Source organism: Antarctobacter jejuensis, from assembly GCF_052266595.1.
Lineage (GTDB): Bacteria > Pseudomonadota > Alphaproteobacteria > Rhodobacterales > Rhodobacteraceae > Antarctobacter > Antarctobacter jejuensis.
In genome coordinates, this window is record NZ_JBQQXJ010000018.1 from 1 (window position 1) to 55,554 (window position 55,554).

General features: G+C 64.6%; 54 protein-coding genes (1 of these 54 only partly in view). 26 read left to right on the plus strand and 28 right to left on the minus strand.

All coding sequences use genetic code 11. The annotated features are described in order from the left end of the window. Positions 1 to 150: 150 nt before the first annotated feature. Together ACTXGA_RS20275 and ACTXGA_RS20280 are read left to right on the plus strand one after the other, a co-directional pair. A complete protein-coding gene (locus ACTXGA_RS20275; protein ID WP_443396458.1) occupies positions 151 to 1,182 on the plus strand; it encodes a YeiH family protein in 1,032 nt (343 codons plus the stop codon). After that, positions 1,182 to 2,312, plus strand: coding sequence for an acetate/propionate family kinase (locus ACTXGA_RS20280; protein ID WP_443396460.1), 1,131 nt, complete (start codon positions 1,182 to 1,184; stop codon positions 2,310 to 2,312). Before ACTXGA_RS20275 ends, ACTXGA_RS20280 begins: the two co-directional genes overlap by 1 nt. Before the next feature lie 69 nt (positions 2,313 to 2,381). Here the strand turns inward: ACTXGA_RS20280 and ACTXGA_RS20285 are convergent, their stop codons facing one another. Beyond that, a complete protein-coding gene (locus ACTXGA_RS20285; protein ID WP_443396587.1) occupies positions 2,382 to 2,915 on the minus strand; it encodes a gamma-glutamylcyclotransferase in 534 nt (177 codons plus the stop codon). 65 nt (positions 2,916 to 2,980) lie between these two features. Between ACTXGA_RS20285 and ACTXGA_RS20290 the strand changes: the two genes are divergently transcribed. Next, positions 2,981 to 3,940 (plus strand): DUF2125 domain-containing protein, encoded by a 960-nt coding sequence (locus ACTXGA_RS20290; RefSeq protein ID WP_443396461.1) that lies wholly within the window; start codon positions 2,981 to 2,983, stop codon positions 3,938 to 3,940. A 99-nt stretch (positions 3,941 to 4,039) separates the two neighbouring features. Here ACTXGA_RS20290 and panC read toward each other — a convergent pair whose 3' ends face one another. From panC to ACTXGA_RS20305, 3 genes are all read right to left on the minus strand, one after another. Continuing rightward, a complete protein-coding gene (gene panC / locus ACTXGA_RS20295) occupies positions 4,040 to 4,882 on the minus strand; it encodes a pantoate--beta-alanine ligase (RefSeq protein WP_443396462.1) in 843 nt (280 codons plus the stop codon). Continuing rightward, entirely contained in the window at positions 4,879 to 5,724 is an 846-nt protein-coding gene (gene panB, locus ACTXGA_RS20300; RefSeq protein WP_443396463.1) for a 3-methyl-2-oxobutanoate hydroxymethyltransferase, read from the minus strand. The genes panC and panB overlap by 4 nt, the downstream gene beginning before the upstream one ends. 287 nt (positions 5,725 to 6,011) lie before the next feature. Then, a complete protein-coding gene (locus ACTXGA_RS20305; protein WP_443396464.1) occupies positions 6,012 to 6,650 on the minus strand; it encodes a hypothetical protein in 639 nt (212 codons plus the stop codon). Positions 6,651 to 6,987: 337 nt separating this feature from the next. Between ACTXGA_RS20305 and ACTXGA_RS20310 the strand changes: the two genes are divergently transcribed. The 11 genes from ACTXGA_RS20310 to ACTXGA_RS20360 all read left to right on the plus strand — a co-directional run bounded on the left by ACTXGA_RS20310 (position 6,988) and on the right by ACTXGA_RS20360 (position 20,523). Beyond that, complete coding sequence (locus tag ACTXGA_RS20310; protein ID WP_443396465.1) at positions 6,988 to 8,457, plus strand: ABC transporter substrate-binding protein; 1,470 nt, start codon at positions 6,988 to 6,990, stop codon at positions 8,455 to 8,457. Positions 8,458 to 8,707: 250 nt separating this feature from the next. Next, a complete protein-coding gene (locus tag ACTXGA_RS20315) occupies positions 8,708 to 9,598 on the plus strand; it encodes an alpha/beta fold hydrolase (protein ID WP_443396467.1) in 891 nt (296 codons plus the stop codon). 40 nt (positions 9,599 to 9,638) lie between these two features. After that, entirely contained in the window at positions 9,639 to 10,580 is a 942-nt protein-coding gene (locus ACTXGA_RS20320) for an ABC transporter permease (protein ID WP_443396468.1), read from the plus strand. Continuing rightward, on the plus strand, positions 10,577 to 11,392 hold the full coding sequence (locus tag ACTXGA_RS20325; RefSeq protein WP_443396469.1) for an ABC transporter permease: 816 nt from the start codon (positions 10,577 to 10,579) through the stop codon (positions 11,390 to 11,392). Before ACTXGA_RS20320 ends, ACTXGA_RS20325 begins: the two co-directional genes overlap by 4 nt. Further along, positions 11,389 to 13,047 carry an ABC transporter ATP-binding protein gene (locus tag ACTXGA_RS20330; RefSeq protein ID WP_443396470.1) on the plus strand — a complete coding sequence of 553 codons (1,659 nt, stop codon included), beginning with the start codon at positions 11,389 to 11,391 and terminating at the stop codon, positions 13,045 to 13,047. Before ACTXGA_RS20325 ends, ACTXGA_RS20330 begins: the two co-directional genes overlap by 4 nt. Positions 13,048 to 13,279: 232 nt before the next feature. After that, positions 13,280 to 14,011 carry an SDR family NAD(P)-dependent oxidoreductase gene (locus ACTXGA_RS20335; RefSeq protein ID WP_443396471.1) on the plus strand — a complete coding sequence of 244 codons (732 nt, stop codon included), beginning with the start codon at positions 13,280 to 13,282 and terminating at the stop codon, positions 14,009 to 14,011. A gap of 10 nt (positions 14,012 to 14,021) precedes the next feature. Then, positions 14,022 to 14,762, plus strand: a complete 741-nt coding sequence (locus ACTXGA_RS20340; RefSeq protein WP_443396472.1) for a glucose 1-dehydrogenase — start codon at positions 14,022 to 14,024, stop codon at positions 14,760 to 14,762. 175 nt (positions 14,763 to 14,937) lie between these two features. Continuing rightward, positions 14,938 to 16,854: a hypothetical protein gene (locus tag ACTXGA_RS20345; protein WP_443396473.1), complete on the plus strand. Its 1,917-nt coding sequence runs from the start codon at positions 14,938 to 14,940 to the stop codon at positions 16,852 to 16,854. A 228-nt stretch (positions 16,855 to 17,082) separates the two neighbouring features. Further along, a complete protein-coding gene (locus ACTXGA_RS20350; protein WP_443396475.1) occupies positions 17,083 to 18,132 on the plus strand; it encodes an OmpA family protein in 1,050 nt (349 codons plus the stop codon). 3 nt (positions 18,133 to 18,135) lie between these two features. Beyond that, a complete protein-coding gene (locus tag ACTXGA_RS20355; protein WP_443396476.1) occupies positions 18,136 to 19,434 on the plus strand; it encodes a caspase family protein in 1,299 nt (432 codons plus the stop codon). A 72-nt stretch (positions 19,435 to 19,506) separates the two neighbouring features. Then, positions 19,507 to 20,523 (plus strand): P1 family peptidase, encoded by a 1,017-nt coding sequence (locus ACTXGA_RS20360; RefSeq protein WP_443396477.1) that lies wholly within the window; start codon positions 19,507 to 19,509, stop codon positions 20,521 to 20,523. A 36-nt stretch (positions 20,524 to 20,559) separates the two neighbouring features. Here ACTXGA_RS20360 and ACTXGA_RS20365 read toward each other — a convergent pair whose 3' ends face one another. Together ACTXGA_RS20365 and ACTXGA_RS20370 are read right to left on the minus strand one after the other, a co-directional pair. Further along, a complete protein-coding gene (locus tag ACTXGA_RS20365; RefSeq protein ID WP_443396478.1) occupies positions 20,560 to 21,348 on the minus strand; it encodes an SseB family protein in 789 nt (262 codons plus the stop codon). Then, on the minus strand, positions 21,345 to 21,926 hold the full coding sequence (locus tag ACTXGA_RS20370; RefSeq protein WP_443396479.1) for a uracil-DNA glycosylase family protein: 582 nt from the start codon (positions 21,924 to 21,926) through the stop codon (positions 21,345 to 21,347). Before ACTXGA_RS20370 ends, ACTXGA_RS20365 begins: the two co-directional genes overlap by 4 nt. Before the next feature lie 280 nt (positions 21,927 to 22,206). On the opposite strand from ACTXGA_RS20370, the gene ACTXGA_RS20375 reads away from it, so the two are divergent. From ACTXGA_RS20375 to ACTXGA_RS20390, 4 genes are all read left to right on the plus strand, one after another. Beyond that, entirely contained in the window at positions 22,207 to 22,551 is a 345-nt protein-coding gene (locus ACTXGA_RS20375) for an ArsR/SmtB family transcription factor (protein ID WP_443396480.1), read from the plus strand. Beyond that, complete coding sequence (locus ACTXGA_RS20380) at positions 22,544 to 23,569, plus strand: permease (RefSeq protein ID WP_443396482.1); 1,026 nt, start codon at positions 22,544 to 22,546, stop codon at positions 23,567 to 23,569. Before ACTXGA_RS20375 ends, ACTXGA_RS20380 begins: the two co-directional genes overlap by 8 nt. Positions 23,570 to 23,722: 153 nt before the next feature. Then, positions 23,723 to 24,382 (plus strand): ABC transporter ATP-binding protein, encoded by a 660-nt coding sequence (locus ACTXGA_RS20385; protein WP_443396484.1) that lies wholly within the window; start codon positions 23,723 to 23,725, stop codon positions 24,380 to 24,382. Next, a complete protein-coding gene (locus ACTXGA_RS20390) occupies positions 24,360 to 26,102 on the plus strand; it encodes a KpsE/RkpR family capsule polysaccharide export protein (RefSeq protein WP_443396485.1) in 1,743 nt (580 codons plus the stop codon). Before ACTXGA_RS20385 ends, ACTXGA_RS20390 begins: the two co-directional genes overlap by 23 nt. 40 nt (positions 26,103 to 26,142) lie before the next feature. On the opposite strand, the gene ACTXGA_RS20395 is transcribed toward ACTXGA_RS20390, so the two are convergent. The 19 genes from ACTXGA_RS20395 to ACTXGA_RS20485 all read right to left on the minus strand — a co-directional run bounded on the left by ACTXGA_RS20395 (position 26,143) and on the right by ACTXGA_RS20485 (position 44,707). Continuing rightward, entirely contained in the window at positions 26,143 to 28,497 is a 2,355-nt protein-coding gene (locus tag ACTXGA_RS20395; RefSeq protein WP_443396486.1) for a Tex family protein, read from the minus strand. 74 nt (positions 28,498 to 28,571) lie between these two features. Next, entirely contained in the window at positions 28,572 to 29,096 is a 525-nt protein-coding gene (locus ACTXGA_RS20400; protein WP_443396487.1) for an antibiotic biosynthesis monooxygenase family protein, read from the minus strand. A 48-nt stretch (positions 29,097 to 29,144) separates the two neighbouring features. Continuing rightward, positions 29,145 to 29,840: an RraA family protein gene (locus ACTXGA_RS20405; protein ID WP_443396488.1), complete on the minus strand. Its 696-nt coding sequence runs from the start codon at positions 29,838 to 29,840 to the stop codon at positions 29,145 to 29,147. Then, positions 29,833 to 30,528, minus strand: coding sequence for an alpha/beta fold hydrolase (locus ACTXGA_RS20410; protein WP_443396489.1), 696 nt, complete (start codon positions 30,526 to 30,528; stop codon positions 29,833 to 29,835). Before ACTXGA_RS20410 ends, ACTXGA_RS20405 begins: the two co-directional genes overlap by 8 nt. Then, positions 30,525 to 31,643: a cobalamin-independent methionine synthase II family protein gene (locus ACTXGA_RS20415; RefSeq protein WP_443396490.1), complete on the minus strand. Its 1,119-nt coding sequence runs from the start codon at positions 31,641 to 31,643 to the stop codon at positions 30,525 to 30,527. Before ACTXGA_RS20415 ends, ACTXGA_RS20410 begins: the two co-directional genes overlap by 4 nt. Before the next feature lie 40 nt (positions 31,644 to 31,683). Then, positions 31,684 to 32,175, minus strand: a complete 492-nt coding sequence (locus ACTXGA_RS20420) for a hypothetical protein (protein ID WP_443396491.1) — start codon at positions 32,173 to 32,175, stop codon at positions 31,684 to 31,686. Then, entirely contained in the window at positions 32,172 to 32,618 is a 447-nt protein-coding gene (locus tag ACTXGA_RS20425; protein WP_443396492.1) for a hypothetical protein, read from the minus strand. Before ACTXGA_RS20425 ends, ACTXGA_RS20420 begins: the two co-directional genes overlap by 4 nt. Before the next feature lie 9 nt (positions 32,619 to 32,627). After that, positions 32,628 to 33,593 (minus strand): cupin domain-containing protein, encoded by a 966-nt coding sequence (locus ACTXGA_RS20430; protein ID WP_443396493.1) that lies wholly within the window; start codon positions 33,591 to 33,593, stop codon positions 32,628 to 32,630. A gap of 138 nt (positions 33,594 to 33,731) precedes the next feature. Next, positions 33,732 to 34,721 carry a nuclear transport factor 2 family protein gene (locus ACTXGA_RS20435; RefSeq protein WP_443396589.1) on the minus strand — a complete coding sequence of 330 codons (990 nt, stop codon included), beginning with the start codon at positions 34,719 to 34,721 and terminating at the stop codon, positions 33,732 to 33,734. Positions 34,722 to 34,729: 8 nt separating this feature from the next. After that, positions 34,730 to 35,758, minus strand: coding sequence for a LacI family DNA-binding transcriptional regulator (locus tag ACTXGA_RS20440; protein ID WP_443396590.1), 1,029 nt, complete (start codon positions 35,756 to 35,758; stop codon positions 34,730 to 34,732). Beyond that, a complete protein-coding gene (locus ACTXGA_RS20445; RefSeq protein WP_443396495.1) occupies positions 35,758 to 36,522 on the minus strand; it encodes an SDR family NAD(P)-dependent oxidoreductase in 765 nt (254 codons plus the stop codon). Before ACTXGA_RS20445 ends, ACTXGA_RS20440 begins: the two co-directional genes overlap by 1 nt. Further along, positions 36,519 to 37,157 carry a glutathione S-transferase family protein gene (locus tag ACTXGA_RS20450; protein ID WP_443396497.1) on the minus strand — a complete coding sequence of 213 codons (639 nt, stop codon included), beginning with the start codon at positions 37,155 to 37,157 and terminating at the stop codon, positions 36,519 to 36,521. The genes ACTXGA_RS20445 and ACTXGA_RS20450 overlap by 4 nt, the downstream gene beginning before the upstream one ends. Continuing rightward, positions 37,154 to 38,206: an ester cyclase gene (locus tag ACTXGA_RS20455; RefSeq protein ID WP_443396499.1), complete on the minus strand. Its 1,053-nt coding sequence runs from the start codon at positions 38,204 to 38,206 to the stop codon at positions 37,154 to 37,156. Before ACTXGA_RS20455 ends, ACTXGA_RS20450 begins: the two co-directional genes overlap by 4 nt. Positions 38,207 to 38,270: 64 nt before the next feature. After that, a complete protein-coding gene (gene hisD / locus ACTXGA_RS20460; RefSeq protein WP_443396500.1) occupies positions 38,271 to 39,581 on the minus strand; it encodes a histidinol dehydrogenase in 1,311 nt (436 codons plus the stop codon). 75 nt (positions 39,582 to 39,656) lie between these two features. Continuing rightward, on the minus strand, positions 39,657 to 40,190 hold the full coding sequence (locus ACTXGA_RS20465; RefSeq protein WP_443396502.1) for an ester cyclase: 534 nt from the start codon (positions 40,188 to 40,190) through the stop codon (positions 39,657 to 39,659). Positions 40,191 to 40,314: 124 nt separating this feature from the next. Beyond that, complete coding sequence (locus ACTXGA_RS20470) at positions 40,315 to 41,196, minus strand: carbohydrate ABC transporter permease (RefSeq protein ID WP_443396503.1); 882 nt, start codon at positions 41,194 to 41,196, stop codon at positions 40,315 to 40,317. An 11-nt stretch (positions 41,197 to 41,207) separates the two neighbouring features. Next, the gene (locus tag ACTXGA_RS20475; protein WP_443396504.1) at positions 41,208 to 42,239 is read right to left on the minus strand and encodes a carbohydrate ABC transporter permease; all 1,032 of its coding nucleotides are present in this window, start codon (positions 42,237 to 42,239) and stop codon (positions 41,208 to 41,210) included. Positions 42,240 to 42,306: 67 nt separating this feature from the next. After that, complete coding sequence (locus ACTXGA_RS20480) at positions 42,307 to 43,563, minus strand: ABC transporter substrate-binding protein (protein ID WP_443396505.1); 1,257 nt, start codon at positions 43,561 to 43,563, stop codon at positions 42,307 to 42,309. Positions 43,564 to 43,657: 94 nt separating this feature from the next. Further along, positions 43,658 to 44,707, minus strand: coding sequence for an ABC transporter ATP-binding protein (locus ACTXGA_RS20485; protein ID WP_443396507.1), 1,050 nt, complete (start codon positions 44,705 to 44,707; stop codon positions 43,658 to 43,660). 116 nt (positions 44,708 to 44,823) lie between these two features. On the opposite strand from ACTXGA_RS20485, the gene ACTXGA_RS20490 reads away from it, so the two are divergent. Beyond that, positions 44,824 to 45,828 (plus strand): nuclear transport factor 2 family protein, encoded by a 1,005-nt coding sequence (locus ACTXGA_RS20490; RefSeq protein ID WP_443396508.1) that lies wholly within the window; start codon positions 44,824 to 44,826, stop codon positions 45,826 to 45,828. 4 nt (positions 45,829 to 45,832) lie between these two features. On the opposite strand, the gene ACTXGA_RS20495 is transcribed toward ACTXGA_RS20490, so the two are convergent. Both ACTXGA_RS20495 and ACTXGA_RS20500 read right to left on the minus strand, forming a co-directional pair. Continuing rightward, a complete protein-coding gene (locus tag ACTXGA_RS20495) occupies positions 45,833 to 47,215 on the minus strand; it encodes a sensor histidine kinase (protein WP_443396509.1) in 1,383 nt (460 codons plus the stop codon). Continuing rightward, positions 47,212 to 47,880, minus strand: a complete 669-nt coding sequence (locus tag ACTXGA_RS20500; protein WP_443396511.1) for a response regulator transcription factor — start codon at positions 47,878 to 47,880, stop codon at positions 47,212 to 47,214. The genes ACTXGA_RS20495 and ACTXGA_RS20500 overlap by 4 nt, the downstream gene beginning before the upstream one ends. 151 nt (positions 47,881 to 48,031) lie before the next feature. On the opposite strand from ACTXGA_RS20500, the gene ACTXGA_RS20505 reads away from it, so the two are divergent. The 7 genes from ACTXGA_RS20505 (at position 48,032) to ACTXGA_RS20535 (ending at position 54,691) form a co-directional block, all read left to right on the plus strand. Continuing rightward, on the plus strand, positions 48,032 to 49,108 hold the full coding sequence (locus ACTXGA_RS20505) for a tricarboxylate transporter (RefSeq protein WP_443396513.1): 1,077 nt from the start codon (positions 48,032 to 48,034) through the stop codon (positions 49,106 to 49,108). A gap of 75 nt (positions 49,109 to 49,183) precedes the next feature. Beyond that, complete coding sequence (locus ACTXGA_RS20510) at positions 49,184 to 51,214, plus strand: tripartite tricarboxylate transporter permease (RefSeq protein ID WP_443396515.1); 2,031 nt, start codon at positions 49,184 to 49,186, stop codon at positions 51,212 to 51,214. A 117-nt stretch (positions 51,215 to 51,331) separates the two neighbouring features. Continuing rightward, the gene (locus tag ACTXGA_RS20515; protein ID WP_443396516.1) at positions 51,332 to 52,420 is read left to right on the plus strand and encodes a 4-oxalomesaconate tautomerase; all 1,089 of its coding nucleotides are present in this window, start codon (positions 51,332 to 51,334) and stop codon (positions 52,418 to 52,420) included. Between the two features lies 1 nt (position 52,421). Further along, positions 52,422 to 53,231 carry a universal stress protein gene (locus ACTXGA_RS20520; protein ID WP_443396518.1) on the plus strand — a complete coding sequence of 270 codons (810 nt, stop codon included), beginning with the start codon at positions 52,422 to 52,424 and terminating at the stop codon, positions 53,229 to 53,231. Between the two features lie 11 nt (positions 53,232 to 53,242). Continuing rightward, entirely contained in the window at positions 53,243 to 53,404 is a 162-nt protein-coding gene (locus tag ACTXGA_RS20525; protein WP_443396520.1) for a hypothetical protein, read from the plus strand. A 79-nt stretch (positions 53,405 to 53,483) separates the two neighbouring features. Beyond that, positions 53,484 to 53,717 (plus strand): hypothetical protein, encoded by a 234-nt coding sequence (locus ACTXGA_RS20530; protein WP_443396522.1) that lies wholly within the window; start codon positions 53,484 to 53,486, stop codon positions 53,715 to 53,717. Next, a complete protein-coding gene (locus tag ACTXGA_RS20535) occupies positions 53,714 to 54,691 on the plus strand; it encodes a D-2-hydroxyacid dehydrogenase family protein (RefSeq protein WP_443396524.1) in 978 nt (325 codons plus the stop codon). The genes ACTXGA_RS20530 and ACTXGA_RS20535 overlap by 4 nt, the downstream gene beginning before the upstream one ends. Here ACTXGA_RS20535 and ACTXGA_RS20540 read toward each other — a convergent pair. Next, positions 54,660 to 55,554: the 3' portion of an AbrB family transcriptional regulator gene (locus ACTXGA_RS20540; protein ID WP_443396526.1), read on the minus strand. It continues 170 nt past the right edge of the window; the window shows 895 of its 1,065 coding nt (coding positions 171–1,065); its start codon lies off the right edge, out of view; its stop codon occupies positions 54,660 to 54,662. The genes ACTXGA_RS20535 and ACTXGA_RS20540 overlap by 32 nt on opposite strands.

Consider the following 55,554-nt stretch of genomic DNA (forward strand, 5'->3'; position numbering starts at 1 on the left):
CAAGGACCAGATGGCCGGCAAGACCACCCTGATCGAGGCCATGATCAACCAGGAACTCGGCGAACCCTTCCGCCGCGACGCCATGAAAAAACCCGTCGCCGTCGCAGGCATCGACAAGGCCGATATGGTCCTGCAAAAGGTCTGACCCTCATGGAAAAGGCGAAATTCGCCAATGCGTTCGGCAACCAGTTTGCCGAACGCGCCAGGCTCTACTTTCCCGGCGTCGCGGTTTCTGTCCTCGTCGCCCTCGCCGCGCAATTCGTGGCCGAACATTATGCCGCCCCGGCCATGCTGATGGCGCTCCTGTTCGGCATCGCGCTGAACTTTCTCAGCGAACCGGGTCCGACTGCCGCCGGGATCGGCTTTACCGCGCGCAGCGTGCTGCGCTTTGGGGTGGCGGTTCTGGGCGCGCGGATCAGCGTCGAGCTGTTCCTCTCGCTGGGCTGGGGCATGATCGGCGTGCTGATCGCCGGGGTTGGTGTGACGATCCTTTTCGGCGTCGTGCTGGGCAAGCTGATCGGCCAGGGCCCGCGCTTTGCCATCCTGACCGCCGGCTCCGTGGCGATCTGCGGCGCCTCTGCCGCCATGGCCATCGCCGCAATCCTGCCCAAGGATGAAAAATCGGAGCGCAACCTGTTGTTCACCGTGCTGGGCGTCACCCTGCTGTCCACGGTGGCGATGATCCTCTACCCGATCTTCACCAACGCCATGGGCTTTGATGACCGCACGGCGGGCATCTTCATCGGGGCGACGGTGCACGACGTAGCGCAGGTGGTCGGTGCGGGCTTTTCGATCTCGGACGAGGCCGGTGAAACCTCCGCGCTGGTCAAGCTGATCCGCGTCTCGCTGCTGGCCCCGGTGGTGGTGATGATCACCCTGTGGTGGCGCGGCAGCGAGGCCGAGACAGACGGCAAGCGCCCGCCGATCGTGCCGGTCTTTGTTCTGGGCTTTCTGGCGCTGGCAGCGATCAATTCCGTCGGCCTGATCCCCGAGGCGCTGGCCGCCCTCTTGGCCAAGGTATCGTCCTGGTGCCTGCTAGCGGCCATTGCGGCGGTGGGCATGAAGACGGACCTGCGCAACGTCCTGCAGGTCGGGCGCGGGGCCATCGTCCTGATCGTGGCCGAAACCGTCTTTCTGGCGCTCTTCGTGCTGGTGGCCATGATGATGATCGGAGTGATCTGATGAAACCCGTGATCGTGGCTTTGAACTCTGGCAGTTCGTCGGTGAAGTTCCAGGTGCTGGACGCAGAGGCGGACACCGCCCCGATGCTCTCCGGTCTGGCGGACCGGATCGGCAGCGGGCAGGCGCATCTGTCCTGCCGCACCGACGATGGCCGACGGATTGCCCGCGACCTGCCGCTGCCGGACCATGCCACCGCCCTGCGCGCCTGCGCCGGGGCGCTGGATGAGATGATGACCGGCCTGAATGTGGTCGCCGTATCGCACCGCGTCGTTCACGGTGGCGCGGTCTTTGCCGAGCCGGTCACAATCTCCCCCGAAACGCTGCAGGCGCTGGAAGCGCTGACCCCGCTTGCGCCGCTGCATCTTCCGGCCTGCCTGTCCGGGATCGAGGCCGCCCGCGCGCTGTTTCCGGACGCGGTTCAGGTCGGCTGTTTTGACACCGGGTTCCACGCGGGCAAGCCCCTGCTCAACGACGCCTTTGCCCTGCCCCTGCGGTTCTACGACGACGGGCTCAGGCGCTACGGCTTTCACGGTCTGTCCTGTCAGTCCATCCTGCGCCACCTGTCCGAAACCGGAGACACGGCCGTTCCGACCACCTTCCTGATCTCCCATCTGGGCAACGGCTGTTCCGTGACCGCGGTGCGCGACGGAAAATCTGTCAGCAACAGCATGGCGTTCTCCACGCTGGATGGCCTGCCCATGGGCACACGCTGCGGGCGGCTTGATCCGGGGGCCATGCTGTACCTGCTGCGACAGGGCCTGTCGGCGGATGAACTGGAACAGCTCCTGTACCGCGAATCCGGTCTGTTGGGCCTGTCGGGTGTGTCGAACGACCTGCGCGATCTGCTGGCGTCCGACAATCCGCGCGCAGCGGCGGCGGTTGATTACTTCGTCGCAGCCTGCCAACAGGAAATCGCCCGCGCGGCGACGGTGCTTGGCGGGGCCGAGGCGGTGATCTTTTGCGGCGGCATCGGGGAAAACGCCACCGGTGTGCGCCAGCGCATCATCGACGGGCTGTCCATCCTCAGGACCCCGGGCGGCGCGCCGATGGATTTCCGCGTCGTGGCGACCGACGAGGAACGAGAACTGGCCATCGCGGCGCGCCGGTTCCTGCCCGCCGTGGCAGGCTGACCCGGTCACCCGCCTGCCATTGGCGCAACCGGACCGTGCCCCGCGTCTTTCCGCAGGCGTCCCCGCCCCTCATCCGTCCCGCGACAGCGCCTTCACCTCGCGCACCAGCCATTGCAGATCCGCGTCCGGCACGCCGATCTCGTCCAGATGGCTCGCAGTGTTGTACAGGTACTCGGTGTTCGGCCCCCGCCCGCCCTGCGCCCGCGCGATGATCCGCGCCTGCTCTTCCAGCGCCAGATGGCAATACTGCACATGATGCGGGTCGATCACATAGGCCACCGCCTCCACCCGCCGCCCGTCTTTCAGGCCCAGCGGCACCATCTTTTCCAGATAAGCCGAGGAAATCAGCTCCCGTTCGCGCAGATAGGCCAGCGTCTCCGCCTCACTTCCCGGCGCGGCGCGCAGGGCCAGCCCGTCACAACACGCGCCCTCCTGCTCATCCAGCGCCAGCACAAGGCCGGGTTCCGCCTCTGTCCCGCGATGATGGATCGAATACATGCAGAAGGACCGCGCATAGCCATGCAGCCGCGCCTGCACCTTTTCAGCCACCGGAAAACCCGGGTTCCACAAGAGCGAGGCATATCCGAACACCCAAAGCGTCATCATTCTGGTCCTTCCTGCTGGCGGCCTGTAAACACCAAGCGCGGCAGCAATAAAAGGGGGCGCGCGTGAAACGCTGGATACTGTTCGTGACACTCGGGCTCGCGCTCGGCTGGGGGCTGTTCTGGGCGTGGTCCGCCTACAGTCTGAAGGCCGAAGTCGCCGGCTGGTTCGAAGACCGCCGCGCCGACGGTTGGCAGGCCGAATATGATGACCTGACGGTGCGCGGCTTTCCCAACCGCCTCGACGTGACCCTGACCGGGATCCGCCTGCACGACCCGGAACAGGACACCGGATGGCAGGCCCCCTTCTTTCAGGTGCTCGGGCTGACCTACAAACCGGGCCACCGCATCCTTGTCTGGCCGGAAACACAGCAGGTGACCCTGCCGCAGGGGCCGCTGCAGATCGACAGCACCGGCCTGCGCGCCTCTGTCATTCACACCGCCGACGGCACCGTCCTGCGCGCCAATCTGGAGGCACAAACCCTGCGGATCGAAGGCACCGGCAAACCGCGCGCCCTGTCGGACCTGTCCATCGGATTGCAGCAGGTGCCCGGCCTGCCCGACAACTATCGCCTCGGCTTTCAGGCCAACCCCGGCACCGCGCCCGCCCCGGCCCAAGACCCGGCCATTCAGCTTCAGGCTGAAATCCGGTTCGATCAGCCCTGGACCATAAACGCCCCCTCGGAACAGCGCCCGCAACCGCGCCTTATTGATCTGCAGAAGGCGGCCTATCAGGCCGACAAGCTGCAACTGGACCTGACGGGGCAACTCTCGGTGGACAAGCGGGGGCGTGGCGATGGCACGCTGACCCTGCGGGCAGAGAACTGGCGCGAACTGCTGAAACAGGCACAGGACTCCGGGCAACTGCCTGCCGACATCGCGAAACCCCTCGAAAACGGGCTGACGCTGGTCACCGGCCTGCAAGGCAATGCAACCCGGCTCGACCTGCCTCTGCGGTTTGAGCGCGGGAAAGTTTCGCTGGGCATCATCCCGCTGGGCAAGGCTCCCAAACTGTCCCTGCCCTGAGGTGCGGCACCCAAAGGGACGGTGGGCGGGGCGCCTTTCGGCCCCGTTCAGGGGCCGGAACAGCGTCTTGCCGCAGGCAAGACCGCCCGCCGCCCAAGATCACGCAGGGATATTGTCGATCAGGCGAATACCGCCGATCTCGGCCGCCCCGAACAGCCGCGCGGGTTGGTCCGGGCGCTCCAGCAGCGCCAGATCCGCCTCCGCCCGCAAATCAAGGTAATCGACCTTCTCGAACCCCTCCGCCAACAGCGCGGCCACCGCCGCCGGGCCAAGATCCGACATCTCGCCGCCCGCCTTCAGCCCCTCCGCCAGTCCTCGCAGCGCGCGGTTCAGCCCCGGCGCCACCGCCCGCGCCTCCGGCGACAAACGCAGGTTGCGCGACGACATGGCCAGACCATCCGCCTCGCGCAGCGTCGGACAACCGCGGATTTCCACCGGCAGGTCCAGATCGGCCGCCATGCGCCGCACGATCTGCAACTGCTGGAAATCCTTCTCGCCGAAATAGGCCAGATCCGCCCCGGTCTGGGTCAAAAGCTTGCTCACCACCGTCGCCACACCGTCGAAATGCCCGGGCCGATGCGCCCCGCACAGCACCTCCGGCAACCCCGTGACGGACACCTTGGTGGCAAACCCGTCGGGATACATCTCCCCCACATCCGGCGCCCAGAGCACATCCACCCCGTAAGGCGCCAGCTTCTTCAGGTCCGACTCCTCGGTACGGGGGTATTTCTCCAGATCCTCGGGGTTGTTGAACTGCGACGGGTTCACGAACAGCGTCACGATCACCCGGTCGCTTTCACGCTTGGCGGCCTCCACAAGGCTCAGATGCCCGTCGTGCAGCGCCCCCATGGTCGGCACCACGCCCACCCGCGCGCCCGCCGCCTTCCAGCGGGCGACCTCGGCGCGCAGGCTGCGCTTGTCGCGCAAGACCGTGATTGTCACTTGCCGGGCTCTTTGTCGGAAAAGACATGCTCGGTGGCCGGAAAGTCCCGGTTGCGCACGGCCTCGGCGTATTCGGCAATCGCCGCCGTGCCCTGCTCGCCCAGATTGGCAAAGCGCTTGACGAACTTCGGCTTGAAGGCGGTGAATAGTCCCAGCATGTCATCGACCACCAAAATTTGCCCGTCGCAGCCCGCAGAGGCTCCGATGCCGATGGTCGGCACCGCCACCTCCGCCGTGATCTCATCCGCCAGCACCGCCGGGATCTTTTCCAGCACCACGGCAAAGGCACCTGCCTCGGCCACCGCGCGGGCGTCTGCAAGCACCGCCTCCGCCGCCGCGCCCCGGCCCTGCACCTTGTAGCCGCCAAAGGTGTTGATCGCCTGCGGCGTCAGACCCACATGCGCCATCACCGGGATCCCGCGCTTGGTCAGAAAGCGGATGGTCTCGGCCATCTCGACGCCACCTTCCAGCTTGACCGCCCCGGCATCGGTTTCCGCCATCAGCCGCGAGGCATTTCGAAAGGCCTGCGCCGGGCTTTCCTCATAGCTGCCAAAGGGCATGTCGATGACCATCAGCGCCCGCGACAACCCGCGTTTCACCGCCTGCCCGTGCAGGATCATCATCTCCATCGTCACACCGACGGTCGAGGGCAACCCGTGCAGCACCATGCCGACAGAGTCGCCCACAAGGACGAAATCGCACTGTCCGTCCATCATCTGCGCCATCGGCGTCGTATAGGCCGTCAGGCTGACGATAGGCGTCACGCCTTTGCGCGCGCGGATATCTTCGGCGGTAAAGGGTCGGGGGCTGACCTTGGTCACGATCCTGTCCTGGGCACTCATGCGGGCCTCCTTGGTGTCCGGTTTATCCGGAAACGCCCGAAACACTTCGCAAGATGCCCGCCAATCAGGCATTCACCCTGCGATTCCGCGCGTTCGACAAGCGAAATAATATTTCTTTAACCTTCCGTCCAGCGGACGCTGCGCCGCAGCACGCCTCGCCGCCGCGAAACAACAAAACGCCACGTCGTTCTGGCCGCCCGCTCGCCCCTCTCAGGGAGCGCGCGTGCTCAATCCTTGCAATACCAGACGGTCGATTTCTCCGGCCCCTCCCGGGATGTCAGATTTTCTTATTTTAAAATAGCCACATAGACACCATCCCGCTCTTCAAAAGACAGGCAGGACTGACGCTGTCCGACCTTGTTCAGCAGGTCAGCCTTCGGCGAAACCGTCCGCAACAAATTCCAGTCCCCGGTCAGGATGACCGGCACGTCCGGCGGCGCGGGGTGAAAGTTGAGGATCTTTTCCCTTTGTGCTTCGGGCAGCGAAATCCGGATGGCTCCGGGCTTACCAGCGTGAAAATCCGCCTCGTACCCGCTCAGGATCTGCTCCATCGTGCCCCAGGCCGGCAGCGTCGCGGATTCCGCGTGCCGGGCGGCCCCGTTGGCATGGTAGATCGGCCTGACGTAGATCGCGACGAACAGGATGATCGCGACGCCGCCGGTGGCCTTCAGCGTCACGTCCCAGATCGTGCTGGAAATCTCGACCAGCCCGCCAACCACCCAGACCCCGGCAACCGCCAAGGTCAGGGCCATGATCAGATCGGCGTATATGGCCTGCGTCGTCCCCGGAGCGGCGTCCATGACAAACAGCACCACGAACAGCACAGCCAGCAGGATAGCGGTCACGATCATTCCGTGGACGACCCCGCGCGGCATCCCGTCCTTCGGGACGTTCAGGTTCAGCAGTTTGTATCTCTCCTCGGTCATGTCGCGTTCCCCCACCACAACACGTCCGGGCCGTCGCTCGGAACAACCGCCTTGGCGTTGTTGATTTCGCTTTTGCAGTCGCAGTTTCCCGCCTCTACCCCCCCGGCCCCCGCGAAAAGCAGCACACCGGCAGACGCAAAAATTGTCCAATGTTTCATGACAAAAACCTTTCCTGAAATTGAAATGGCAAGACCTTATAGCGTGCACAAATATACCACGACTCGCCCTAAATCCCGATATCTTTCCCCACCGCGCGCCCCGCCCGGCCCCACAACCTCCCTTGAACGGCCCCTTCATACGTCGCAACATCGCCGCAACCACCACCGGGAGACGCCTCATGCCCCTTCGCCTATCCGTCGCCGCCCTGCTGCTCACTGGCAGCGCGGCGCTGGCCCAGCAGACCGATCTGACCATCGCGATCCAGCTGGAGCCGCCGCATCTCGATCCGACCTCTGCCGCCGCAGGGGCCATCGACAGCGTGCTCTACACCAACGTGTTTGAGGGGCTGACCCGCTTCGACAGCAGCGGTGCCATCGTGCCCGGCCTCGCCACCAGCTGGGAAATCAGCGCGGACGGGCTGACCTATACCTTCACACTGGCCGAGGGCGTGACCTTTCACGACGGCACCACCTTTGACGCCGAGGATGTGAAATTCAGTCTCGACCGCGCCCGCGCCGAGGACAGCACAAACGCGCAAAAGGCCCTCTATACCGGCATTTCCGAGGTCACGGTGATCGACCCGCAGACCGTCGAACTGACGCTGAGCGAGCCCAACGGCAACCTCATGTTCAACCTTGCATGGGGCGACGCGGTGATTGTCGCGCCTGAAAGCATCGACGGCATCAAACAGACTCCGATCGGCACAGGCCCCTTCCGCTTTGACAGCTGGACGCAGGGCGACAGCATCCACCTTGTGCAGAACCCGGATTACTGGGGCGAAAAGCCCTACCTGACAGAGGCGACGTTCAAGTTCATCTCAGACCCCACCGCCGCCTTCGCCGCCATGATGGCGCAGGACATCGACGTCTACGCGGGCTTCCCGGCGCCGGAAAACCTGCCGCTTTTCGAGGCCGATCCGCGCTTTCAGGTCATCAACGGCTCATCCGAGGGCGAAACCATCCTTGCGATGAACAACAAGATGCCCCCCTTCGATGATCCGCGCGTGCGCGAGGCCGTGGCCCATGCCATCGACCGTCAGGCCATCATCGACGGCGCGATGTACGGCGTTGGCACGCCCATCGGCACCCATTTCGCGCCGCACAACCCCGATTACGTCGACCTCACCGACCTTTCGCCCTATGCGCCGGATCACGCGCGCCTTCTGCTGACCGATGCGGGCCATGCGGCGGGCTTCAAGACGACGCTGAAACTGCCGCCGCCCTCCTATGCGCGCCGGGGCGGAGAGATCATCGCCGCCCAACTGCTGCAGGTCGGCATCGAGGCAGAGATAGTCAATCTGGAATGGGCGCAATGGCTGGAGGAGGTGTTCAAGGGCAAGGATTACGGCCTGACCATCGTCAGCCACACCGAACCGATGGACATCGGCATCTACGCCCGGCCCGATTATTACTTTCAGTATGACAACCCCGCCTTTCAGGACCTGATGAAAACGCTGGGCACAACGGCGGACCCGGCCACCCGGTCCGACCTGCTGGCGCAGGCACAGACCATGATCGCAAAGGATTACGTCAACGGCTTCCTCTTCCAACTGGCCTTCCCCACCGTGGCCGACGCCCGCATCACCGGCCTGTGGGAAAACCAGCCGACACAGGCCAACCCGCTGACGCAGGTGCGCTGGACGGAATAAGCCCCAGCCAGAATCGACCAAAGCCCCCTTTCCGGCGCGAAGGGGGGCTTTTTCTGTCGGCAACCGGAGCTTCTCAGCTGGGAAAGACCCGTGTTACGGTCGGGCAATCCCGTATTCGCAAGGATCCTGTGCCCGTGTCGCCCCGCCATTCCCCTCCCCATTCCGCCGGTTTGCACCTTGGGCCGCTCAGGATCATCGCCGCACGGACCCTGCCGCCCCAAACACAGGCTGCCATCTGCGTGACCGCCCCATGACCCTCCCCCGCAACGACATCCCCGGCTTCACCCCCACCCGCGCCACGCTGGACGGCGTCGAAATCGCTTATGAGCGCGGAGGCTCCGGCCCGCCGCTCCTGCTGCTGCACGGCTTCCCGCAGACCCGCGCCATGTGGGCCGAGGTCGCGCCGATCCTCGCACGGGACTTCACCGTCATCTGCCCCGATCTGCGCGGCTATGGCGAAAGCGGCAAACCCAAGGGGCTGGCCAGCTACGCCTTCCGCGAGATGGCCCGTGACCAACTCGCCCTGATGCGCAGCCTTGGATTTGAGCGCTTTCACCTTGCCGGCCATGACCGCGGCGGGCGCACCGCGCACCGCCTTGCCCTCGACACGCCAGAGGCCATCCAGACCCTGACGGTCATGGACATTATCCCCACCCACCTCCTCCTCAGCGATCTGACCTACAAGGTCGCACGCGCCTATTACCACTGGTTCTTTCTGGCCCAGCCCGAACCCTTTCCGGAATCCATGATCGCCGCCGATCCGGACGCCTATTACGAAAGCTGCCTCCTGGGCTTTGGCGCGGCGCAGCTGTCGGATTTCAAACCGGACCAACTGGCCGCCTACCGCGCCGCATGGGCCGATCCCGACTGCCGCCGCGCCATGTGTGACGACTACCGCGCCGCCATCGAGATCGACATTCACCACGACGCGCAGGACCTGCCTCGCCGCGTCACCTGCCCCGCCCTCGTCCTTTACGGGGCCGACGGCGCCATGGCCCGCGCCTATGATGTGCCCGCCACATGGGCCGACCGCCTGTCCCGGATACAGGCCACCGCCATCCCCGGCGGCCACTTCTTCATCGACCAGTCACCGACACAAACCGCCAAGGCCCTGCACGGCTTTCTGACCGGCGCACCCTGACCTCTGGACGGCGCACAGCCGCCCCCATACGGTGCCCGACATGCTGGCCTACCTGACCCGACGCCTGATCTCGCTCATCCTCAGCCTCGCCGTCGCCTCGGCGGTGATCTTCGCGGTTGTCGAGGTCGCCCCCGGCGACCCGGCCAGCTACATGCTGGGCATCAACGCCCAGCCCGAAACCCTTGCCGCCCTGCGCGCCGAACTGAACCTCGATCAGCCGAAACTGCAGCGCTACCTCAGCTGGACCTCCGGCATGCTGACCGGCGATTTCGGCACCTCCTACACCTACCGCTCCCCGGTCTCGGACATGGTGGCCGAACGGCTCTGGATCTCGCTCCCGCTTGCCCTCTACGCGCTGACCCTCGCCGTTCTGATCGCCTTTCCCATGGGCCTGATCGCGGCCAGCCACCGCGGCCGCCTCCCCGATTTCGCCGTCATGTCCTTCAGCCAGCTGGGCGTCGCGGTTCCGAACTTCTGGTTCGCCATGCTGCTGGTGCTGCTCTTCGCCATCACGTGGCGCATCTTCCCCTCGGGCGGTTTTCCCGGCTGGGACGACCCGCTCAAGGCGCTGCGCGCGCTCACCCTGCCCGCCGTGGCCCTCGCCCTGCCGCAGGCCGCCATCCTGACCCGCGTGCTGCGCTCCTCTCTCACCGACGCGCTGGGAGAGGATTACATCCGCACCGCCCGCGCCAAGGGGTTGACCCGCGCGCAGACCCTCTGGCGGCACGGGGTGCGCAACGCGCTGATCCCGGTGCTGACCATCATCGGGCTGCAGTTCTCGTTCCTCATCGCAGGCGGCATCATCATCGAACAGGTCTTCTACCTGCCCGGCCTCGGGCGACTGATCTTTCAGGCGATCAGCCAGCGCGACCTGATCGTGGTGGAATCCACCGTCATGCTGCTGGTCTTCGCCGTCATCGTCGTGAACTTCCTGACCGACCTCGCCTATGCGCTGGCCGACCCAAGGCTGCGCCACAGATGAACCGCTCACTGATCCTCGGCGGCGCTCTGACGGCACTGTTCCTCGCCGCCGCCGCGCTTTCCTTTGTCTGGACCCCGGCAGAGGTCACCACCCTCAACATCCCCTCCAAGCTGCGCCCGCCGGGGGGCGATTTCCTGCTCGGCTCCGATCACCTTGGCCGGGACATTCTGTCGATGCTCATGGTCGGCGCGCGCACCTCCATCGCGGTGGCGCTGGTGGCCGTCGGCATCGGCGTCACCCTTGGCGTGCCGTTGGGCCTTGCCGCCGCCGCCGCACGCGGCAGCCTGCTGGATGAGGTCCTCTCGCGCAGCGCCGACCTGATCTTTGCCTTTCCCAGCCTCGTCATCGCCATCCTGATCACCGCCGTCTTCGGCCCCGGCGCACTGAACGCGATCATCGCCATCGGCATCTTCAACATCCCCGTCTTCGCCCGCCTCGCGCGCGGCGCGGCGCTGTCTCTCTGGACGCGCGACTTCATCCTCGCCGCCCGCGTCGCGGGCAAGGGCCGCGCCCGCATCAGCCTGGAACACATCCTGCCCAATATCGCCAACCTGCTGATCGTGCAGGGCACCATCCAGTTCTCGCTCGGCATCCTTGCGGAGGCCGGGCTCAGTTACGTCGGCCTTGGCGCACAGCCGCCCACCCCGTCCTGGGGCCGCATGCTGGCCGATGCCCAGACGCTGGTGTCCATCGCCCCCCATGTGGCGCTGATCCCCGGCCTGACCATCGTGCTGATGGTGCTGGGGCTCAACCTGCTGGGCGACGGGCTGCGCGACCATTTCGATCCCCGGCTCAAGGTCCTGCGCGCATGACCCTGCCGCACAGCGCGCCCCCGGTTTCTTTGGGCGAAAAATACCGCGGCGGAGGCCGCAGGCCGGGGGCAGAGCCCCCCCTGCTCACCCTCGACGCCCTCACCGTCGACATCCACGGCAAGCGCATCCTCGACGCCATCGACCTGCATCTGGCCCCGGGAGAGATCCTCGCGCTGACGGGTGAATCCGGCTCGGGCAAATCCATGACCGCGCTGGCCGTCATGGGCCTGCTGCCGCAGGGCGCGCGCGCCAACGGGCGCATCACGCTGGACGGCACCGATCTGCTCTCGCTCTCCGAACGGCGGCTCTGTGACATCCGGGGCGATGACATCGGCATGGTGTTTCAGGAACCGATGACCGCGCTCAACCCGGTGCAAACCATCGGCCAGCAGGTCACCGAAACCCTGCGCCAGCACCGCGCCCTGCCCCGGGCAGAGGCGCAGCAGATCGCCCGTGACACCCTCCTCCGCTGTGGCCTCGATCTGCCGCTGTCGCGCTATCCGCATGAACTGTCGGGCGGGCAGCGTCAGCGCGTGGTCATCGCCATGGCTATCGCCCTGCGCCCGCGCCTGCTGATCGCGGATGAGCCGACCACCGCGCTGGACGTGACGACACAGGCGCAGATCCTCGACCTTTTGAGAGACCTCACCCGGACAGAGGGCATGGCGCTGATGATGATCACCCATGACCTTGCCGTGGTGGCGGGCATGGCGGACCGCATCGCCGTCATGCAGGCGGGCCGCATCGTCGAAACCGCGCCCACGGCGCAATTGCTGCGCGACCGTCGGCACCCCTATACCCGCGCGCTCTTCGACGCCTCGAAACATCAGCCGCACCTGCCGCCACGTAGCGACAGCGCACCGCTGTTGATCGCACAGAACGTCACCTGCACCTACCCGCTGCCGCGCCCGCATCCCTTTGCCAAACGCCCCGCCTTCACCGCCGTCCGCGATGTCAGCTTTCAGATCGAAAGGGGCGAACGGATGGGCCTCGTGGGGGAATCCGGCTGTGGCAAATCCACGCTCAGCCGCGCGCTGCTGGGCCTGTCGCCGCTGGAGGGGGGCACCATCACGCTCGACGGCCACCCCGTCATGGCCCGCAGTCAGCCGGGGCATGGCGTCCGCCGCCGCATTCAGGTGGTCTTTCAGGACCCTTACGGCAGCTTCAACCCCCGCCACCGCGTCGCGCGCCTGATCACCGAACCGCTGCATCTGCTGCCCGACGCCCCGCGCGGTGCCGCCCTGCAAGAGGCCATCGCACAGGCCCTGACCGCCGTCGGCCTGTCCCCCGACGACGCGCACCGGCACATCCACGCCTTTTCCGGCGGCCAGCGCCAGCGCCTCGCCATCGCCCGCGCGCTGATCATCCGCCCCGAACTGATCGTCTTCGACGAAGCGGTCTCCGCCCTCGACGTTCGGGTGCGCGCCCGCATCCTCGACCTGATGGCCGACCTCAGCGCGCAATACGGACTGGCCTATCTCTTCATCAGCCATGACCTTTCCGTCGTGCGCGGCATCACCGACCGGGTCATGGTCATGCGCGCCGGGCGGATCGTCGAACAAGGCCCGACAGAAGAGTTGTTCGCCAACCCGCGCGATCCCTACACCCGCAGCCTTCTGGCCGCCGCCCCGCGCCTGCCCGACCTTACCTCCTGACGCATCAGGTGGGATGGCGGGCGGGGCGATATCGGGGCCGCAGGCCCCGAGGAGCGGCGCCCCGCCCTCCCGCCAAAGGTTAACCATCGGTAAAACCGCGCCTGTAACCCCTTGATCCTGCATTCCCCCTAAGCTGTCCACGCGTGGACACCCCAATTTCCGGACGCCCCGCAACCCTCTGGACCTCCGCCCCCGATCCGCTCAACATGGCGACCATATCGGGAGGACAAAAATGAGATTTTCAAACCGCAAGGCGGTCGTCACCGGCGGCGCCTCGGGCATCGGCGCGGCCATCGCCCACCGCCTCGCCAAGGAGGGCGCCCTTGTCACCGTCTGGGACATTTCCCAAGCCAGTCTTGACGCCCTCGACGGCGCCGAAAACATCCGCACGCGGCAGATCGACGTGACCGATCCAGAGGCCGTCAACGCCGCGATGGGGCAGGATCAAACCGCCATGGGCGGCCTCGATACGCTGGTCTGCTCCGCCGGCATCACCGGCCCCAACACCACCGTCATCGAATACCCGACAGAGGCCTGGAAACAGGTCTTCGATCTCAACGTCCACGGCCTGTTCTATTGCAACCGTGCCGCCGCCGCCCTGATGCGGCCCGCCGGCTTTGGCCGGATCGTCAACATGGCCTCCATCGCCGGCAAGGAGGGCAACCCCAACGCCTCGGCCTATTCCGCCTCCAAGGCCGCCGTCATCGGCCTGACCAAATCGCTGGGCAAGGAGCTGGCCGACACCCGGGTCACCGTGAACGCCATCGCCCCGGCCGCCGTCCACACCGCCATCTTCGACCAGATGAGCGAAGAGTTCATCGTCTACATGAAATCCAAGATCCCCATGGGCCGGTTCGGCACCGTGGACGAAATCGCCGCCATGGCCTGCTGGCTGGCCTCAGACGAGGCGAGCTTTGCCACCGGCGCGGTTTTCGACCAGTCCGGCGGCCGGGCGGTGTATTGAGGAGAGACACATGAGACTGCAGGGAAAACGCGCCATTGTCACCGGTGGCGGCTCCGGCTTTGGCGAAGGGATCGCCACCCGCTTTGCCGCCGAGGGCGCGCAGGTGGTCATTGCCGACATCAACATGGAAAACGCCCGCCGGGTGGCGAAACAGATCGGCGGCCATCCGTTGCATACGGATGTCTCGGACGAGGGCAGCACCCGCGCCCTGATCGCGCTGGCGGCCGAGCATATGGGCGGCATCGACATCCTTGTGAACAACGCGGGCATCACCCATCTGCCCGCCTTCATGGAGGAGGTGAGCGAAGAGGATTTCGACCGGGTCTTTGCGGTCAATTGCAAATCGGTCTACCTGACCGCCCGCAGCCTCGTGCCGATTTTCAAACAGCAGGGGTCCGGGGCGATCCTCAACGTGGCCTCCACGGCGGGAGTCTCGCCCCGGCCGAAGCTGAACTGGTACAATGCCTCGAAGGGGTGGATGAACACGGCGACCAAGGCGATGGCGGTGGAACTGGCGCCTTTCGGGGTGCGGGTCAACGCGCTCAATCCGGTGGCCGGAGAGACGCCGCTGCTGGCCAGCTTCATGGGCGAGGACACGCCGGAGATGCGGGCAAAATTTCTGGCGACCATCCCGCTTGGGAGGTTCTCGACCCCGCGGGATCTGGCCAATGCGGCGCTGTTCCTGTGCTCGGACGAGGCGGCGATGATCACAGGGGCCTGTCTGGAGGTGGACGGGGGGCGGTGCATCTGAGGTGTCCACGCGTGGACAGCTTAGGGGGAATGTAGAATCAAGGGGTTACAGAGACGAATTTACGGACTCTTCATACTTTCCATTTTTTTTCCACCGTTCGGGAAACGGCAAAATCCGCCTGACGCCCCTTGGCATCAGACGCGCTTTCCCCCAGTTTTGAGGGGTGGAGGGCAGGATGGCCACCAAACGCAAGACGCTGAAGGACATCAAGGGCGACACGCCCTGGACGGAAGCCGAGAAACGGGTGATCGCCGAGGCCCCGGAAGGTGACGTCATTCTGGGCGCGGACCGCCCGGAGGAAGAGGGCGCGGCCCCGGAGGTGCGCGCCGCGTTGATCCGCCATATCGTGCTGGGCGGCTGCAAAAAGCTGCGCTTGCCGGAGCGGTCCATCGGTGTGAGAGGCGCGCGGATCACCGGCCTGCTGGACCTTGAAGGGATCGAGACGCCGCGCGACCTGTTCCTTGTGAAATGTCGTTTTGAACGGAGGCCCAACCTGATGGATGCCAAGCTGGGTGGGGTTTACCTGTCCGGCTGCGCCGTTCCGGGATTAAATGCGCAGCGGTTGCGCTGTGACCAAAACCTTTTCCTTGACGCAGGTTTTGACAGCAAGGGCACGGTTGATCTAGCCGGGGCGCAAATCTTCGGACAGTTGGCCTGCACCGGCGGGCGGTTTGAGACACCGGACGGCATGGCGCTGAATGGCGATGGCTTGCAGGTGGGGAACAGTGTCTTTCTGCGGGACTGGTTTCACGCCACGGGGACCGTGGACCTGCGGCGTGCCACAATCACCGGACAGTTGGACTGCGACGGCGGGCGGTTTGAGACACCGGACGGCATCGCGCTGAATGGCGATGCCTTGCAAGTGGGCGCAGATGTCTTTCTGCGGGACGGATTTCACGCCACTGGAACGGTGGTCTTGGGGCGTGCCACAATCACCGGGCAGTTGACCTGCGTCGGCGGGCGGTTTGAGACACCGGACGGCATCGCGCTGGATGGCAATGCTATGCAGGTTGGCGCAAGTGTTTTTCTACGGGACGGGTTTCACGCCACGGGGAGGGTGATCCTGACGCGCGCTACGATCACCGGCAACCTGAATGCACAGGCGGGGCAGTTCGACAACGGGCTGTCGGCAGAGGGGCTGCATGTGGGCGCGGCGCTGTACTGGCGCAGGGTAAAAGGGTTTTCCGGGCCGCTTGACCTAGTCGATGCGCATCTGGGGCGGCTGTGCGATGATGCGGCAAGTTGGCGGGGGGCCAAGCCGCTGTACCTGTCCGGTTTGCGCTATGAGCGGCTGGACAGCGGGATGAGTATTTGCGAGCGGCTGAGATGGCTGAGCCGGAAGGCGGAGCGACGGATTGAACCGGCGTTTGGCGATTTGATCGACGTCAAGGGGCACAAATTGCGCGTTCCGCCGCCCTTCATCCGGGGAGCTTACCGCAAACAATGCGACCCGCAGCCCTATACCCAGCTTGCCAAGGTGTTGCGCGCACAGGGGGTCACGCAGGGGGCGGCGCGGGTTCTGGAGGAGCGGGACAAGCGGGTGCGGCGCGCCAGCTATCACCGGGCGATGGCGCAGCAGGACGGCACCTGGCGCGCGGGCTGGGCGGCGCAGATGGCCGCGTTGATGCGCCCGGTTTACTGGCTGTTCGAATATGTTTTTGGCTATGGTCACAAACCCGGTCGGGCGCTGTACTGGGTCGCGGGGCTATGGCTGCTGACCACGGTTTTGTATGCGCAGGTCTGGGCGGCGGACCAGATGGCACCGGAGTCCGCGATTGTCCTGACCTCGGATGACTGGATCCATGCGGTGCAGGCCTATGAGGATGACCCCACCGGCCCCCTGCCCCTTGCCGCGTGGCGAGACAGCGCCACGGCGCAGGACTATGAGACCTTCAACGCCGCGCTGTATGCGCTGGATGTGTTTATCCCGCTGGATGCCTTGGGGCAGGAGTCCGCATGGGCCCCGTCCCCCGTCCGGGGCGGTTGGGGCACGATCGGATTTGTCGCCAAACCCGCATTGCAGATTGCCGGTTGGCTGATCACCGCCGTGGGAGCCGCGGCGCTGACCGGGCTGGTGGGGCGCAAAGACTGAGGGGGTGGCGCGTTTCAGGGGCGATGACACGCCCCGGATGCGGGCGAAATCCAGCGATATCCGAAAAGGCTGATACCGGAAAACCCGACCTCGCGGGCGCGCGAATGATGTTTACACACCGGCCTTAACCACCCGTGCTTGCCGCTGCCTGCGGCAGGCGGTGTCGTCATCGGAAAACGGGTTGGGACCAGAATGCAGAGAACCGGCAAGCTTTGGCGTCCCAAGTTGATGTCACTTTTCCTCTCGGCCCTCATTGGTGCCCTGATGCTGTCAGGCCCGGCCAAAGCGCAGGGCAACGTGTTCGATCCGGGATGGACCATGCAGCCCGGCCAGTCGGTGCTGAACTTCCAATCCGTCAAGAACAGCGTGATCGTCGAGACCGGCAGCTTTGCCTCTTTGCGGGGCAGGATCACCCCTGCGGGCGAGGTGAGCATCGAAATCCCGCTGGAATCCGTCGACACCAAGGTCGACCTGCGCAACGTGCGGATGCGGTTCATGTTCTTCGAAAGCTTCAAGTTTCCGACGGCGACCGTGACCGCCACGCTGGACCCGGCGGTGCTGGAGGATCTGCCGAAGGTGCGCCGCAAGCTGATCGACATTCCCTTTGTGCTGGACCTGCACGGGGTGCGCCGACAGCTGGAAACGCAGGCCATCGTGACGCTGTTGAGCGAGGATTCGGTGGCCATTTCGACCAGTGAGCCGATTTCCGTATCGGTCGAGGAGTTTGGCCTGAGCGACGGGCTGGAAAAGCTGATGGAGGCGTCGGGGTTTGACATCCTGCCCTCGGCCTTTGTCTCTTTTGACTTCATGTTTTCGCGCGACGGGACGGCGGGCCTGCCGGATGTGGCCGTCATCCGCAAGGAAGTGACCCTGCGCAACAGCGCGGTCGAACTGGAGGGCAATCTGGATTACGAGGCCTGCAAAGGCCGGTTCGAGATCCTGTCGCGCACCGGGAACATCTATTTCGGCGCAGGCAGCGCCAGCCTGCAGCCCGACAGCCTGCCGCTGTTGAAACAAGTGGTCGATATCGTGTCGCGCTGCCCCGGCATGGTGATCGAGGTCGGCGGCCACACGGATGCGGACGGCGGCGCGGCGGCCAATCTGACGCTGTCGCAGGCGCGCGCCCGGTCGGTGACAGAGCATCTGACATCGGCGGGCATCGACGCCCGGCGCATCCTGAGTGTCGGATATGGAGAAGCCTCGCCCGTCGCGCCGAACGATACGCTGCGCAACAAGGCCAAGAACCGGCGGATCGAATTTGCCGTGGTCGAAAGGTAGGGCATGCGCTTTGACCGACCGGCATGGTGGACCCGGGCCATCCTCGCTTTTGTGACCTCGGCCCTGTTGTCCGCACCGCTCTACGCCGAAGAGCGCATCGCGCTTGTGATCGGCAACAGCCGCTATGCCAATCTGCTGACGCTGCCCAGCGCCGCGCGCGATGCGGAGGCCCTGGCAGAGAGCCTGCGCGGCGTCGGGTTCGACGTCGAGGTGCTGAGTGACGCCGATCAGGGCGCCGTGACCCGCGCCATTGAGGGGTTCGGGCAGAGGCTGGATCAGGCGGCACCCAACGCGACGGGGCTGTTCAACTATTCCGGCTACGGCGTGCAGCAGGACGGGGCGAATTACCTGCTGCCCTCGGATATCGACCTGAACGATCTGGCCGAGATCGGCCCGCTTGCCCTGCCCGTCGAAACGGTGCTGCAGCGGATGACGGCGGCCGGGAACCCAACCAACATCGTCATTCTGGATGCCAGCCGCGCGCATCCTTACGCTTTCCTGCCCGGGGCGGAGAGCGGCCTTGCCGAGATGCAGGCCCCTGCGGAGGTTTTCCTGTCCTCTGCGGCCGCCCCCGGCACCTTGGCGTTCAGGGGTGGCCGTGGCGACAGCCTCTTTTCCGCGGGCCTGAACAAGGCCCTTGCGGCACCGGCCCTGCCGATTGACCAGCTGTTCGAGGCGGTCCGGCAAGAGGTCGAGACCCTGTCAGAAGGGCAGCAAATCCCGTGGTTTGCCAACGGTCTGAGTACCGCGTTCCGGTTCGATGCACCGGCGGCCAAGGCTCTGACCGACGATGAGCTATGGGCCAAGGTTCAGGAATCCAGAGACCCGCAGCAGGTTGTGGCCTTTATCCGCAAGAACCCGACCAGCCCGCATGTTCCGGCGGCGGGGGTGTTGTTGTCCGAATTGCTGTCGCAGGATGACGCGACGCCCGGAACGGGCCTCACGGCGCTGTCGACGGTCGAACCGGCGGCGGCCCCGGTTGCGCAACCGACAGACGCGGTGACAGCGGGCAGCAACAAATCGGCCAGCGTCGGGCCCGCCGCGCAGGGGGAGTCGGTCTTCTTTGGCATGAGCCTTGAGGAGTTGCTGCTGCAGTCCCCGGTCCACGCCCCCTTTGAGGGCCTGCCCCAAGAATTGTGGCAAAATGAGCAATGCAGCACATGCCACACATGGACGACCAAGGACCTGTGCGAGCAGGGCCTGCGGTATCAGGCGGTGGAAATTGTGTCAGGCCCGTTTCACCCCCTTGGCGGCGCATTCCGCAGCAAGTTGAAAGAGCTTGCATCCGCTGGCTGCGACTAAGGATCGGGTGCAGGGGTTGCGCCGGCACCGGCCCACGGGGAAGGTGCGGGATGTGCTGCGAATGAGGCCCCCATGCGTCCCGGACCCAAGAACCTGATCACCGATGTGCCCGGCCTGCTGGTGGGCAATGCGCAGGATGCGCGGATCAAGAGCGGCTGCACGGTGGTGACATCAGGGGCGCCGCTGACCGCCTCTGTCGCCGTGATGGGCGGCGCGCCCGGCACACGCGAGACCGACCTGCTGGCCCCCGACAAATCGGTGCAGGCGGTGCATGCGCTGGTGCTGTCGGGCGGCAGCGCCTTTGGCCTGGCGGCGGCGCAGGGGGTGATGGATGCCCTGCATGAAAGAGGCGTGGGATTCCCTGTGTTCTCGGCCCGTGTGCCGATTGTGCCTGCTGCCATCCTGTTCGATCTCTTGAACGGCGGAGACAAGGATTGGGATCAGAACCCCTATCCTGAGTTGGGGCGGCAGGCGCTGGCCTCGGCGCGATCCGAATTCCGGCTGGGCAGCTATGGAGCCGGGACCGGCGCGCTGACGGCGCGGCACAAGGGCGGGCTGGGCTCCGCCAGTCTGGTGCTGGAGGACGGGACCACGGTAGGCGTGCTGGTGGCGGCGAACCCGGTGGGCAGCGTACTTACGCCCTCGGGGCGGCATTTCTGGGCAGGTCCGTTTGAGGTGGAGGCGGAATTCGGCGGGCTGGGCGTGGACCCGGTGCCGGGATTTGATCTGCCGCCCAGCCGCAAGGCCACGGCGATGGCGGAACAGGGCAACACGGTGATCGCGGTGGTCGCGACCGATGCGGCGCTGGACAAGGCGCAGTGTCACCGGGTGGCGGTGGCAGCGCATGACGGGATCGCGCGGGCGGTTCTGCCTGCGCATACGCCGATGGATGGCGATTTGGTCTTTGCGGCGGCGACGGGGCACCGGCCGGCTGCAGACGGGCTGCAAGTGGCCGCGATCGGCCATGCGGCAAGCCTGTGCCTGAGCCGCGCCATTGCGCGCGCGGTCTGGGAGGCGACACCCGCGGCGGGGGACGTGCTGCCCTGTCTGCGCGAGGAGTTGGGTGGTTCGGTACCGGCGGCGGGGTAAACCCCGCCCTACGACACTACGACACGCGGCGGCGGTTCAGCGGAGTTTCGGCGGCTTGTCCGGGTCTGAGCCGGGCGCGATCTGTTCCAACTTGGCGGGTTCCGGCGGCGCGGGCAGGTCAAAGCGCAGGGCGACGCGGGCGAGGTCGGCGGTCAGGCTATCACTGTCGTTCAGAAAGGTGACGTCGAGCGCGCCTGCCTCCAGCCCGGAAAAGACCAACGCCTCGTTCACCGCACCGGCCAGGGCGCGTTCTGCCCCGGGGGAGGTGCCGGTCAGGCCCAGCAGGTGACCGCGGGTGCCATCGTCATAGATCACCTCCGCCAGATAGGCCTTGCGCGCCAGACCGGCGGCACTGGCAAGGCGCGCATCCAGTGCGGTGACAAGCTGTTCGGGCACGCGGGGGCTGCGGAATTCGGCGGGCCGCGCCTCTGATTCCTGCGGGCCGGTGCCCAGCGTTTCGACCAGCCAGGCCAGCGCCTCCGGCGGGAGCAGGATCTGCGAGGGCGCGACCTCAAGATTGAGGGCGAGGCCGATGCCCTGCCCTGCCAGCATGGTGGCCAGCGCCCGCCCCGAAAGCGCGGCATAGGGGACAACGCGCCCGGCGAAAGCGGAGAGGCGATCCTCACGGTCGAAACCAAGAACGAATTTCGCATCGCCAAGGTCGAAAAGCTCGGGCGAGATGGACTCGCCCTGCGGCTCTTCGGTCAGCATCAGGAAAAGCTCGGTCGCGGAGAGCCGGTCGTAAAAGCGCAGGCGCGCGGTGTCGTCCTCGGGCGCGGCCTCCATCGCGGCGTGGGCCACATCGAGCGGGGTCGGATCGGTCATGCCAGCACCTCTTGGACGCGGGTTCGGAGCACCGGCAGCAGCTCGGCTTCGAACCAGGGGTTGCGTTTGAGCCATGCGGTATTGCGCCACGACGGATGCGGCAAGGGGAGGAGGTCGGGCGAAAAGTCGCGCCAGCGGGCGACGGTCTCCGTCACGCCGGATCTGACACCAAGGTGCCATTTCTGTGCATAGCCGCCGACGAGCACGGTCAGACGGATCTCCGGCAGCGCCTCCATCACCTGCGCGCGCCATGTTCGGGCGCAAATCGGCGGCGGCGGCAGGTCCGATCCCTTGCGGTAGCCCGGAAAGCAGAAGGCCATTGGGACGATGGCGATGCGGGTTTCGTCATAGAACGTGTCCGCGTCAATCCCCAACCAGTCGCGCAGGCGATCGCCGGAGGGATCGGTGAAGGGCAGGCCGGACTGGTGCACCTTCAGGCCCGGGGCCTGCCCGGCGATCAAGAGGCGCGCGCTGGACGTGGCGCGCAGGACCGGGCGCGGCGCGTGGCCGGTCTCTGTCGCCTTGAAGCGGTCGGCGCAAAGAGTGCAGGCGCGAATGTCGGTGAGCAGGCGTTGCATGGGCGGCAACCTAGCTGTTGCGCGCGAGAAACGACAGATCGCACCGGGTTTCAAACCTCGGAAAGGGGGCGCTGCCCCCTCGGCCTGCGGCCTCACCCCCGGCGGTATTTTCAAAGAGAAGAAACAGGCAGGCGCGCCCGGTCTTCTTTGGGTTTTCCAATACCTCGGGGGAGTCGCGCAGCGACGTGGGCAGAGCCCCCAGATTGCGCGCACACCCGTCATTTCGAGAAAGTTCGAAATATATCTTGCCTCACGCCTTCATTTCGACAATTCTAGAAATATGAAAATGACCGATTCCCCCTCTTTGACCGTCGAAACGGCCGCCTCGAAGTTTGCCGCGCTTGGGTCCGAGCAGCGCCTGCAGGTGCTGCACACCCTTGTGCGCGCAGGCCATGAGGGGCTGAGCATCGGCGCCTTGGGTGAGCGCACCGGTATCACCGGGTCGACCCTCACCCATCATCTGAAAATCCTCTCTGCCGCGGGTCTGGTCACACAGGCGCGGCAGGGACGTTCCATCATCTGCGCCGCCGCCGATTATTCCGAGGTCGAGGCGCTGTCCGAGTACCTTCTGCGCCAGTGCTGCGCGGATGCCACCATCTGCCACAAGGACATGGACCATGGCTGAGACGACCACTCCCCCACCGCGGCGATTGCCGAAGGTTTCCAAGGCCTGGGCGGCCAGCGCCGGGCTGCTGATCCTCGTGGCGCTTCTGGACTGGCCGCAATTCGGCGAGACGGTGCGGTTTACCGCGGGCGCGCTGTTGCATACCGCGCCGTTCATCCTGTTCGCGGTATTTGCGGTGGCCTACCTGAAGGCCTCCGGGGCCGAGACGCTGCTGGCCAAGGCTTTCGAGGGGCGCGAGACGCGGATGATCGTGCTGGCAGCGGCGCTTGGCGGGCTGTCGCCCTTCTGTTCCTGCGAGGTCATCCCCTTTATCGCCGCGCTGCTGGCGGTGGGTGCGCCGCTGTCGGCGGTCATGGCCTTCTGGCTGGCCTCGCCGCTGATGGATCCGGCCATGTTCGCCATCACTGCCGGAACGCTGGGCTGGGGTTTTGCCGCCGCCAAGACGGTTGCGGCGGTCGGGCTTGGCCTGCTGGGCGGGTTTGGCGCCATGGTCTTTGCGCAGACCCGGGTCTTTCGCGATCCCTTGCGCGCGAAACCGCAGGTCGGCGGCTGCTGCGGCGTCAAGAAACCCTTTCGCGGCACGCCGGTCTGGCGCTTCTGGCAGGAACCCGCGCGCATCGAGGCGTTTCGCGACACCGGGCTGGACAACCTGCTGTTCCTGCTCAAGTGGCTTACGCTGGCCTACATCATCGAGGCGCTGATGATCCATTACGTGCCGGCCGAAACGATCGCCTCTGTGCTGGGCGGCACAGGGGTCATGCCGATCCTGATGGGGGCACTGGTGGGCGCGCCGGCCTACCTCAACGGCTATGCCGCCGTGCCGCTGGTCGACGCGTTGCTGCAACAGGGCATGGCGCCCGGCGCGGCGATGAGCTTTGTCATCGCGGGCGGCGTCAGCTGCATCCCCGCCGCCGTGGCGGTCTGGGCGCTGGTCAAGCCGCGGGTCTTTGCCGCTTATCTTGGCTTTGCCCTGATGGGTGCGTTGATTGCCGGGCTGATCTGGGGCCTTATTGCCTGAATTCCCCATCCACTGTTGCCAAACCGGGCCCTTTACCGAGGGTCCGGTTTGTTTTTGTTTCGATGCGGCGTCATAATGTGAACAAAATATCTACCTAACTGTCCCATACACAAAATTGTACGGGAACCGCAGGCAGCGATCGGGGCAGCCCTGATGTTAGAGTTCGACATGGTCAGCAAGTCCTTCTGGACCGGCACCCAGCGCAAGGTGATCCTTGACCGGGTGTCCTTTCGCGTTGACCTGGGTGAGTCGCTGGGCATCCTCGCCCCCAACGGCACCGGCAAGACCACGGTCATCAAGATGATGGCCGGTCTGGAAAAACCCGACGAGGGCGAAATCCGCAGCAATTGCCGCGTCTCCTTTCCGCTGGGGTTCATGGGCGGCGTCGTCTCCAAGATCTCGGCCAAGGAAAACGCGCGCTTCATCGCCAAGCTGTACGGGCTGGACCCGGATTACGTGGAATCGTTCTGCCGCTGGCTGTGCGATCTGCAGGAATATTTCGATCAGCCGATCGGCACCTATTCCAGCGGGATGCGCGCGCGGTTCACCTTTGCGCTAATGCTGGCGCTGGACTTCGATATCTACCTGATCGATGAAGGCATGCCAAATTCCACCGATGCCGAGTTCAACCGCAAGGCCGGTGACATCCTGGCCGAGCGGTTGCGCACGACGACGATCATCATCGTCAGCCACCAGCCGAAGATCCTTGAGAAATTCGCCCGCAAGGCGGCTGTCCTCGTGGATGGCAAGATGCATATGTTCGACACTCTGGAAGAAGCGAAACGGCTCTATGACTATGAAACCGAAGGCTAAGAAGTTCCGCATTCGGCGGTCTCCGGCCACGCCCGCCGCTTCGGAACAGGCGGAGTCGCGATCTGCCGCACCGCCTGCGGGGGCCGCGCCGCGCGGGGATCCTGCGCCCTCTTCCGCGCCGCCCGCCGCGGCACCCGGGTCAGCGCCGGGGTCTGCGTCGGGGTCTGCGCCCGTTCCGGCCTCTGGGTCGCAGCTGCCGAAGTTTTCCAAGCCGGCCGCCGGGACGGCTCGCGCCGGAGAGGTCGCCTCTCCTCAGCAGGTGGCGGGTGAGACGGACATAGAGGCAATCCGGTCAGAGGGTCTGACCGGGCGGCAATTGCGCATGGCGCGCCGTGTGGCGCAGAAACACGGGCTGAACCCGACCTCGGATTTCGATGCGGTGCGGCTGTTGCGCGCCCGGGGAATCGATCCGTTCCAGCGGACAAACATGCTCGAACTGGTGCAGGCGGACCCGGCGGCCAAACCGGCGGCCGCCCCCAGGGCGCAAGCGCCGGAACCCAAGGTGCAGCTGCCGCAGACCGTGCAGATCGGAAAGCAACAGCTGCCCTCTACAGAAACGGTCAGCCCGGCGGACCGGCGCGCCGCCGAGATCCTGCAAATCCAGCGCGAACTGGCCGCAAGACGCCGCAAGAAGATGATGCTGCTGTTGACGCGGCTGGCGGCCTTCGTGCTGCTGCCGACGATCGTTGCGGGATATTACTTTTACGGCGTGGCGACGCCGATGTATTCGACCAAGTCCGAATTCCTGATCCTGAAGGCGGAGAGCAGCGGCGGAGGGATGGGATCGCTGTTTTCCGGCACGCAGTTCGCCACCAATCAGGACGCCATCGCGGTGCAGTCCTACCTGACGTCCAAGGATGCCATGTTGCGGCTGGATCAGGATGAGGGGTTCAAGGCGCATTTCACCCAGGAGTTCATCGACCCGATTCAGCGTCTGGGGGCGGAGCCGTCCAACGAAGAGGCCTATTCGCTGTACAAGCGGCATATCGAGATCGGCTATGACCCGACCGAGGGAGTGGTCAAGATGGAGGTCATGGCCGCCGACCCGCAGACCGCGGCGGATTTCTCCAAGGCGCTGATCGGATATGCCGAGGACCGGGTGGACAACCTGTCGTTCCGCAAACGGTCGAACGCGGTCGTGGACGCAGAACAGGGTCTGGAAGACGCAACGATTGCCCGCCGGGAGGCGCAGGAAAAGCTGGTGCGCATGCAGCAGGAGGGCAATATCGTCGACCCGGAGGCGCGGATCGCGGCGCTGCGCCAGCAGATCAACACCTATGAACTGCAGTACCAGGAAAAGCAGCTGCAATTGCAGGCGCTTTTGGACAATGCACGGCCCAATCAGGCCAAGGTGGACGGCGCGCGCGGCGATGTGCGGCGGCTGGAGGCCCTGCTGGTACGGCTGAACAACCAGATGACCTCGGCCACCACCGGGGAGGAATCGCTGGCCGAAAAGGCGGTGCAGATCAAGCTGGCGGAGGCCGATCTGGCCACCCGTGACCTGATGTTGCAGACCGCGCTGGAGCGGCTGGAACAGGCGCGGCGCGATGCGGACAGCCAGGCGCGTTATCTGACGACCTCGGTGGAGCCTGTGCCGTCGGAAGATCCCAGCTATCCGCGCAAGTTCGAGAACACGGTGCTGGCCTTCCTGATCTTTGGCGGCATCTACCTGATGATCTCGCTGACGGCCTCTATCCTGCGCGAGCAGGTGTCCAGCTAGGCGGCGAAAGCGGCCCGAGGGGATCGGGCCGCCAGATTGCTCAGGTCTTGCCTTTCATCGCGGCGCGCAATGCATCGCCCAGCGCGCCATTGCCACCACCGTTGGATGCGCCGCCCTGAGGCTTGCCGCCGCGCGGGCCGCCGCCCTTGGGCGGGCGGTTGCCGCCCGGCTTTGGCCCGCCGCCACGGCGCGCGTCCTGCCCCTGTGGACGCCCGCCCGAGGCCGCGCCGCCATCCTTGCGCATGGTCAGGCCGATGCGTTTGCGGGGAATGTCCACCTCTGTCACGCGGACCTTGACCAGATCGCCTGTTTTGACCACCTCGTGCGGATCCTTGACGAATTTGTCCGCCAATTGGCTGATGTGAACCAGCCCGTCCTGATGCACGCCGATATCTACAAAGGCGCCAAAGGCGGCGACGTTTGTCACCGTCCCTTCCAGCATCATGCCGGGTTTGAGGTCCTTGATGTCCTCGACCCCGTCGGCAAAGGAGGCGGTCTTGAACTCGGGGCGCGGGTCGCGGCCCGGCTTTTCCAGTTCCGACAGGATGTCGCGCACGGTGGGCAGGCCAAAGGTGTCGTCCACGAACTGTTCCGCGCGCAGCCCCTTGAGCGCGTCGGCATTGCCCATGATCTGCCGCAGATCACGGCCGCAGGCGGCGACGATCCGGCGCGCGACGCCGTAGGCCTCGGGGTGGACGGAGGAGGCATCCAGGGCCTCCTCACCATCGCGGATGCGCAGGAAGCCCGCCGCCTGTTCAAAGGCCTTGGGGCCAAGGCCCGCGACCTTCAACAGCGCCTTGCGCGAGGGGAAGGCCCCGTTGCTGTCACGATGCGCCACGATCGCCTCTGCCAGTCGGGGGCCAAGCCCGGCGACATGGGACAGCAAGGGGGCGGAGGCCATGTTGACGTCGACGCCGACGGCGTTCACCGCATCCTCGACCATCGCCTCCAAAGCCTGTGTCAGGCGGCGCTGATCAACGTCGTGCTGATACTGGCCGACGCCGATGGATTTGGGTTCGATCTTGACCAGTTCGGCCAGCGGATCCTGCAGACGCCGCGCGATGCTGACCGCGCCGCGCAGGGACACGTCCAGATCCGGGAATTCCCGCGCCGCCAGTTCCGAGGCGGAATAGACGGAGGCCCCGGCTTCGGACACCACAACCTTGGTCGGTTTCCTGGTCTCCGGCGGCAGCAGTTTCAGCGTGTCGCCGACAAGCCGCTCTGTCTCGCGGCTGGCGGTGCCGTTGCCGATGGCGATCAGGTCGATGCCATGTTTACGCACCAGTTCGATGATCTTGGCCTCTGCCCCGCGAATGTCGTTCTTGGGCTGGAACGGGTAGATCGTGGCGGTGTCCACCACCTTGCCCGTGGCGTCGACGACCGCGGCCTTGACCCCGGTGCGGATGCCCGGATCAAGCCCCAACGTCGGGCGGGCCCCTGCGGGGGCGGCCAGCAGCAGGTCCTTGAGGTTGCGGGCAAAGACGGTGATTGCCTCTTCGTGGGCGCTGCGGCGCAGGTCTGACATGAGGTCCATGTACATGGTCAGGCTCAGCTTGACCCGCCAGACCCAGCCCGCCGCGTCACGCAGCCATTTGTCCCCCGGCCCCTCGCCGGAGACGCCGATTTCGGCGGCGACCATATTGACGGCGCGCGGCGCGCCCACCTCGGGATCGGGCGCGATTTCGATGGAGACGATCTCTTCCTTGGCGGCGCGCAGGATCGCCAGCGCGCGGTGTCCGGGAATGTCGGCCCATTTCTCGCTATGGTCGAAGTAGTCGGAAAACTTGGCCCCGGCCTCTTCCTTGCCCTCGACGACCTTGGCGGAGATGATCGCCTCGGCCTTCATGAAATCGCGCAGACGCCCGATGAGGCCGGCGTTTTCCGACAGTTCCTCAGCCAGGATATCGCGAGCGCCGGTCAGCGCCTTCTTGGTGTCCGGCACCTCGGCGTTCAAATAGCCTGCGGCCAGCTTTTCCGGGTCCGCATTGCGGTTGTCGAGGATACCGCGCAAGAGCGGCTCCAGCCCGTTTTCACGGGCGATCATCGCCTTGGTGCGGCGCTTGGGCTTGTACGGCAGGTAGATGTCTTCGAGCGTGGCCTTGGTTTCGGCCTTGGCAATGTCGCGGGCCAGCGCATCGGTCAGCTTGCCCTGTTCCTTGATCGAGTTGAGGATCGTTTCGCGCCGCGCCTCCATGTCGCGCAGGTATTCCAGCCGGTCGTTCAGCAGGCGCAGCTGCGTGTCGTCCAGACCGCCGGTCACCTCCTTGCGGTAACGGGCGACGAAAGGCACGGTTGCGCCTTCGTCCAGCAGGCCGACGGCGGCGGCGACCTGTTTGGGGGTGGCCCCGATGTCGGTGGCGATAGTGCGGTTGATACGTTCCACGGCGGCTGACACGAGCGGGCTCCTTGCGCTGTTCGGGAGGCCCTGAATAGCGCCAGAGAGAACCGAGGGGAAGCGGTTGCGCGCCGTCAGGCGCGCGTCTGCTGATCGGGGGCTTCGGCGCGGTCGGTGTGGGTGTAATCGCGGGTGATGGCAAAGATGCGGGCGGTATCCGCGCCAGTTGTCAGGGAACGTGCCTCTTCGGCGCTGGCCGCGTCGATCAGGGTGACGAAGCGGCCCGGAGTGGTGACGCTTTCGAAGGCGCGCCCCTGCTTGGCCGGTGCGGCGCCGTAAAGGGCAACCAGCAGGCGGGTGGCCGGGGTTTCGTCGGTCAGTTCGGGGCCGATACGCAGGTGGTAGCTGTCGAAATGGATGCGGCGACCGGCAGCCTGGCTGATCTTGTGTTCGGGATCTTCGCGCCATGCGCGGATGGCATCGTCATCGCGCCAATGCTGGTGAGAAAGCAGTTCGTCGGGGTCATCCAATGCGCGGAACCGTTCCAGATAGAGCAATCCGTCATGCCGGGCGAGGACCGGCTTCAGCCGCTCCACATGGGCAAAGTAGTGATCCAGATGCCCCGGCTTTGGCCGGACGTTGAAGAATAAACCGTGCATGATCCGCCCCCTTGCGCCGCGCCAGAGTTTCGCGCGGCGCGGCGGGCGTCAAGTGCGGGCCTTTTCGAATGCGGCCCATGCGGCCTCGAATTTCGCGAAATTGAACCCCGGTTCACGGGCGGCACGCAGGACGATCTGTTCGGTCTCCATCATCTTGCGGATGGCTGCCTCCAGCTCGCCGGCATAGTCCGCCGGGATCACCAGCGCGCCGTGGCGGTCCGCGTGAACCAGCTCGCCGTCAGCCACGGTCAGGCCGAAGATGGACACCGGGGTAGCGATTTCGCGCACATGGACAAAACCGTGGCTGGGGCCGATCTTGCCCGCGATCACGGGGAACCCTGCGGGCAGGTCGCCAAGGTCGCGCATCACGCCGTTGGTCAGCGCGCCACACAGGCCCAGCCCCTTGTGCACGGTGGTGTTGATCTCTCCCCAGTAGGCGCCGATGGCCTCATCCCCGTCCAGATCCTCGACCACGGCCATGGCGGGGCGCGGGCCTTCGGCCATGTGGCGGTAGTAGTCCATGCGCCGCGCCTTGATGACCTCCGGCGTTTCGGTGGGCGGCGCGACGGCCGAGATTTTCGCGGTGCGGGCGTAGCCGACAAGGGCCGGTTCGGTGGGCACGCTGGACAGCATGGTGCGGCGGGTGAAGCGGTTAAAGCCGCGCTTGCCCTCGACCACCTCGATGGCATTGCAGACGGTGGGGGTATCGACGCTCCGCAGGAGTGTCAGAAGGTCGTCATCCATGGTTTGTCTCCTTCAGCCATGCGCGCAGGGCTGCGTTGGTCTGCTGGGGTTGTTCAAGGGTCGGCAGGTGGCCCGCGCCATCAATCACCGTCAGGGTGGACTGTGGCATCAGCGCGTGCATCAATTCATGGCGCGCGACCGGGCAGAGCGCATCCTCACGCCCGCAAAGCACCAGCGCGGGGCCGGTAAAGGCGCGCAGCGTGGCGGTCTGGTCGGGGCGGTCGCGCAGGGCGATGGACTGGTTCACGAACACCTCTGGCCCCATACAGACAGCCATGTCCATGCAGAGATCCAGAATCGCCTGACGGTTCGGGCCCTTGGCGAGGTAGTTGGGTTTCATCTCATCGCGCATCACCTCGGTGAGCTTGCCCGCGCGCACCTTTTCGATCTGCGGGCAGCGCCGGGCCTTGACCTCATCGCGCTCTGCCAGCGGGTTGGTGTCCAGCAGGGCGAGACGCTCGATCCGCTCGGGCGCCTGGCGCAGCATTTCCATCGCCACGATGCCGCCCATCGACAGCCCCGCCAGCGCGAACCGTTCCGGCGCGTGCGCCAGAAGGCGCGTGGCCATGGCCTGAACCGAGGTTTCGTCAAAGCCAAAGGTCATCACCGTGCCCGGCAACGCCGCAACCTGCGGCCCGAACAGGCGGGGGTCACACATCATGCCGGGCAGGTAGATCAGCGGTGTCACGCCAGTTTCGCCCCTTCGGACAGCGCGGCCAGCTTGGCATAGGCGATGTCGGGATCGACCGCCCCAAACCCCGCGAAAGTACCAAATCCGCAATCGGACCCGGCGATCACGCGGTCATTGCCGACGATATCGGTGAAGCGCTGGATGCGCTGTGCCACCACCTGCGGGTGTTCGACAAAGTTCGTGGTGGTGTCGACAACGCCGGGGACCAGCACCTTGTCGCCGGGAATCTCTGCCTTGCGGTCGCGGAAGACCGTCCATTCATGGGCGTGGCGCGGGTTCGAGGTTTCGAACAGCACGTAGCGGGATTTGGTGTTCATCAGCGTGGTGAACACCTTGTCCATGCCGATGTCGCAGCAATGCGGCCCCTCGTAGTTGCCCCAGCAGATGTGCACGCGTACCCGGTCCTGCGGCACGTCGGACAGCGCGTGGTTCAGCGCCTCGACATGCATGTTCGCAACCTTGACGAATTCCTCATCCGTCAGGTCGGTGAACAGCATGTGCCGCGACAGGGCGAGGTCGGGACAATCCAGTTGCAGGTCCAGACCCGCGCCGACGATGGTTTCGTATTCCGCCTTCATCGCGTCGGCCAGTGCGGCAAGGTAGGCCTCTCGTGTCTTGTAGAAATCGTTTTGCAGGAACAGCGAGATCACGCCCGGCGAGGCCGCATTCATGAAACCGCGGTCGACGCCGTGCTCTGCCATCGCCGCCTTGAGGTTGGCGATGTCTTTTTCCAGCTCTCCCTGCCCCTTTGATTTCACTTCTCCCACGCACATGGGGCGGGCGTATTTGGGGGTACCGCCATCGTCGGCCAGACGTTTGAGAAAACCGGGAAACATCTTTAGGTCGGCAGGCGCGTTGCGCGGGCTATCGCCGTCAAAGCCGGTGTAGCGGTCCTTGACGTAGGTGGCGTAGCTGATCTTGGAGGTCTCGCCATCGCTGACGATATCGACACCCGCCTCTTTCTGTTTGCGCACGGTCTCGGAGACGGCGGCCGTCATACAGGCATCAAAGGCCGCCTGATCGTAGGGCGTGCCGTTTTCGCGGGCAAAGATGAAATCGACCACCTCCTGCGTGCGCGGCAGCGATCCGACATGTGTGGTGAGAACGGTCATGGTATGTCCTTTCAAATCCGTCTTGGGTGCGCGCCGGGCGTCAGGGTGTGAAGAGTTCGAATTGACCATCGCGCAGGCGGGCATAAGCGCCATGCTCGATCTCCCATTCGACATGAAAGCTGAGCGCGGCCTCGGCAGTGCCGCCATCGTCGGTCACCTGCACGCCGACCAGCCAATCCTGCTGGCACCACCCCTCTGGGGCCGAGCCATCCAGATTCAGCCCGATCTCGCGCCGGTTGGTCTGGGTCGTGTCCTCGCCATCCACCGGCGGAAAGCCCAGATCGCCCGAGCTACATTCGCGTTGCGCATCTGCCAGCAACAGCGCGGAAAGCTGGTCCCACCTGTCCGGTCCAATGGCGACAAGCTCGGCCAGCGCGGCCGCCATGTCATCGGTCACCTGCATGTTTTCCAGGTCATAGAGAACCAGTAGCGGGACCTCGCGCCCGACAAGCGGCAGCATCACGGACCCGTTCCGCTGCCAGTCATGATCCGGATGCAAGGTGGTCAGGGCGAGGATTTCGTCGGCGTTCATGGATTTTCCTTTTGGGGCAGCATTGGCGCGGCGCTGACGACCGGCCATGTTTTCCAGGTCGAGGCGTAAGAGATCTTGACCTTTTCCGGTAGGCCATCGGGCCCCACCCAGACCCAGCCACGCTGCGCCACGTCATACATCTGCATGTCACCCCGTTCCGGCGTCCGTTGCAGCGTGACGAACCAATTGGCCTTGTAGGTTCGAACGCTGGCATAGGTGCCGTTGCGGCGGATGCCGTCGCCCGGTTCAAAGGTAAAGGTCACGCGTGCGCGCAGGCCGTTTCTGCGCGTCACTTCCGGATCGCGCAGATTGCGCCAGAAAAAGACCCCGGCCACGGCGGTAACAGGTCCGACATAGCCCAGTGTCTGCATGTCACCGCCGCCGAGGGCGCTGATCGAGATGATCGCGCCCACGGCTGTCACGAAGGCCAGGATGAACCTCATGCCTTTGACTTAGCCTTTCCACGTCAACCCGGCGGGATCGCCGGTGGCCACGATGTGGTACATCGCCGCCTCGCCGGTCATGGACGGCACGGCGGAATGAGGCAGGTTTTCCGGCACGGACATGGTGTCGCCGGGGGCCAGCGTGACGGAACCGCCGGTCCATGTGACCTTCCAGTGACCTTTGACCGGCATCAGGACAGAGGGTTTGTCATGCGCATGTTTGGCCTCTTTGGCCGAAGCGCGGGTGATGAAGTCGACCTCGAACCCCGGCTTGTCCTTCAGGATGCCGGTTTCGCCAATAACCTTGGCCGGGATCTTGTCTGATAGTGCCACGAGGTCCCAATAACGGGCGACGTGGTTGGGCAGGACCTCCGCCGTGGTGGGTTCGGGGCGCTTGGCCAGTTCCTCGGCGCTCATCAGCGGCATGGGCTTTACACCGTCGGGCAGGCGTTGCTGTTTCTTGCTGTCATACAGCTTGCCATCCTCGCCCAGCACCAGCCCGTGGTCGGCGGCATCCTCGATCACCTGCGGCGCCCACATGACGCCGCCCCCGGCATCGTCCCCGCCGAGGATCGCCATGATCATCCCATAATCGGTGCCGATGTTTTCGAACCCGCGGAATATGCCGGTGGGGATGTTGAAGATGTCGCCCGGTTCCAGCGTGACCTCACCCGCGTCGCCCCAGCGGCCCCAGAAAAACCGCCAGCGTCCGGAGAGGACAAAGAAGGCCTCTGCCGTGCGGTGATCATGCAGCGAGTTGCGGCATTTGGGCGGCTGGCCCGCAGCCCCGATGTTGAAACCATGCGGGATGGAGATGTGGACGTGCTGATCGGGGGATTCCGACACGCCGCCACCGATGATGGTGAAGTTTTCCTTTTGATCGCTGCCCGGGGTGTGGGCGTCGATGAAGGCAGTCTTGCAGGGCCGCAGCTCGCCGTAGCGGACGATGCGGGCTTCCATTTCCTGTGGGGTCATCTGTCTGGTCCTTGAATGAATATGGGCAAGTGAGGGTTGGCAACGCCCCTACCCCGGCGGCCGCAGGTTCAGCCGTTTGGCCCGAAGGCTGGCCAGATAGACGTGGTGGCGGCAGAGCGCCTGCGGCTGCATCAGCATTCAGAGATCACCAGTCTGGAGCAGGATCTGTTTCCAGACCGCGGTTTCATCGAACAGGGTCCATTCGCGGCGCAGTTGCGGCTTGCCGCCCACCAAAGCCCCGAATTCGGCATGGGAAATGCCCAGCACAAAAACCTCGGCCCCGGTGGGGATGCCAAAGGCGCCCCAGCCTTCGTGCTTGCCATGCAGGGTCCAGCGGATGGCGGCGCGGGGGGGCATCATCGGGTCGTCGCGGCCGATCTGGTGATGGATCCGGAACTCGGCATTCGGGAAAGCGGCGCGCAGGCCCATCCAGAACTGGTCTGCCCCGGCATGGGACAGGGTCTCTACCCCGCCGGGATAGCACAGGTTCGCCGCGCGGTCGTATTCTTGCGGGATCACGGTGAAATCGGCATTCATGATGCGGGTCAGGATATCGGCATACCGCTGGCCCCATTCATTGTCGTTGCCGGTGCCCTTGTAGGGGCCTTCGACCTCATTCGCGGGGGTGTAGGGCGTCACGCAGTTGTCCGGGCCGCCCTCACGCGCGATCAGGTCACGGGCAAAATCCTTTGGCTCCCAGCCCAGTTGCCGAACAATGGCGCCCTGATCGCGGATCAGCCATTCATCGTTGATCTGGTTGTTGATGGCGTGACAGTCCGCAAGGATGCGGTAGTGCAGTTTCTTGCCGGTGGGCGCGCCATAGACGCCGGGGTGAATATGCGTGGCGGTCGAATGCAGCCGGTGCGAGGACAGCATCCCCTCTTCCGGCGTGCCGGACCAGATCACATCCTCACCGTATAGGGTCCGGTCCGGGAACTCCGCCAGCGTCGCCATGGTGGCGCCGATCACCCCCTGGTTGCCCACGACAACAGAGGCGGGCGAACGCACGACGATATCGGGCGCGTAGTAGTGGTGCAGGGTCGCGATGCCGCGATCCTCCCAGATCTCCTTGGTGATGCCGATGATGTAGTCGGGAAAGTCTGTGAATTTGGCGTCGAAGCCTTTCATCGGGGTTGTCATTCGGGGGTCCATCCTTGAGGAATGCGGGCCGATCCGCGCAGGATCAGCGGCCCGTCAATTGTGATCTTCTGAGCGTTTTCCGCGTGGAAATCGGCGATATGGGCCAGCAGCGCCTTGACCGTTTCCTCGACCATCCGGTTGGCGCGCTGGCGCACCGTGGTCAGATTGTAGGCCAGCCATGAGGCGGGCGGGACATCGTCATAGCCCACAACCGAAACATCCCCCGGCACCGACAACCCCAGTTCAAAGCGGATCACGTCCATGACGGCAAAGGCCATGTGGTCGTTGGCGACAAAGACGGCATCCGGGCGGTCCGCGCGGCCAAACATGGCGCGCGCCGCCTCGCGCGCCGTGTCCACGTTGAAATTGCCCATCTCGCGGGCGTGCAGGTCGCGCCCGGCGGCGGCCAGACCAGCGCGGAACCCGGCCTCTCGGTCGCGCTGGGTCGAGGCGCCCTCCCAACCGGCGATATGGCCGATCCGCTCATGACCGCCCGCCAGCAGGAATTCGGCCACCCGGCGCCCGCCGCCGAAGTTGTCCGATGTGACGGCGGTGATCCCGTCGCGATCCTCGTAGCGGTTGAACAGCACCACCGGCACACCGGCTTGTTCACAGCGTTCGGCAATGTCCGAGGACATGGCGACAGAGGCCATGACGATCCCGTCGACCTGATAGTCGAGGATCTCCTCGACCACCTGATCGATGTTCCCGGCGGTTTGCGAGGCCATGAAGACAAGGACATGGTAGCCCTCAGCCTGCAGCGCGGTTGACAGTTTCTCCAGCGCTTCGGGATAGAAGTAGTTTTCCAGATAGGCGACCACCAGACCGATGATGCGGCTCTTGCCAGAGACCATCGCGCGGGCCAGCACGTTGGGTCGGTAGCCCAGTTCATCCGCCGCCTTGCGCACCTTTTCGATGGTCTTCTTGGACGCCGAGGCGCCGGGGGTGAAGACCCGGCTGACTGCGGACTGGCTGACGCCTGCGCGGGCCGCAACTTCGGCAGAGGTGACCTTGGCCTGTACCATCAGTCCGCCGTCCATCCGCCATCGACCATCAGGGATGAGCCGGTGACCAGCGCAGAAGCGTCCGAGGCCAGAAAGACTGCCGCCCCCATGATGTCCTCGACCTCGCCCACCCGGCCCAACTTGATCTTTTCCTCGACCCAGGCGCGGCGGTCGGGGCGGTCGAAGGTCTGCCTGGTCAGCGGCGTGACGATGAAGGTCGGGCAGATCGTGTTGACGCGGATGCCCATTGGTCCCCATTCGATGGCCATGGCCTTGGTAAAGCCCTCAACCGCGTGTTTCGACGCGCAATAGACCGCCCGGTCAATGCCGCCGACCTTGGCCATCTGGCTGGAAATCGTGATGATCGACCCGCCGATCCCGGCCTTGACCATGTTCTGGGCAACGCTGGTCGCAAGGAAATAGGCGCCTTTGACATTGGCATCCATGACCGCGTCATAATCCGCCGGATCGGTGTCCAGCGCCGGTCCGTGACGGGCCAGTCCGGCGGAATTGATCATGACGTCAACGGCCCCGATCGGCACCAGCGCCCTGCGCATTTCGTCGATATCGCTGACATCCAGCGGCAGAGGTTCCGCCGAATGTCCCGCGTCCAGCACCGCTTCAACCGCCTTTTTCAGCCGCTCGCGCCCGCGCGCGGCCATGATCACATGGGCTCCGGCCTCGGCCAGCGCCACCGCGCAGGCCAGCCCGATCCCCGAGGAGGCCCCGGCGACCAGCGCCCGTTTGCCGTCCAGTCGAAACGAAGGTGTGCGGGGCAGTTTCAATTCACCGTCCTCCCTTGCAGGCTGGAATAATCCACCATGACATGTGTGCGGTATGCCGGACGCTCTGTCAGCGCGGCGTAATAGGCGGTCAGGCCATCAGGCGCGTCACGCGGCAGGTCCAGCGTGAAATAGCGATAGAGCACATGGCCAAACCAGATGTCGGCCAGCGAAAGCCTGTCGCCCATCAGCCATGTCTTGCCTCCGCGCTGCGCCATGCCGATGGCGGCCAGACGTTCCAGCTCTCTCAACGCGGAAACCACTGCGGGCATGTCACGCCGGTCCGCCGGTGTGCGGTAGTAGGCCCAGAACACCGGCACCGTGAATGCGGCCCCGAAGCGGTGCTTGGCCCAATCCGCCCAGCTGTCACATTCGGGCGGATCGGTCATGATCTGCCCCTGCCCGTAGCGGCCCAGCAGATAGCGCAGGATCGCCGCGCTTTCGAACAGCGTCACGTCACCGTCCTGCAGCACGGGTACCTCGCCCATCGGGTTCATGGCCAGATACTCTGGCGTGTCGTTGCCGCCGAAGGCCCCGCCGACGTCGCGGCGATCGGGGGCAAGGCCAAGCTCCGCCGCACCCCACATGACCGCCTGCACATTGGAGGAGGTCGCCCGCCCATGGACGATCAGGCTCATGGCGCGCCGACCGGGAACGGAATGCGGCCCGGCACCCGTGCCTTGTTGAATTCGCGCAACCGGGCAAAGACATCGACGCCCAGCTGCCGATAGGCGTCCAGAATATCCACCATGACCCAGTTTTCGCGGATCTTGCCGTTCTCGATCCGCCAGAAGTCCAGCGAACGCATGGTGATCTTCTTGCCCGAGGGCGCGATCCCCATCCAGCCATCGTGGCTGACGGTCTGGATCATGTCGGGCCAGCCGGTCACGGCGGCGTAATCGCCGTCACCGAAGAAATGATAGGTGATGTCCTCGACGTATTTGCCACGGTCCGGCATGCCGTTGAGGAACGGAATTTGATGCCAGTTGCGGAAGCCTGCGATGCCGCGCCCCGTGCCAATGCCGGCCGGCCCGTACCAGTTCATCCGCTCATGCCAGAAGCGCGGCATCTCCATCACCTCCGGCCCGCCTTGGCTGGGGTGCTTTTTCATGTGGTTCAGCATCTCGATGATATGCTGTTGCGAGGCACCGGCCTTTTCCGCGTCCCAAGGGCCGGGAACGATCCCGTCCAGCGTCGCCGGGCCGGGGATGCAGAATTCGAGGCCAAGACTGGGCGCCATCGGCCAGGCCCTAGCCTGCATCATGACCTCGGGGATATCCCAGAGGGTCTGGATCTCGACCACGCGGCCCTCTTTGAAGCGGTAGAATTCATGGAACCGCATGTGGGTAAGGTGGCCGGTCGGCGGAATGTCCAGCCAAGGGCCGACGAAGGTGCCGTAATAATGCCCGCCGCAGCCGACCCAGTCATGGCCATGCTCATCGGCGCCGCCCATCACGATCCAGTCGCGGCGTTCAAGATCCGGCATCGCCGCCAGCAGCGGCGCATAGCAGGCGTCGAAATAGGCATCGACGTCATCGAAATCGCCAAACGGATGCGGCATGTGGATCACCGCACCGGGCGCGATGACCGCCTTCAGCGCGGCCCGGACGGCCGCGGCGTCGAAATCCACCATCGCCGCGCGCAGCGGTGCCAGGGCGGCTTTGTTGCTGGTATGTATGTCGGGCATCGGTCTTCTTTGGGTTTGAAAATACCTTGGGGTCCGGGGCAAAGCCCCGGTTCGACGGATGACTTCACTCGGCAGCGGTGCCGTAGGCCACGTTCTTGCCGCCATAGCGCCGGACGCGGATGTTGCATTGCTCGGCGTGGCCGACAAAGCCCTCCAGCATGCACAGGCGCGAGCCGTATGCGCCGATCATCGCCGCCGCCTCATCCGTGGTGACGCGCTGATAGCTGTGTGTCTTCAGGAACTTGCCGACCCAGAGGCCACCGGTGTAGCGCCCCGCCTTCTTGGTCGGCAGGGTGTGGTTGGTGCCGATCACCTTGTCGCCGTTCGCCACGTTGGTGCGGGGGCCAAGGAACAGCGCGCCGTAGCTGTGCATCTTCTCAAGATACCAGTCATCGCGGTCCGTCATGATCTGGACGTGCTCATAGGCCATGTCATTGGCGATCTGCAGCATTTCCTCATGCGTGTCGCAGAGGATCATGTCGCCGTAATCCTCCCAGCTGACGCGCGCCGTCTCGGAGGTGGGCAATATCTGCAAGAGACGGTCGATTTCGGCCAGCGTGTCTTCGGCCAGCTTGCGGCTGTTGGTGATCATGCAGGCGGGTGAGTTGTAGCCATGTTCGGCCTGGCCCAGCAGGTCCGTGGCGCAAAGCTCGGCATCGACGGTCTCATCGGCGATCACCATGGTTTCCGTCGGACCCGCGAAGAGGTCGATGCCGACGCGGCCAAAAAGCTGGCGCTTGGCCTCTGCCACGAAAGCATTGCCGGGGCCGACCAGCATGTGTACCGGCTCGATGGTCTCTGTCCCGATGGCCATGGCGCCCACGGCCTGAATGCCGCCAAGGGCGTAGATTTCATGCGCACCACCCAGATGCATGGCGGCGATCACCGCCGGGTTGGGTTCGCCTTTGAAGGGCGCGGTGGCGGCGGCGATGCGCGGCACGCCGGCCACGGTAGCGGTGGCCACCGACATATGCGCCGAGGCGACCATGGGAAACTTGCCCGCAGGCACGTAGCAACCCACCGATTGCACCGGGATATTTTTGTGCCCCAGCACCACGCCGGGCATCGTTTCGACCTCGATATCCGTCATCGAGGCCCGTTGCGCCTGCGCGAAGTTCATGACCTGCTTCTGCGCGAACTTGATGTCTTCCATGTCGCGGGCCGACACCTTGGACATCAGCCCTTCGATCTGGCCCGGGGTCAGGCGAAAGCTTTCGGGGCTGTAGTTATCGAACTTCTGCGACATCTCGCGCACGGCGGCATCGCCGCGTGTCTCGATGTCCTTCAGCGCGGCCTCGACGGTGCCGCGCACCTTGGCGTCATCCTCGGCGCGCTCGGCCTCGGGTTTGCCCTGCTTGAGATATGCGATAGCCATTTTCGTCTCTCCCATCCCGGACGAGGTGCCGGGACCCTTCCAATTGAAGTCCCGGCACAAAGGCCGGGACAGCTGTTACTCCGCCGCGGGCCGGGGCGCTTCGCGTTCACCGCGATCAAAGGCTTCCCAGCCTTCGCCGTTGAAGACGTCGACGCCCAGTTGCGCCAGCACATGCGGGAAATCGACCATCACCCAGTTGTCGGTGATCTTGCCGTCCTCGACCTTCCAGAAGTCCATGTAGCGGATCTGCACCCGCTTGCCGGTGGGGGCGACCCCCATGAAGGTGCCGGAATGCGTCGCCTCCTGCCGACCGAATGCCGCGGCCCATTCGCCCATGTAAAGGCGGGCCTCGTCGATGCAGGTCTTGTCGCTGAACGCCGCCTGAAAGGGGCGCTGCCAGTTGTCCTGAAACTCTTGCAGGCCGGTCTTGGTGCCGCAGCCGGTGTTGCCCATCCAGCGAAAGCCTGTCGCAAAGAACTGGCCGATATCTTCGATGCGGTGATCGTTGAGCCCGTCGACCATGCCTTCGATCACGGCGCGGGTTTCGTCTGTTTTGCTCATGTCCGTGTCTCGCGACAGGACCGCCTGTTCGGGGCGTGAACCTTTCATCTCTGTCTTCCTTCTTGAATGCCTTGGGGAGTTGGGGTGAACGGGGTCGCCCGCTCCAGAAAATCCCGGGGCATCCTGTTCAGGGCCGGATGGCGCGACAGGGCGTTATGACGGGCGGCGGAACTCATCCCTTGACCGCCCCGGCGGTCAGACCGCTGACGATCTGGCGCTGGAAGAACATCACGAGGATGAACAGCGGCACGGTGGCCGAGACCACGGCGGCGACCGCGAACATCACGTTTCCTTCGACCTGCGTGGTGCCAAGAAAGCTGGCAATGGCGGGGATCATGGTCTCGTTCTCGGAACTCAGCAGCATCGAGGTCACGGCAAAATCATTATAAGCCAGAAGAAAGCTGAACAGGCCGGTGGTGATGACGCCGGGCCACATCACCGGGATGATGACATGCCGGAAGGCCTGGAACCGGGTGCAACCGTCGACCATGGCGCTTTCGTCCATGTCCTTGGGGATGTTCAGGAAAAAGCTGTGCAGCATCCACAGGGTGAAGGGCTGATTGATCGCCACCAGCACGATGATCGTGGTGGGCAGGATGCCCCAGACGTTCCATTCGAAGAACGGCAGCAGATAGCCCGAGACCAGCGTGATATGCGGCATGGCGCGAAAGACCAGCGCCGCCATCAGGATCCAGAAGGCGTATTTCTTGCCCGACCGCGCCAGAGCGTAACCACCCAGCGTGCCGAAGGTCAGCGAGATGATGACGGTGAAGAAAACGACGATGCAGGTGTTCAGCACCGCGCGCCAGAATTCCTCTTGCACCCATGCGCCGTAATAGCCCTTGCCTGTAAAGGCGCCGCCAGTTTCGGCGAGGGTGTTGGTGCCGCGCAGGGCGTTCATCCAGTCTGCCTTGGAAAAGAAGTCCGCCTGCACCTTGAAGCTACCCCAGAGGGTCCAGAGAAAGGGAAAGGCGGCAACGATCAGCCAGAGGGCGACCAGCGCAAAGGAAATGACGGTCAGCGGCGTGATGCGGTCGAGGGCCTTGGTGCTCATGGGGTCTCTCCTCAGTGCGCCTTGCGGTTGTAGTTGCGCCATGTGCGGATCAGCACCGGGGTCAACAGGATGGCCACGCCGATGATGGTCATCATCGAGGTCGCGCCGGCGGAGCCGTAGAGCGGGTTGCCGCTTTCACGGAGGTCGTTGAAGATCACGTAGGACAGAGAGGTCGCGTGGGCCTGCGCCTGAAAGCTGACGATGGGTTCGAACACGCGGAAGTTGTCCATCAGCTGGATCAGCGTCACGAAGGTCACCAGCGGCATCAGGTGCGGGATGGTGACATAGCGCATCCGCTGCCAGGTGGTCGCGCCGTCGATCATCGACGCCTCCATCGTGTCCTTGGGCACGGTTTGCAGACCCGCGTAGAAGACGATGAAGCTGAACGGCAGCGAGTGCCAGACGCCGTAGACCATCAGCATGACCCATGTCAGCGTGGGCGAGGCTTTCAGGCTGAGAGAGGGATCGTCGAAGATCCGCTGCAGCGTGGCCCCGATGACGCCGTCGCCATCGACCATCCAGAACAGGATCAGCGCGCCCACCAGCGGGGTCACGATCATGGGCAGGAGCGAGACAAAGATCGTCGGCCCCTTCAGCAGCTTGGGCAGCCTGTTCACCCCCACCGCCACGGCCAGCCCGAGGATCAGGACAAAGGGCGTCACGATTGCGGTATAGGCGATGGTGAAGGTCAGCGCCTTGTAGAACGGCAGGTTGTAGACCCGGTTCCAGAAGGTGCCGAGACTGTCGCTGTTGCGCCATTCCTCGGCCACTTCGGACAGAGCAAGGTGCGAGCGATTGAAATAGGTGCCCAGCCCGTTGAACTTGCCCAGCGGCTGCGCCTCGCGCAGGGCGCGGGTGGCCTCCTGATCCACCTCGGAGGTGGTTTCACAGCCAAACGGCCCGCAGCTTTCGGAGACGACCAGTACCTGTTCGTGCTGGATATGCAGCGACTGGATGAACACCGAGACGATCGGCAAGGCGATGAACAGGAGCATCGCCGAAAGCGTCGGCAGGATGAACCAGAAGAAGGTACGGTCTTTCATCGCGAAGCGCTCCGTGGGGTTGGCAGGTACGCGCCCCGGATCAGTGCCCGGGGCGCGTCGTTGTCGGTTACTGCAGGAAGCCCGCTTCCTTGGCAGCCGTGGTGTAGGCGGCCTCGACGTCCTTGAGCGCCTGCTCCGCGCTTTCCTCACCCTTGAGGAAATCCACCAGTTCGGCGCCCAGCGCGTTATGCATCAGGCCGATCTGCGGGATCATCGGATAGGGTTTGGCCCCGCCGCGTGCCGTGGCCGCAACACCTGCCGCCGCGGCGCCCGGGGTGAACCCGTCCAGCAGCCATACCGCGTCGTCATTGTTGGCCTTGACCATTTCCGGGGTCATGCCGCTGACCAGTGCGGCAAAGGTGGCCTCTGCCTCTGCGTCGCTGACGTTGCGCGAAATGGTGATGCCGTCCCACCACAGGGTCGCGCCGGGGATGCCGCCCGGATCAACCGACGGGGCGGCGGTGAGCACGGTATTTTCGCGGACTTCGGGCAGTGCGCCGTCCTCGTCAAGGATGGCCGACCCGCGAGAGCCCCACATGATGCCCAATGCCGCATCGCCCGCTTCCCACAGGCCCTGCGTTTCGTTCGAGGCATGGGTCAGGTGATCGGGGTGCGTGTATTCTATCAGCCTGGCCATCGTTTCCAGCGCGGCGATACCCGCTTCGCTGTTGACCTTGGGCTCTGCCGTGCCCGGCTCAAAGAATTCGCCCCCCTGCGCGAGGAAGAACAGGTTGAAGGTCTCGCCGAGGTTCCAGCCCGTCTGCATGTTCATGACGATCGGGTATTCCATGATACCGGCGGCGCGGATCTTTTCGGCGGCGGCCACAACTTCGTCATAGGTGGCGGGAATGCCCTCTACTCCGGCCTCTGCCAGAATGTCCTGACGAGCATAGAGGTGCTGCGAGTTCGCCATGAAGGCCACCGCCATCACCTTTCCACCGATGGTGATCAGCTGCGATTTCCTGATGTTGGCGCCGTATTTCTCGACCAGGTCATCCAGCGGACGCACCAGATCATCGTTCATCAGCTGCGTCAGGGTCGAGTTGGCGAGGATGACGCTGGTGTATTCAGCCGGATCGGGCGTCAGCGCGGCATTCATGATCTGGCGCGCTTCGGTGGTGTGATTGCGGGTGAATTCCGCCGCCGCTGCAGCGCAGTTCGCCTCCGCCTGATCGGCGATGGCATGGATCGCCGGGAAATCGCTGGCGAGGATGCGGATCGACTGGCCTTCGGGGCCACAGTCGACACCGTGGCCCGCGGCAAAGGCCGCCGTTCCCATCAGGCCCGCCACGGCCCCGGTGATGGCGATCTTCTTCAAAAACATTTTTTTCTCCCTGTTTTCTGTTGGTCGGGTGCGCCTTGCAATCGCGCACCTCGGGGTCTCCCCGGGTGATCCGCCCGGGAATAGCGCTGGGGGCCTAGGCCCCGATGCGGGCACCTGTTTGTCCGTCGAACAGGTGGCAATGGTCAGAGGGGACGTGGATTGAAACCATGTCTTGGATTTCCGCCCGGTAATTCTTGTCCGCGCGCACGCTGACCAGCGTGCCGCCGATGCGCACCGTGACCATCGTGGCATCCCCGAGCAGCTCGAGCGTGTAGATCGGCGCGTTGATCTGGCCGCCGCTTTCCACGACCGACGCATCCTCGGCCCGGAACCCCAGTGTCATCTTGCCATCCGGGGCCGAAAGCCCGTCGATCCGGACGTTGGGCGCGCTAAAGCTGCCGCCAGCCATGCTGCCCTCGATCAGGTTCATGGCCGGGCTGCCGATAAAGCTGGCGACAAAGGTGTTGGCGGGGTTGTCGTAGATTTCCGTCGGGCTGCCGACCTGCTGAACGATGCCTTTTTCCATCACGACCACCCGGTCGGCCAGCGTCATCGCCTCGATCTGGTCATGGGTGACATAGATCGTTGTGACGGAAAGCTCGTGGCTGAGGTTCTTGATCTGCGCACGGGTCGACACTCGCAGCTTGGCGTCGAGGTTCGACAGCGGCTCGTCCATGAGAAAGACATTGGGTTCGCGGACGATGGCACGGGCCAGCGCCACGCGCTGCCGCTGACCGCCGGACAGTTCAGCGGGTTTGCGGTGCAGGAAGTCGTCCAGTTCCACCATGGCCGAGGCGCGACGCACCTTTTCGTCATGGCTGGCGGGGTCGATGCCGCGCACTTTCAACGGAAAGCGGATGTTGTCGTAGACGTTCATGTTCGGGTACAGAGCATAGCTCTGGAACACCATGGCCACGTCCCGATCCTTGGGCTCGAGGTTGTTGACCTTTTTTCCGCCGATCAGGATTTCGCCTTCGGTCGGATCCTCCAGCCCTGCGATCATGCGCATGGTCGTGGTCTTGCCGCATCCGGACGGCCCCAGAAGAACAAGAAACTCACGGTCTGCGATGGTCAGGTCAAAGTTGTCGACGCCGACAAAATCGCCCCACCGCTTGCCGACATTGCGCAACTGGATTTCGGCCATCTGGCATCTCCCTATGGGCTGCGTCACTGATTTTGCATACGCTTGCAAAGAGGCTAGACAAAGCCGCGGCGAGTTGGCAAGATTTTTTTGCAAGCGTATGCATGGAGCCCAGAGAGATGGTTGATTTTCAGGCAGAAAAACTTTTGGTCCGGGAATTTTACCGCCGGCTGGATGGCGCAAACATTCAGAACCTACCTGCGATTCTGGCTGAATACACGACAGATGACTGCCTTTGGCGAGGGTTCCACCCGTTCAACGAACTGACCGGACCGGAAGAGATTGCAGAGCGATTCTGGCAACCGTTTCGTCAGTCGCTGACCCGGATGCAGCGCCGCATGGATATCTTCATGGCCGGCCGGAATGAGATGGACGGCTTCTCCTCGACCTGGGTTGTGTCGATGGGCCACCTGATGGGCCTGTTCGACCAGACGTGGCTGGGCATCGCGCCCACGGGCAAGATGGCCTTTCTGCGCTATTGCGAATTCAACCGGGTTGAAGGGGGTAAGATCGTCGAGACGTCGATGTATTTCGACATTCCCCACCTGATGATGCAGGCCGGGTTGCAGCCCTTTCCGCCGCAGACCGCCGCGCATCTAGTGCAGCCGGGGCCGATCACCCATGACGGCCTGCTGTTCGATCCACAGCCGGAGGAGGTGGGCACCACCACGCTGGCCACCATCAACGCCATGATCGGAGACCTTGGGACGTGGCAGCTTGGCCTGCCTCTGGAAGAGGAATTGGCGCGCACATGGACCGACGACATGATCTGGTGGGGACCGGCGGGCATCGGCGCGACCTACACGATCGAACGCTACGCCAAACAGCATTCGGCCCCTTTTCGCGCGGCCTTTACCGACCGTTCCAAGACAAAGCACCTGTGCCGGATGGCAGAGGGACATTTTGGCGGGTTCTTCGGCTGGCCCAACTTCACCGCGCGTCACAAGGGCGGTTTCATGGGAATGCCGGGATCGGATGTGCCGGGAGAGATGCGAGTGATCGACATCTACCGGCGCGACGGCGACAAGCTGGCCGAGAACTGGATCTTCATCGACCTGCTACATTTCTGGAAGACGCAGGGCGTGGACATCCTTGAACGGATGAAAACCGTGCCGCGTACCTGAGGGGTCAGCCGGTTTCTGCCTTTCGGGGCTCGCCAATGGGCAGGCGGAACGAAAGAACCGCCCCCTTGTCGGATGCTTCGACCATCACCCGACCACCGTGCAATTGCGCCACCTGTTCGACGATGGACAGGCCCAGACCGCTGCCCGCACCGGGCTGCAACTGGCCAAAGCGGCTAAACACCTTTTCCGCATCCGCCGGTGTCAGGCCCTTGCCGTCGTCGGACACGCGGACGACGGCCATGCCATCCTCGGCGGAGGTCGCGACGGCGATGGCGGTCAGGCCGGGCCCGCCGTGTTGCAATGCGTTGTCGATCAGGTTTCCGATCGCTTCGCCCACCAGCACCCGCTCGCCCGCCACCGGCAGGGGGCTATCATGACGCTCGAAGGAAAAGCTCAGGTCGCGGGACAGGATTTCTGGCGCGATGTCCGAACAGACCTGTTCCACCTGTTCGTTAAGGTCAAAAACCTCGTCGCCAAGACCGACGCCGTAGCGCAACCGCTCCAGCGACAAGAGCTGCTGGGCCAGACGCGCGGATTTGCGGGCCGCACCGATGAGTTCCTGCTCTCGCAACCGGCGTTCGGCCGGGTCGGCAACCGTCGGCAGCGCCTCAGCCATGGACAGCAGGGCCGAGGCCGGGTTGCGCAACTGATGCGCAGCGTCCGAGATGAAAGCCTGATGCGACTGGATGCTGGCGTCGACCTGCCCCAGCAGCCGGTTCAGAGTGGCAACGATCCCCTCTACCTCCTGCGGGACGGGACGGCGGATGCGGGACAGGTCATCCGGCGTCCGCGTCTCGATCGCCTGCTGCAGGTCACTGAGCGGTCTCAGACCCAGTTTCACGCCGAACCAGACGACGACCGCCAGCGTCATGATCAACCCCGCCATCAGGATGACCGCCCTGCGCGCAAGCTCTACCGCAAAGGCGTCGCGATCAGCGACGCGCTGCCAGACCGTGACGACGCTTTGCCCCGTCAGATTTCCGATGATCGTTGTTTCGGTCATGCGCAGCAGGCGCACCGGCTCGCCCTTGTAGACCGCGATCCGGTACTCGGGCACACCCGGCACACCGTCAAAGGCCCCGACGGGCGGATAGGCATAGCCGGTGACGTAAACACCGCCCGGTCCCGTCACATGATAGAAAACCTCGCCCCCGCCCGCGTCGGAAATCAGGTCGCGGGTGCGCGGCGACAGCGCATCGCCTTCGGAAATCGTGACATCCCGCGAAATGGCAAGCGCCGCAGACAGAAGGCCGCGGTCAAACAACTGCTCTGCCGTGGCCTGCGCGACCTCGTACCGCCAGATGCCCAGCAGGACCGCCACCACAAGCAAGGGCGAGACGATCAGAACGAACAGCCGCTGTCGCAGGGACAGGGCGCGGTCGCTCACGCCTCTGTCTCCAGCATGTAGCCAAGGCCGCGCGCGGTCTTGATCCGGATGCCGTGCCGTTCGATCCGGCGGCGCAGGCGCGACACATGCGGCTCGACCGCACTATCGTCCACATCTGCCCCGGTGCCGTAGACATGCGCCGTCAGTTGCGCCTTGGACACGATGCGGCCGCGCCGTTCCACAAGACATTCCAGCACCGCGATCTCACGTCGGGGGACGTCAAGCGGCTGATCGCCCTGCATCAATTGCCGACTGGTGCGGTCAAAGACCAGCCCGCCCAGAACATCCCGCGCCGAAAACACCAGATCCTTGCGACGGGCCAGCGCACGCAGGCGCGCCTCCAGCTCATCCATCTCGAACGGCTTGGTCAGATAGTCGTCGGCACCGCTGTCCAGACCGGCGACCCTGTCCTGCGTATCGCCGCGTGCAGTCAGCAGGATCACCGGCGTCCCGTCCCCGGCGCTGCGCATGCCGCGCAACACCGCCAGACCGTCCTGCCCGGGCAGGTTGATGTCCAGCACCACAAGGTCCGCGCCATCGCGGGCCAGAAAATCCGCAGCGTCCCGGCCGTCATGAAGAACGTCCACGGAATGCCCCCGGTCCCGCAATCTGTGGGCGATCCCGCTGGCAAGCTCCACGTTGTCTTCTATGACTGCTATGCGCATAGTCGTTTTTTCTCCGGTCTGCGCAAGTTTCACGCAAGGTTGAAACGGCAGATTGCCCGCCATTGGAGGAGGGATTCGTTCCCTGAAGAATACGCAATCGCATCGGCGGGGACACACCCGTCTGATCCAATACGTCCATGGGAGGACACCAATGACCATCAAGTATCTCGCAAACACCGCCGCAGCCGTCGCATTGCTGGCGACCCCTGCTCTGGCCGAGGTCGATTTCTCGGGTAAGACCATCGAGTGGGTGATCCCCTTCTCGGAAACCGGCGGTTCGGCCAAATGGGCCAACTTCTTTGGCCCGCTACTGTCCGAAGAACTGCCGGGCAACCCCACCGTTGTCGTAAAGTTCATGCCGGGCGCAGGCTCGACCAAGGGCGCCAACTGGTTCCAGGACCAGAAGCACGACGATGGCACGCTGCTGTTCGGCACCTCCGGCTCGACGCAATTCCCCTACCTGCTGGGCGATCCCCGCGTGCGCTATGAATACAGCGACTGGACCCCGGTCATGGCATCGGGCACCGGCGGCGTGGCCTACCTGAACCCCGAGGATGGCGCCAAGTTCGACGGCTCCGCCAACGGCCTGAAGGACATCGACTTCATCTATGGTTCGCAGGGCGCAACCCGTCTGGACCTCGTCCCGCTGCTGGCTTGGGAAATGCTGGGCATGAACGTCGAGCCGGTCTTTGGCATCAAGGGCCGTGGTGACGGTCGCCTGATGTTCGAACGCGGCGAAGCCACCATCGACTATCAGACCTCGTCCGCCTACCTTGGCGCCGCGGCGGAACTGGTCGCTCAGGGCAAGGCCGTTCCGATGATGACCTGGGGCGCGCTGAACGAAAACGGCGACATCGTCCGTGACCCGACCTTCCCGGACATCCCGACCTTCAAGGAAGTCTGCGAAGCGACCGACGGTTGCGAAACTTCGGGCGAGGCATGGGACGCATGGAAAGCCTTCTTCATCTCCGGTTTCCCGGTGCAGAAGATCGCATTCCTGCCGGGTGACACGCCGCAGGACGTGGTTGACGCCTACACCGCCGCCTTCGACGCAGTGCGCAAGCGGGACAACTTTGCCACCATCGCCGCCAAGCGCGTGGGCAAATACGACGTCTTCGTCGGTGAGGGCGCGAAAAAGGCCACCGTGGCCGGCACCACCGTGTCGCCCGACGCCAAGGCATTTGTGACCAACTGGCTACAAGAAGCTTATGGCGTCACGCTGAAGTAAGCGTGACCACCTGCGGCCCCGGGATACCCCGGGGCCGTCTTTCCCTTTTCACATATTGAAAATCGAGGGGCTGCGATGGACACGTTCGCAACCGCCCTACCGGCACTCGCCGATGCATGGGCGCTGATCCTACAACCTGTTGTGCTTGGTTATCTTGTCCTTGGCGTCGTGATGGGCCTTGCCGTGGGTGTCTTTCCCGGCCTTGGCGGCATCGCCGGCTTGTCGCTGCTTCTGCCGTTCATGTTCGGGATGGACCCCGTTCTAGGTCTTGCGCTGATGATCGGCATGGTGGCCGTGGTTCCGACCTCTGACACCTTCGCCTCTGTCCTGATGGGAATTCCCGGATCTTCTGCCTCTCAGGCGACGGTTCTGGACGGTTTCCCGCTGGCCAAGAAAGGCCAGGCGGCGCGGGCGCTGTCGGCGGCCTTTACCTCTTCGTTGTTCGGCGGATTGGTTGGCGCGCTGTTCCTGACGCTGTTCATCCTTGTGGCGCGGCCCATCGTGCTGGCCTTTGGCCTGCCCGAAATGCTGATGATCACGGTTCTGGGCCTTTCGATGGTCGCGGTTCTGGCCGGGCGCGTGGCGCTCAAGGGACTGGCGGCGGCGGGCCTTGGCATGATGATCGGCACCATTGGCGAGGCCGACGCAGGCGGCAGCTTGCGCATGGCCTCTTATGACATTCCCTATCTGACAGACGGTCTGAAGCTGGTGATCGTAGGCCTTGGCATCTTTGCCGTGCCGGAAATCATCAGCCTGCTGCGGCAGGACCGGTCCATCGCCAAGGACGCCAAGCTGGGTGCCGGCTGGGGCGAGGGCGTCAAGGACTGGGTCGCCAACAAATGGCTGTCCGTGCGCTGCTCTCTGATCGGCGTTCTGGTTGGTGTCATTCCGGGTCTGGGCGGGTCGGTCGTCGACTGGATCGCCTATGGTCACGCGGTGCAGACCACCAAGGACAAGTCGAACTTCGGCAAGGGTGAAATCCGCGGCGTGATCGGGCCGGAAAGCTCGAACAACGCCAAGGAAGGCGGCGGCCTTGTCCCGACCCTGCTGTTCGGCATCCCCGGCTCCGGCTCCATGGCGATCTTCATCGGGGCCATCGCGCTGCTGGGATCCGGCGACATCGAGGTCGGCCCGTCGATGCTGCGCGACAACCTCGACATCACCTATTCGATTGTCTGGCTGCTGGCGCTGGCGAACGTGGTGGGCACCCTGCTCTGCATCGCAGCCTCGGGCGGCATCGCCAAGCTGACGACCATTCGCTTTACCTACCTTGCACCGTTCCTGTTCATGCTGATCTCCTTCGCGGCGTTCCAGTCCGGGCAGAACTTCGAAGACCTGCTGGCGCTCTTTTCCATCGGCCTGATCGGGATCTTCCTGCGCCGGTTCGACTGGTCGCGCCCGGCCTTCCTGATCGGCTTCGTGCTCTCCAACCCGGTCGAGAAATTTTCGAACCAGGCTTTCCAGATCGCGTCGTTCCGGTTCCGCAAGTCGTTCGAAGAGGGCATGGACTACATCTTTTCGCCCATCGTGATCATCCTGATCATCGTCACCGTGGTGTCCGTCGTTCTGGGCATCCGTCAGGCGAAAAGCATCATGGCAGAGGGCGACGTGAAATCCGGATCCAAGCGCGCGCCGATGATCTTCCTGCTGGTCATCGTGGCCTACCTGGTGGTGGCACTGTTCAACGCCCACATGATCCCCGACTACAACCTGACGGACAAGATCGTGCCGCTGGTGATTGGCGGGATCGCCTTTGGCTGCTGCCTGATCATGCTGGTGCAGATGATGATGCGCCCGGAAACGGATGTGATCTTTGCCGACAAGGAAGTGGCTGGAGAAGACGCAGATGCACCTTATGGCCTGTGGTCGACGCTGGCATGGTTTGCCGGTCTGATCGCCGCCACGTGGTTCGTGGGCTTCATCCTTGCTCTGGTCGGGTTCCTGATCGCCTTCCTGCGGGTGCGGGCGCAGGCCTCGTGGGAGAAGACGCTGATCCTGACGGCGGCGGGCATCACCCTGATGTGCGTCATGGCATGGTCGCTGAACCGCGACTTCCCGCCGGGCCTGCTGCAGTCCTATGCGGATCTGCCCTGGCCGCTGAAATGATCCTGCTTCGGGGCCCCTTTTGAGGGGCCCCGAAACCCATTCCAGCCCAGCTGCTGCGGGGCACACGTCACGCGATGAGCCGTGACAAAAACCACAGAGACGGACACGAAAACCGACATGACCCAGACCGGTATCCCCTTTGTTTTCATGCGCGGCGGCACCTCGCGCGGGCCCTATTTCAACCGCGCCGACCTGCCCGAAGACCGCGAAACGCTGGCGCAGGTGCTGATTGCGGCCCTGGGCTCTGGCCACCCGATCAACATCGACGGCATTGGCGGGGGCGTCGCCGTGACCACAAAGGTCGCCATGCTGTCCATGTCCGACGATGACTGGGCGGATATCGACTATTTCTTTGCGCAGGTCTCCGTTGAGGATCAACTGGTCGATTTCAAACCGACCTGCGGCAACATCCTGTCCGGCGTCGGGCCCGCCGCCATCGAGATGGGGCTGATCCAGCCGTCCGGCGACGTGACAGAGGTCAGGATCCGTGCGGTGAACACCGGAGCCAAGGTGTTGGCCAAGGTGCAGACGCCCGGCGGCGAAGTCACCTATGATGGCGATACAGAGATTGCGGGCGTTCCCGGCAGCGCCGCGCCGGTTGCGCTGAGTTTCATGGGGGTCGTGGGGTCGTCGACCGGGAAGTTCCTGCCCACCGGCAACCTGCGGGATGAAATCGACGGGATCGAGGTCACCTGCATGGACGTAGCCATGCCCATGACCATCGCCCCCGCCGCGGACTTTGGCCTGACCGGCTATGAAACCGTGGCCGAACTGGACGACAACAAGGACTTCTTTGCCCGGATGGAGGCCGTGCGCCTGAAGGCGGGCGAGTTGATGGGCATGGGCGATGTGTCCAAATCTGTCACCCCCAAGTTCGGCCTGCTGGCCCCGGCCCGGGACGGTGGCACCATCGCAACGCGCTATTTCATGCCGTGGAACACACATCCCAGCATGGCGGTCACTGGGTCTCAGTGCCTCGCCTCCTGCGCGTTGACTCCGGGCACCGTGGCCGACGGCCTGCTGAACCGCCCCAACGAAAACCCCGCGAATGTGGTGTTGGAACACGCGTCAGGCACCATCGAGGTGCTGGTCGATTTCGATACCAGCGATGGCTTCGCCCTCAACTCTGCCGGTCTCTTGCGCACCGCGCGCAAGCTGGCCGAGGGCAAGGTCTTTGTCCCCTCCCGCATCTGGAAAGGCGTCTGACATGCCGATCATGAACCTACTCGTCGCCTTCAACGGCTCCGAAGCCTCGGAGGCTGCCCTGCGCTATGCCGCCTCTCTGGCGCGCACCCGCGGCGCCCATGTGCGCGCGATGCTGGCGCATTCGACGCATGAAACCTTCGACACCCGGTCCCGCTGGATCCCGGCAGAGGCCCGCACCCTGCTGGCCGAGGCGAAATCCGGCATCCTGACCGCGATCGAAGCCCGGTTCGAGGTATTGCGCGGTGAGTTGGACCTTGGCGATGCGCTCAGCTACGAGGTGCGCGCAGGCCGCGTCGACAAGACCCTGTCCGAGGCCGCCCGCGCCTACGACATGATCCTTGTCGGCCGCCCGATGGAAGGCGATGACGAACATGTCCGCCTGCACCCCGACAAGATCGCATTGTTGTCAGGACGTCCGGTGATCGTGGTACCCGACGGCTATGACACAGAGGCCCGCCACAGCCACGCCGCGCTGGCATGGGATTGCAGCCGCGCCTCTGCACGCGCGCTGTCCGACAGCCTGCGCCTGCTGGAAGATCAGGGCAAGGTCAGCGTGCTGACCGTGGGCGAGATCGAAGGACTGGACGACCTGATGGTCCACCTCTCACGCCATGACGTCGAGGCGGTGCATCACGGCTGGCCCGAAGGGCATGCCGTCGCCCAGTCGATCCTGAACTATTGTGAACGGCACGACCCCTCGTTGCTGGTCATGGGCGCCTATGAACACTCCAAGTTCCGCGAAGATCTGTTGGGCGGCATGACCGCCAGCGTCCTGCGGGACGTCAAAATCCCCGTCCTCCTGTCGCACTGAGGAAACTGAACATGTCCGAATACGCTCAACTCCGCTCCGCTGCGGCGGCACTTGAGGCCCTGCGCAACGACCTTGTGCAGAAGATCGAAACGTCGAAAGGCGATACCCGCACACTGGATGACCTGCACCGTCGTGTCAGCAAGGCGCTGAAGGCCCTGTCCTGCGAAGGGTGATTGCGGCCTCAGACCCGTTGATTTGGCCCCGGCAACCTGTGTACCATTGTATGCAGAGCTGATCTGCCGAGGTGCCTCGATGACCGCCACTGAAGAAATCGCCGAAGCCGGCCGCGCCCTGCGCGCGGCGCTGGCCTATCTGTCCGATGAACTGGCCAGCTATCCCGGCCCGGTCGCGGGCTGCGATGCGCAATACACGCATCTCTTGGCAACGCGCAGCCGCGTCCGCAAAGCGCTGAACGCGCTGGATGCAGAGGTCTTTGTCGCCACGCCGCGCACCCTGCGGCCCGGCGCGGGAGTGGAAAGCCGGTGAAAGTTCATATTCTAGACGATTGGTTCGACACCCTGCGCCACCTGCCCTGCTTCGACCTGCTGGACGGGCATGAGGTCACGGTCTGGACCGATCATGTGGACGAGGACACACTGGTCGAACGGCTGCCAGTGGCCGAGGCGCTGATCCTGTTCCGCGAACGCACGACCGTCACGCGCAGCCTGATCGAACGCCTTCCCAATCTGAAACTGCTGTCACAACGCGGCGCCTATCCGCATGTGGACGTGCCCGCCTGCACAGAAAACGGCGTGTTGTTCTGTTCGAAAACCGGGGCAGAGGGCGCAAATTATGCCGCCGCGGAACTGACCCTTGGGTTGATGCTGGCCGCCATGCGCCAGATCCCGCAGCAGATGGCCTCGGCCAAGGCGGGGCATTGGCAGATGGGCGTGGGCAAGACGCTGCGCGGGCGGACGCTAGGCCTCTATGGCTATGGCAAGATCGCCCGCGCCGTCGCCGACTATGCGCGCGCCTTCGGGATGAAGGTGCTCTGGTGGTCGTCCGAGGCTGGCCGCGAACGTGCAAGAGCGGACGGCGAGACCGTGGCCGCCAGCCGCACTGCCTTTTTTGCCGACAGCGACGTGGTGTCGGTCCACCTTCGGCTTACGCCCGAGACGCGCGGAATCGTCACCGCCGAGGACCTGTCACAGATGCAACCCGGCGCGCTCTTCGTGAACACCTCGCGCGCGGGATTGGTGGCGCAGGGCGCGCTGTTGGCAGCGCTGAATGCGGGGCGGCCCGGAATGGCGGCGGTGGATGTCTTTGACACCGAACCCCTGACCGATCCCACCGACCCGCTGCTCGCGCATCCCAATCTGATCTGCACGCCCCATATCGGCTTTGTCACCGAGGACGAGTTCGACAAGCAGTTCACCGATATTTTCGAACAGGTGCGGGCCTATGCGGCGGGGGAACCGATCCACATGATCAACCCGGAGGTGCGGACCGCCGCCGGATGATCCCCGCCACGATCGGCGCGCCCAAGATCACCAACACGATGCGCGTCAGGTGGTGGGTGATGACGAACCCAAGGTCGGCACCGGTGACGATGGCCAAGACCGTCATCTCGGCCTGGCCGCCCGGAGCGAAGGCCAGGAAGGCCTCGACCGGCTTGCCAAGACCGAATGCCGTCACCGCGCCGGAAAACACGGCAGCCAGAACCGCAAGAACAAAAACATAAGCCACCCCGGCGGCGACAACGCGGGTCAGCTCGCGCCATGTCACGCCCAAGAAGTGCATGCCGATCCCGCAGCCGATGAAGAATTGCGCGGCAAGGATCGCCTCAGCCGGCGGGCGAATGTGGATCAATCCGGCCAGCGACAGCGCTGAGGTGACGAGCATCGGGCCAAGGATGGACGCACCGAACAGGCCGATCTTTTCCCCACCCTTCCAGCCGATCCATGCGGCAAGGACCATCAGCAGAAGTTCCAGCGGCGGGATTTCGGCGGCGGGCGCGCCGATCGGATTGGTCAGGCCGACCCCGTGAGAATGCGTCAGGTAGAAAGGCGCAACCGTCACGATAATCAGAACCCGTGTGGCATGGATCAGCGACAGGGCGCGCGGATTGCCGCCCGCCTCAGTTCCGAAGATCACCATGTCCTGCAGGCCGCCCGGCATGGCCGCGTAATAGGCGGTGGGCGCGTCGAAGCCCCACACCCGGCGAAAGAACGGCACACCGACCAGCCCGATCAGCAGAATGAACAGCGGCACCAGCGCGATGGACAGCGCCATGCGCGGCAATTCGGCAAAGAGCGCAGGCGTGATCGACGCCCCGACCGCCACACCCAGGATTGTCCGCGCGCCGACCGAGACCTGCCCGAAG

What these genes read in the sequence shown, in the direction of transcription:
- ACTXGA_RS20455 (WP_443396499.1), bottom strand. Translation starts at nt 38,206, where the DNA reads ATGCCCGACATACATACCAGCAACAAAGCCGCCCTGGCACCGCTGCGC.
- ACTXGA_RS20400 (WP_443396487.1), bottom strand. Translation starts at nt 29,096, where the DNA reads ATGCACGGTTTATTCTTCAACGTCCGGCCAAAGCCGGGGCATCTGGAT.
- ACTXGA_RS20335 (WP_443396471.1), top strand. Translation starts at nt 13,280, where the DNA reads ATGAGATTTTCAAACCGCAAGGCGGTCGTCACCGGCGGCGCCTCGGGC.
- ACTXGA_RS20430 (WP_443396493.1), bottom strand. Translation starts at nt 33,593, where the DNA reads ATGACCCCACAGGAAATGGAAGCCCGCATCGTCCGCTACGGCGAGCTG.
- ACTXGA_RS20510 (WP_443396515.1), top strand. Translation starts at nt 49,184, where the DNA reads ATGGACACGTTCGCAACCGCCCTACCGGCACTCGCCGATGCATGGGCG.
- ACTXGA_RS20525 (WP_443396520.1), top strand. Translation starts at nt 53,243, where the DNA reads ATGTCCGAATACGCTCAACTCCGCTCCGCTGCGGCGGCACTTGAGGCC.
- ACTXGA_RS20480 (WP_443396505.1), bottom strand. Translation starts at nt 43,563, where the DNA reads ATGTTTTTGAAGAAGATCGCCATCACCGGGGCCGTGGCGGGCCTGATG.
- ACTXGA_RS20500 (WP_443396511.1), bottom strand. Translation starts at nt 47,880, where the DNA reads ATGCGCATAGCAGTCATAGAAGACAACGTGGAGCTTGCCAGCGGGATC.
- ACTXGA_RS20475 (WP_443396504.1), bottom strand. Translation starts at nt 42,239, where the DNA reads ATGAAAGACCGTACCTTCTTCTGGTTCATCCTGCCGACGCTTTCGGCG.
- ACTXGA_RS20365 (WP_443396478.1), bottom strand. Translation starts at nt 21,348, where the DNA reads ATGACCGATCCGACCCCGCTCGATGTGGCCCACGCCGCGATGGAGGCC.
- ACTXGA_RS20470 (WP_443396503.1), bottom strand. Translation starts at nt 41,196, where the DNA reads ATGAGCACCAAGGCCCTCGACCGCATCACGCCGCTGACCGTCATTTCC.
- ACTXGA_RS20285 (WP_443396587.1), bottom strand. Translation starts at nt 2,915, where the DNA reads ATGACGCTTTGGGTGTTCGGATATGCCTCGCTCTTGTGGAACCCGGGT.
- ACTXGA_RS20420 (WP_443396491.1), bottom strand. Translation starts at nt 32,175, where the DNA reads ATGAACGCCGACGAAATCCTCGCCCTGACCACCTTGCATCCGGATCAT.
- ACTXGA_RS20375 (WP_443396480.1), top strand. Translation starts at nt 22,207, where the DNA reads ATGAAAATGACCGATTCCCCCTCTTTGACCGTCGAAACGGCCGCCTCG.
- ACTXGA_RS20315 (WP_443396467.1), top strand. Translation starts at nt 8,708, where the DNA reads ATGACCCTCCCCCGCAACGACATCCCCGGCTTCACCCCCACCCGCGCC.
- ACTXGA_RS20440 (WP_443396590.1), bottom strand. Translation starts at nt 35,758, where the DNA reads ATGGTACAGGCCAAGGTCACCTCTGCCGAAGTTGCGGCCCGCGCAGGC.
- ACTXGA_RS20325 (WP_443396469.1), top strand. Translation starts at nt 10,577, where the DNA reads ATGAACCGCTCACTGATCCTCGGCGGCGCTCTGACGGCACTGTTCCTC.
- ACTXGA_RS20425 (WP_443396492.1), bottom strand. Translation starts at nt 32,618, where the DNA reads ATGAGGTTCATCCTGGCCTTCGTGACAGCCGTGGGCGCGATCATCTCG.
- ACTXGA_RS20485 (WP_443396507.1), bottom strand. Translation starts at nt 44,707, where the DNA reads ATGGCCGAAATCCAGTTGCGCAATGTCGGCAAGCGGTGGGGCGATTTT.
- ACTXGA_RS20310 (WP_443396465.1), top strand. Translation starts at nt 6,988, where the DNA reads ATGCCCCTTCGCCTATCCGTCGCCGCCCTGCTGCTCACTGGCAGCGCG.
- ACTXGA_RS20360 (WP_443396477.1), top strand. Translation starts at nt 19,507, where the DNA reads ATGCGTCCCGGACCCAAGAACCTGATCACCGATGTGCCCGGCCTGCTG.
- ACTXGA_RS20415 (WP_443396490.1), bottom strand. Translation starts at nt 31,643, where the DNA reads ATGACCGTTCTCACCACACATGTCGGATCGCTGCCGCGCACGCAGGAG.
- hisD (WP_443396500.1), bottom strand. Translation starts at nt 39,581, where the DNA reads ATGGCTATCGCATATCTCAAGCAGGGCAAACCCGAGGCCGAGCGCGCC.
- ACTXGA_RS20450 (WP_443396497.1), bottom strand. Translation starts at nt 37,157, where the DNA reads ATGAGCCTGATCGTCCATGGGCGGGCGACCTCCTCCAATGTGCAGGCG.
- ACTXGA_RS20330 (WP_443396470.1), top strand. Translation starts at nt 11,389, where the DNA reads ATGACCCTGCCGCACAGCGCGCCCCCGGTTTCTTTGGGCGAAAAATAC.
- ACTXGA_RS20280 (WP_443396460.1), top strand. Translation starts at nt 1,182, where the DNA reads ATGAAACCCGTGATCGTGGCTTTGAACTCTGGCAGTTCGTCGGTGAAG.
- ACTXGA_RS20345 (WP_443396473.1), top strand. Translation starts at nt 14,938, where the DNA reads ATGGCCACCAAACGCAAGACGCTGAAGGACATCAAGGGCGACACGCCC.
- ACTXGA_RS20465 (WP_443396502.1), bottom strand. Translation starts at nt 40,190, where the DNA reads ATGAAAGGTTCACGCCCCGAACAGGCGGTCCTGTCGCGAGACACGGAC.
- ACTXGA_RS20490 (WP_443396508.1), top strand. Translation starts at nt 44,824, where the DNA reads ATGGTTGATTTTCAGGCAGAAAAACTTTTGGTCCGGGAATTTTACCGC.
- ACTXGA_RS20380 (WP_443396482.1), top strand. Translation starts at nt 22,544, where the DNA reads ATGGCTGAGACGACCACTCCCCCACCGCGGCGATTGCCGAAGGTTTCC.
- ACTXGA_RS20435 (WP_443396589.1), bottom strand. Translation starts at nt 34,721, where the DNA reads ATGAAAGGCTTCGACGCCAAATTCACAGACTTTCCCGACTACATCATC.
- ACTXGA_RS20275 (WP_443396458.1), top strand. Translation starts at nt 151, where the DNA reads ATGGAAAAGGCGAAATTCGCCAATGCGTTCGGCAACCAGTTTGCCGAA.
- ACTXGA_RS20305 (WP_443396464.1), bottom strand. Translation starts at nt 6,650, where the DNA reads ATGACCGAGGAGAGATACAAACTGCTGAACCTGAACGTCCCGAAGGAC.
- ACTXGA_RS20385 (WP_443396484.1), top strand. Translation starts at nt 23,723, where the DNA reads ATGTTAGAGTTCGACATGGTCAGCAAGTCCTTCTGGACCGGCACCCAG.
- ACTXGA_RS20340 (WP_443396472.1), top strand. Translation starts at nt 14,022, where the DNA reads ATGAGACTGCAGGGAAAACGCGCCATTGTCACCGGTGGCGGCTCCGGC.
- ACTXGA_RS20520 (WP_443396518.1), top strand. Translation starts at nt 52,422, where the DNA reads ATGCCGATCATGAACCTACTCGTCGCCTTCAACGGCTCCGAAGCCTCG.
- panB (WP_443396463.1), bottom strand. Translation starts at nt 5,724, where the DNA reads ATGAGTGCCCAGGACAGGATCGTGACCAAGGTCAGCCCCCGACCCTTT.
- ACTXGA_RS20355 (WP_443396476.1), top strand. Translation starts at nt 18,136, where the DNA reads ATGCGCTTTGACCGACCGGCATGGTGGACCCGGGCCATCCTCGCTTTT.
- ACTXGA_RS20390 (WP_443396485.1), top strand. Translation starts at nt 24,360, where the DNA reads ATGACTATGAAACCGAAGGCTAAGAAGTTCCGCATTCGGCGGTCTCCG.
- ACTXGA_RS20505 (WP_443396513.1), top strand. Translation starts at nt 48,032, where the DNA reads ATGACCATCAAGTATCTCGCAAACACCGCCGCAGCCGTCGCATTGCTG.
- ACTXGA_RS20405 (WP_443396488.1), bottom strand. Translation starts at nt 29,840, where the DNA reads ATGGATGACGACCTTCTGACACTCCTGCGGAGCGTCGATACCCCCACC.
- ACTXGA_RS20320 (WP_443396468.1), top strand. Translation starts at nt 9,639, where the DNA reads ATGCTGGCCTACCTGACCCGACGCCTGATCTCGCTCATCCTCAGCCTC.
- ACTXGA_RS20515 (WP_443396516.1), top strand. Translation starts at nt 51,332, where the DNA reads ATGACCCAGACCGGTATCCCCTTTGTTTTCATGCGCGGCGGCACCTCG.
- ACTXGA_RS20530 (WP_443396522.1), top strand. Translation starts at nt 53,484, where the DNA reads ATGACCGCCACTGAAGAAATCGCCGAAGCCGGCCGCGCCCTGCGCGCG.
- ACTXGA_RS20350 (WP_443396475.1), top strand. Translation starts at nt 17,083, where the DNA reads ATGTCACTTTTCCTCTCGGCCCTCATTGGTGCCCTGATGCTGTCAGGC.
- ACTXGA_RS20370 (WP_443396479.1), bottom strand. Translation starts at nt 21,926, where the DNA reads ATGCAACGCCTGCTCACCGACATTCGCGCCTGCACTCTTTGCGCCGAC.